This window comes from Pseudarthrobacter sp. NPDC092424, from assembly GCF_044754925.1.
GTDB lineage: Bacteria > Actinomycetota > Actinomycetes > Actinomycetales > Micrococcaceae > Arthrobacter.
This window is the reverse complement of sequence record NZ_JBIVQC010000008.1, coordinates 55,443-109,683: the sequence shown is the minus strand read 5'-3', so window position 1 is coordinate 109,683 and position 54,241 is coordinate 55,443. Positions and strand designations below refer to the sequence as shown.

Below are 54,241 nucleotides of genomic sequence, written 5' to 3'. Positions count from 1 at the left end.
TACGAACAGGCCGTGGGTTTCGCGGGCGCCGCGCAGAACACGCTTCGGCTGTCCGTGCGGATCACTTCCGCGCAGAGCAGGGCGGAGGACCTGGAAGCGGCCCTGGAGAGCAGGACCGCCATCAACCTGGCGTGCGGGGTGATCATGGCGCAGAACCGCTGCTCGCAGGCTGAGGCCATGGATATCCTCACCAAGGTTTCCAGCAACCGCAACCGCAAGTTGCGGGACGTGGCCCGCGAGCTCATTGAGCAGCTGTCCGGAACCTCAATCGAGACGCACTTCGATTCCTGAAACTGTTGACTCTTCCGCGGGATGGGAATATCGTACAACCAAATGGTTGTAGATCAGCTCCGTGAAACAGAACTCGACCGCCTGTTCCAGGCGCTCGCAGACCCCACCCGGCGTGACATCGTCCGGCGGGTGACGGTGGCTGGGTACTCGGTGTCCGGCCTCGCTGATCTCTACGCCATGAGCTTCGCCGCAGTCCAGAAGCATGTGGCGGTGCTGGAGCGCGCGAACCTGGTGAGCAAGGAAAAGCGCGGAAGGGAGCAGTTGGTGCGGGGCAGCCGCGAAGGCCTGCAGAAAGCCCGCCTGCTGCTCGACGAATACGAAATGATCTGGCGGCAACGCGCCGGCCGGATTGCCGACATTCTCGCTGAAAACTAGGACGGCACAGCCATGACAGTCATCAGTATGGACAAAAACCCCGAGGCACTCTGCCTCACCCTCGTCGCGGAGTTTGACGCCGCCGTCGACCGCGTCTGGGACCTGTGGGAAGACCCGCGGCAACTGGAACGCTGGTGGGGGCCGCCCACCTGGCCGGCGACGTTTGAGAAGCTCGACTTTGTCCGCGGCGGCCGCGCGAGTTACTACATGACCGGCCCGGAGGGGCAAAAATCGCGTGGCTGGTGGGAATTCACCGCCATTGACGCGCCGCGCCAGCTCGAGTTCGATGACGGTTTTGCGGACGACGACGGCAACCCCACCGGCGATCTCGGCATCACCCATGCCGAGGTGACCCTTGAGGATGTCGGCGGGCGGACCCGGATGACGATCCACTCGAAGTTTGAGTCGGAGGAGCAGATGGAACAGATGGTGGCCATGGGCATGGAAGAGGGGCTCAAGGGCGCCGTGGACCAGATGGACGGCATCCTGGCCGAACACGCCAACGCCTGAGCGCTTTCGGAGGGCATGGAATGGCGGGGGGATCCGACGGGTTTCGAAAGCGGCTGGAACGGGCGGCGGAGCTGAGATCATACCGGGGAGGGGGTATCAGCGCGGAGGAGGAGGCCGCGCTGGAAGCCGTCGAGGCCCGGGAACGTGAAAAGCGCCGGAAGGTGGGAGACGCTGCCCGCGCCGACTACCTGATCCGTGACGCCATGGCCCAGGGCAAGTTCGACAATCTCAAGTACGCGGGCAAGCCGATTCCCGGGCTGGGGGAGTCGTACGACCCCGACTGGTGGGTCAAGGGACTCCTGGAACGCGAAAACATCAGCGGCATGGGGCCTGCGGCGATCCTGCTCCGCAAGGAGGACTCCGGGCTCGATGCCGCTTTGGACGCGCAGTACACCGAACAGCAGGCGCGGGACCTTCTGGAGGATTTCAACCGCCGGGTCATCGATGCGCGCCGACAGCTCCAGGGCGGTCCGCCGGTGGTTACCAGGACCCGCGACGTGGAAGCCGAGCTTGCCCGGTGGCGTGAACGCCGGGCAGCCCGCGTTGCTGAGGAACCGCCGGTTGCATCAGCGCCGCCCCGGTGGCGGCGGAGCCGGTGGTGGCAGAAGGTGTGGCGCGGCGGGGGCCAGCCCTTGCGGTGAACGGGCTTCCTGTTACCTGCCCGGGGGTGTCGGTGGTTTGCCTCCGCCTTGGCGATCGGTACCGCCATCCGACCCGCCGGTGGACCCGCCCGTGGCACCTCCGGTGGACCCGCCAGTGGCACCGTCAGTCTGGCCGGAGGGGGTCGAACCGGTGCCGCCGGTGGATGTCCCGGGTGTGGGCGACGGAGCCGGCCCCCCGTACATCGAGGCCGGAGGTGGCGGGAATTCCTTCGCAGGGTACAGCGGACCCACCTTCAGCATGTAGTTGGCCCACTGCGGCCCGGCGATCATGTAGCCGTCCAGCCGCTCGTAGAACACGCCGTTGATGGTCACGTTCTGCCCCGGCCGGTCCTGGCCCTCCAAGGCGTCGCCAAAGAACGACGCAGTGGCGAGGCCGCTGGAGTACCCCACAACCCATGTGGAACCGTTGTTGTTGGACGTACCGGTTTTCGCGCCTACCGGGAACTTCGTGTGGACCTTCGGCTCGATCCACACACCCGAGCCCTTCTTCATGACGTCCTGCAGCACCGAGTTGACCCCGCGCGCCACCTGCGGCTTGAGCGCGGTGCGGCATTCCGTGGTCTGCGCCGGCAACTTACCGCCGGTGGCATCACGGATGTCCAGGAGCGCGATCGGGGCGCAGTAACGGCCATCGTTGGCGAAGGTGGCATACGCGTTTGCCAGGTGCAGCGGGGCCACGCCGATGGCTCCCAGCAGGTTCCCCAGCTGGTGCATGTTGATCTGGGCCCCGTCCAGGCCGCTGTGCAGGCCGACGGCGTCCACCACCTTCTGGATGCCGCAGAAGTCCAACTGCGTGGCGGAAGCGAAAGTGGCGGTGTTGATGGAGTTGTAGAGTCCGTAATTGATGGCCATCGGCCGGTAGAACCCTGGTTCAGCGTTCTGCAGGTCGTCCGCAGCCCCCAGCTCCGGGGTGTTCTGTGCCGTGCTGTAGGCCCCCATCACGCGGCCGCAGCTGGATCGCCACGGAAACCCCCAAGGATAGACCCGCCGTGACGCGTCGATCATGGCAGTGAGCGGCTTCCCCTCATTCAGCCATTCCGCAAACGTGAACGGCTTCATGGTCGAGCCCGGCTGGAACCCGCCGGCGCCGTTGAGGTCGTTGCCCTGCGGATCCTTCGCGTCCACATTGAAATTCAGGTGGGTATCGAACTTTCCCTTCACCGGAAGGATTACTGTGTTCTGCGCCATCGCAAGGATCTTCCCGGTGCCGGGCTGCACGGTGACAAGGGCCGCGCCCCACCGGTCCCGGTTGGCGCCGGCGGTCCCGTTGACCTGCGTTTGGGCTGCTCCCTGCAGGCGGCTGTCCAAAGTGGTGACGATGGTGAGCCCGCCGCGGTACAGCTTGCGCTGCCGTTCGATCAGGCTTGCGCCATAGGCCGGATTGTTCAGGATCAGGTGCGAGATGTAGTCGCAGAAGTACGGCGCTATCAGGGCGTAGGCGCAGCCCTGCCGCTGCGGCGCCAGCTTCAACTGGATGGGGGTTGCCACAGCAGCGTCGTGCTCGGCGTCAGTGATCATGCGCTGGCGCAGCATCTCGGACAGCACCTGGTTGCGGCGCACGATCGACTTATCCGGATTGACCGCGGGGTTGTAGAACGTGGGGCTGTTGACCAGGCCGGCCAGGAGCGCGGCCTGCGGGAGCGTCAGTTTCCTGGCCGTGCTGCTGAAAAAGTAGCGCGCCGCGGCTTCGATCCCGTAGGCCTCGCTGTTGAAGAACACAATATTCAGGTATCCCTCAAGAATCTGCTCCTTGGTGAACTTCTTCTCCAGGGCAATAGCCAGCTTCATCTCCCGCAGCTTGTCGCCCATGTCCTTCTGGCCGCTGAGGATCACCTCGTCCGGACGGTCCTGCGAGAGCCGGGACTCATTCACCACATTGGTGACGTACTGCTGCGTGATGGTGGACGCCCCCTGCTGGCCGCCCTTGGTCAGGTTGGACACCACCGCCCGGGCAATGGCCTGCGGATCGATGCCGGCGTGCTCGTAGAACCGGCTGTCCTCGATCGCCACCACCGCATCCTTGATGTACGGGGACATCTGGTCCAGCGGGATCCGCACCCGGTTTTCCGCGAAGAACGTGGCGATCAGCTTGCCGTCGGAGGTGAGCACCTTGGTGGATTGCGACGGCGGCTGCACCGTCAGTTCATCGGGCAGGTTTTCGAAGAATCCAATGGATCTGCTGACGCCCAGCCCGGCTGCGGCCACCGCCGGTACCACCAGGCTGGCCGCCAGGACGCCGCACACCACGCTGGCGGCGATGAATGCAATAAAGCGTGCCAAGACGGCGCCAACGCCGTACCTGGGTTTCTTCGTTTGTGCCATTCAGCAGCCCCTGAGCCTCGGAGGTGGCATCAGACTACGCCGCAGCGGGAGGCCGATCCAGAGACATGCAGGTCAGGATTTGGTCACGTTTACCGGCGCGATCCATGCCGGCGTGCCGGGCCCGTCTAGGCGAAGGAGTCTTCCTTGGCGCGTGCCGCCGTCGGGGATTCCTTGTGCGCAAGCAGGCGTCCCAAGGGGTTGAACCCGGCGCCGGTTTCCCCGAAGGCGTAGGCGGTTTCGGCGTGTTCGGACAGGTCCACCCCGGCGGTCTCCGCCTCATGGCTGACCCGGAAGCCTATGGTCTTGTGGATCGCCTGGCCAATGAGCAGGGTGCCGATACCGGACAGCAGCACGGTGATGACCACGGCCGCGGTCTGGGCGATGAGCTGCTGGAAGCCGCCGCCGTAGAAAAGTCCGCCGCCGGCGCCGTCCACCGGCAGGGCGATGAAGCCGAGGGACAGGGTGCCGATGAGCCCGCCGCCAAGGTGCACGCCCACCACGTCCAGTGAGTCGTCCAGGCCGAAGCGGTACTTGAGGTCCACGAACCAGCAGCATGCCGCTCCCGCCACCAGGCCCAGGCCGACGGCGGCCACTGGGCTGATGTTGGCGCAGGAGGGGGTGATGGCCACCAGACCGGCCACCACGCCGGACGCGGCACCCAGCGAGGTGGGGTGGCCGTGGCGGACCTTCTCGACAACCAGCCAGCTGAGCATGGCTGCCGCGGGGGTGACCAGGGTGTTCACCCAGATGAGGCCGGCCTGCTCCGCGGTGGTGGCGGCACCGCCGTTGAAGCCGAACCAGCCGAACCAGAGAATGGCGGCGCCGAGCATGATGAAGGGGAGGTTGTGCGGGCGGTGGTTGGGGTCCTTGGCGAAGCCGTGCCGCTGGCCCACGATCAGCGCGAGCACCAGCGCCGCGGTGCCGGAGCTGATCTCCACGACCGCGCCGCCGGCGAAATCGATCACCTGGCCGAACACGGCGGTCACCGCACCGTCCGGTCCCATGAGGCCGCCGCCCCAGATCATGAAGGCGAGCGGGCAGTACACCACGGTGATCCATGCGGGCACGAACATCGACCAGGCGCTGAACCTGGCCCGGTCAGCGATGGCGCCGCTGATCAGCGCAACGGTGATGATGGCGAAGGTGGCGCTGTAACCTGCCGTGATGAGGTCCGGGGAGCCCATCAGGTCCTGCAGGCCGAAGTGGGTGAACGGGTTTCCGAAGAGGCCCAGCACGCTGTCTCCGGTGGTCATGGAATAGCCCCAAAGAACCCAGACAACGCCCACGATCCCGGCTGAAATGAAGCTCATCATGATCATGTTGAGCGCGGCCTTGGCACGGGTCATGCCGCCGTAGAAGAGGCCAAGACCGGGGGTCATCAGCAGTACCATCGCGGCTGAAATCATCAGCCAGACGTGTTGGGCAGTGATCTCCACCGGCGGGTCCCTTCGCATATAAACGGCAAGCGGGGGAGCTGGCAGCACGCCCCGTGTTTCCCCCGCCGTCCATTTTTCGGGTTCCGTGTTTCCGGTAATCGAGCTTCAAGTTGCGCTCACGTTACACAAATCGCCGTTGCGTGAAGATCGCGTGTCACCAATGTTTCGGGAATGTAAACGCGACCTACCCAAGGGCCCTGCAGCTAGAACCGGCGCGCGTTGGCCAGTACCGGCAGCTTTCGGCGGACCTGCGCCGCCTCTTCAGGATCGAGGTCGACGACGGCGAGTTCAGGTTCGGCGCCCAGCGTCACCAGGGGAACGCCCAGGGGAGTGATGACCGCACTGTGCCCGATACCGGTCGGAGCCGTCCCAGCCGTCCCAGCCGCACCGGCCCCAACGCTCGCCGGATCGGCCTGGCCGCACGCGATCACGAACGTGGTGCTGTCCAGGGCGCGTGCCCGCACCAGGAGGTCCCACTGATCAGCCTTGCCTTCGCCGGCTCCCCACGACGCGCAGAGGATGTTGACCTGTGCCCCGGCGCTGGCGTTGGCCGTGAAGAGCCCGGGGAACCGGACGTCGTAGCAGGTTGCCAGGCCGAATACCGTTCCCTTGTACTCAAACGTCACCGGGGTTTCACCGGCGTCCACCGTTTCGGACTCGGTAAATCCGAACGCGTCAAAAAGGTGCACTTTGTCGTACGAGGCTTCCACGCCCGGGCCGGTCACCAGGAGCGTATTCCGCACCCGACCGTCCTTCCCCGGGGTGAACATCCCCGCCACCACCGCAAGGCCGTGCTCCCGCGCGATGTCCCGTACCGCCGTCGCCCACGGCCCGTCCAGCGGCTCGGCGACGCCGCGCAGGGAGTTTCCGAATGCCCGCATGGTGGCCTCGGGGAACACCACGAGTTCCGCCCCGGCTTCCTTGGCACGTGCGGTATGGTCCCGGATCAGTTCGAGGTTCGCGGCCGGGTCGGCGCTGCTGATGATCTGGGCGATTGCGATGCGCATGGAAGGGCCCCTGTTGTCGGCGTTTTTCTCTTTACGCTGTAGCCTACGGCCCGGTCCGCAAGACCGGGACCCGCGGCGCCTACTGCCGGTATCCCTCCACCTCGCTGACGGGGCGGGCCTCGGCGTCATTGGGGTCCTCGCCGGAGCGGATCTTGGCCCGGCGCTGCCGGAGAAGGTCCCAGCACTGGTCCAGGCTTTCCTCCACCTGCCGCAGGCGGGCGCGGTCCGGCGCCTGCCCGTCGGCCGGCTCGCGCAGGGAGTGCTCCTCATCCACAAGTGCTTGGATCCGCGTCAAAATGTCCTGGTCGTTCATGGCGTCTCCTTCGTCGCTGTCGGCGGGCGGGTGGCGTCCGCGTCCGGATTTTCCAGCGTACGGAGTCGCGGCTCCGGCCACCACCCCCGGAGGCCAACCCGCGCTGTACGATCTTCATCATGACCACCGTGCTCGATCTGGCAGGTCCAATCCTGGAAATGCTGACTTGGTTGTGCCTGCCCGCCGGGCTCGGACTCCTCTTTTACGCAGGTTTCCTGCGCCGCTTCGTGCACCCGTGGGAGGTTGCGGACGCTGTGGTCTATTCGGACGTGACGGGCGTCGGGTTCCGATGGGCAGACCGCCGGCACCAGGTCCATCACGCCCCCATGTCGCCGCACGACATCAAGGACATGGCCGTCGGCGACACGCTCCCCATCTACTACCACCCCAAGCGGCCCACCCAGTGGCGGATGGCCACGCCGGAGCAGCCGGGCCGGACGGCCGGGATCCTTGGCGCCTGGCTCACGGGCATAGGCGCCGTGGCGCAGGTGGCGGGTTTCCTGCTGCCGATGTTCTAGTTTCCGCCGCCGCGTTTGCTAACCAGCGAGGACGACGCCGATTCCCAGGATCCCCAGCGCCACCCCGGCAAAGGCCGTCCACAGCACCGCGGCAACGTCGGCCGCCACGCTTTCGGACGCTATTCCGTGCGACCGGTGGCTGTACCGCCGGCGCTGGGTGAGGTAGATGGCCAGTGCCGCGAACGCGGATACGGCGAACAAGAGCAGGATGGGCAGTCCGTGGGTGGGGAGCCAGCGGAGGAAGAAAGCGCTGACGGTGGCCAGTGCCATCATGGTGCGGCCCCAGGCAAGGGTAGTCCGTTCCGGCTGGAGCCCGGGGTCACCGTGGGTGTGGGCAGGGCGGTAGCGGGCCATGGGATGTCAGCGCCAGAGGACAAAGACCAGCACGACGGCGGCCGTCAGCGCGCCTGCCGCGGCCAGCAGCGGCACGATGAGCGGCAGGGGAAGGGGCGCCTTGTTGCGCATGCTCTGTTCCACGCGGAGCCAGCGCACTGCGGAGCCGCCGCTGAGGAGCATGCCCAGCAGGAGCAGGAGGATCGCGAGGCCTTTCCGGAGGGGCTCCAGGAACAGGTCGCCCGTGAAAGCCTCGATGGCGATGCCACCGGCCAGCAGGGCCAGGGACGTCCGGATCCACGCGAGGAAGGTCCGTTCGTTGGCCAGGGTGAAGCGGGGGTCCGGTTCCTCGCCCCCCGGCAGCAGCCGCCGGGCGACTTTACCGCGCGACGGCGGAACGGGGGCGTGGGCGGGCGGCTCGCTGTTGGTCACGGTGCCAGTTTATCCACGGCGGTAACCTGCACCCGCCCCTGAACCGCGCTGCTTCTAACCGGCGCTCCGCGGCGCGAACATGATGATGGCAACGCCCAGGAGGCAGACGACGGAGCCGGCAACGTCCCAGCGGTCGGGCCGGAAACCGTCGAACACCATGCCCCAGGCCAACGACCCCGCTACGAAGACGCCGCCGTAGGCCGCGAGGATGCGGCCGAAGTGGGCATCCGGCTGGAGGGTGGCCACGAATCCGTAGGCTCCGAGGGCCAGGACGCCCAGTCCGGCCCACCACCAGTCCTTGCCTTCCCGTACCGACTGCCAGACCAGCCAGGCCCCGCCGATTTCAGCGGCGGCGGCCAGCGCGAACAGCAGGACGGTCTTGGACACGGTGAGAGCCTGGGCAGGGTTATCCACCCGGCCATCATCCCAGCTGGCCGGTCCGGCCCGGCGTCAGGCCCGGGGAATGCCCGCGCCTCCGGTCCCGTTGGGCCAGTTATGAAGAACGTTGGTTTCCTTTCCTTCGGCCACTGGGGTCCCGGCCAGGGCTCGCTCACCCGGACCGCGGGGGACGCGCTGCTGCAGGGAATTGAGCTGGCGGTTGCCGCCGAAGAGCTTGGCCTGGGCGGGGCGTACTTCCGGGTGCACCACTTTGCCCGCCAGCAGGCCGCGCCGTTCCCTCTGCTGGCGGCCATCGCGGCCCGGACCAGCCGGATCGAAATCGGCACGGGGGTGATTGATATGAGGTATGAGAATCCCTTGTATATGGCAGAGGAAGCGGCGGCCACCGACCTGATCAGCGGTGGCAGGCTTCAGCTCGGCATCAGCCGGGGCTCACCCGAACCGGCGCGGGAGGGAGCCTCCGCCTTCGGGTACCGGCCGTTGGCCGGGGAGACGGACGCGGACCTTGCCCGCAGGCATGCGGCCGAATTCCGGAATGCCGTCAGCGGCGCCGGTGTGGCCCGGCCGGACCCGCGGTATGCGGCCGCTTCTGCCGGTCTTTTGCCGGTCCAGCCGCAGTCGCCGGGCCTGGCGGAGCGGATCTGGTGGGGCGCCGGAACCCGGAACACTGCCGTATGGGCGGCGGAACAGGGAATGAACCTGATGAGCTCCACCCTCCTGACCGAGGACACCGGCGTCCCCTTCCACGAACTCCAGGCCGAGCAGATCCGGCTGTTCCGCGAGGCCTGGGCAGCCGCGGGCCACCGGCATGCCCCGCGGGTGTCCGTGAGCCGGAGCGTGCTGCCGATCGTGGACGACCAAGACCGGCGGTACTTCGGCGGGAGCGCCCTGCGCGACACCCGCGACCAGGTAGGGGTTATTGACGGCCTGACCGCCCGGTTCGGCAAAAGTTACGTCGGGGACCCGGAACTCCTGGCCGGACAGCTTGCCGCCGACGCGGCAGTGCAGGCGGCAGACACCCTGCTGGTCACAGTGCCAAACCAGCTGGGAGTGGACCTCAACACGAAGCTTTTAGGGAACATTATGGGTATACTAAGCATGCTTACGGAATACGAGGGGGAACCATCCGCCCGCGCCAGCCGTTATTCTTGAAGTGCGGCTTTGGGGGCTTAGCGCCACCATTTACAGCGTGACTGCGGAACGGTCATATGACGGAGAGAGAGAACCATGGCTCGCGCCGCTCTAGGCTTGATCGCATGATCCGGTTACGGCAACTGGCCCAGGCGGCCACTGTGCTCACCACGCCCCTGGCGCCGGAGGACATCCTTGCGCTGTTCAATCCGGTCTACTCCGCGCGACAGTTGCGCGGCGTCGTCACCCGCGTGGTGCAGGAAACCGCCCAGTCCGCGACCATCTTTTTCCGCCCCGGCCGCGGCTGGAAGGCTCACATGGCGGGGCAGTGGGCGCGCATCGGCGTCGAACTCGACGGCGTCCGCCACTGGCGGTCCTACTCCTTAAGCGCCCCGGCCGGCAAGGATCCGGCCATCACCGTCACGGACGTCGGCGCCGTCTCCGGCACCCTTGTCCGGACCACCAAACCGGGCGACGTGCTGTTCCTCGCCCCGCCGCAGGGCGACTTCGTGCTTCCCGAGCACCCCCGCCCGCTCCTGATGATTACCGCCGGCAGCGGCATCACTCCGGTGATGTCCATGATCCGCACGCTGGTGCCGCGGCGCCCGGATGCCGACGTCGTCCTTGTCCACTCAGCCCGCACCCCCGGTGACAGCCTCTTCCGGGAGGAACTGGCCGAGCTTGCGGACCAGTTCCCCAACTTCCGCCTGGCGCACTGGTTCACCGGCGAGCAGGGCCGGATGGACTTCTCCAACACCGACCAGCTGGACGAGATCTGCCCCGACTGGAAGGAACGTGCCGCGTACGCCTGCGGTCCCGACAGCTTCCTGGATGACGCCGAAGCCCTCTGGAACCGGGCGGCCCTCACCGCCGCGGCCCCCGGAACCGGTCTGGCGGTCCCCGGCGAACCGGGGAACCTCATGATCGAACGCTTCAACACAACTTTCGCCGCGGGCGTCGGGCACGACGGCGGCCTGGTCACCTTCGAGGCGTCTGACCGGGAAGTGGAGGCGGATGGCGACACCCCCCTTTTGGACGTCGGCGAGGACGCCGGGGTGCTGATGCCCAGCGGCTGCCGCATGGGTATCTGCCACAGCTGCCTCACGCCGTTGCTGGCCGGCCAGGTCCGCGACCTCCGTACCGGGGAAGTCCATGGCGACCCCGGCCAACTGATTCAAACGTGTGTCTCGGCAGCCGCCGGGCCCGTCAACCTCGAACTCTGAGGAGCATCAAGGTATGTCTGTAATCTCACCCGCCAAGCCCACCCCCGCCAAGGCCCGCCCCGGCAAGCTCGCCGAATCGGGCAGCCCCACGGTCCGTCCGCCCGCCGCTGCACACCTCACCGACGAGCAGGTAGCGGAGCTGGGCCGCGAGCTCGACGCCATCCGCGACGAGGTCCTGGCCAAGCGCGGAGCGGAGGACGCGGCCTACATCCGCCGCATGATCAAGATCCAGCGCGGCCTGGAGATCTCCGGCCGTGCCGCCCTGCTGGTCAGCAAGAACAAGGCCGCCTGGGTTACGGGAACCACGCTGCTTAGCCTGGCCAAGATCCTTGAAAACATGGAGCTCGGCCACAACATCCTGCACGGCCAGTGGGACTGGATGCGCGATCCGGATATCCACTCCACCACCTGGGAATGGGACTTCGTCACGCCGTCGCGGTCCTGGCAGCACACCCACAACGACCTCCACCACCGCTGGACCAACGTCCTGGGCAAGGACAACGACGTCGGATACAACCTCCTCCGAATGGACGAGGACCAGCCGTGGAAGCCGATCAACCTGGCCAACCCGCTGTTCAATGCCATCCTGGCGCCCGTCTTCGAATGGGGCATTGCCATCTACGACCTTGAACTTACCGAGTTCAAGGAAGGCAAGAAGTCGAAGGAAGCCCTGCTCAAGGACCTCCAGGCCCTCGGCCGCAAGGTGGTCACGCAGTTCACCAAGGACTACGCGGCCACGCCCGCCGTCGCCATGCTCACCGGCTCCGGCAAGCAGGCGCTCTTCGGCACCATCACCGCCAACGCCGTCCGAAACGTCTGGGCGCACGCCGTGATTTTCTGCGGCCACTTCCCGGAGGGCACTGACACCTTCACCGAAGAAATGGTGGAGGGCGAAACCCGCGGCGACTGGTACATCCGGCAGATGATCGGCTCCGCCAACATCTCCGGTTCCAAGTTCATGCACCTGATGACCGGCAACCTGTCGCACCAGATCGAGCACCATCTGTTCCCCGACCTGCCTTCCAACCGCTACGCCGAGGTGGCACCCAGGGTCCGCGAGATCTGCCAGCGGTACGGACTGAAGTACACCACCGGTCCGCTGTTGAAGCAGGTTGGCTCCTCCTGGGCCAAGGTGTTCAAGCTCGCGCTTCCCGGGAAGGCCGCGAAAGCCTGACCCCGGGCGCCGATACCAGTCGAGAAAGGACCGAAGCGATGGCATACATCACCGTAGGAACTGAAAACAGCACTGACATCGAGCTCTATTACGAGGACCACGGCACCGGCCAGCCGGTGGTTCTGATCCATGGCTACCCGTTGGACGGCTCGTCCTGGGAGAAGCAGTCCGCTGCCCTCCTGGCGGCCGGCTACCGGGTAATCACGTACGACCGCCGGGGTTTCGGCAAGTCCAGCAAGCCGGCCGTGGGCTACGACTACGACACCTTTGCCGCGGACCTCAAGGTCCTGCTGGACACCCTGGACCTTAGCGACGCTGTCCTGGTGGGCTTCTCCATGGGAACCGGGGAGGTTGCCCGCTACCTCTCCACCTACGGTTCGGCCCGGGTGGCCCGCGCCGCGTTCCTTGGTTCGCTGGAGCCGTTCCTGCTCCAGGCCGATGACAACCCGCAAGGTGTTCCGCAGGAGGTTTTCGACGGGCTCATGAAGGCCGTCACGGCGGACCGCTACGCGTTCTTCACGGAGTTCTTCAGGAATTTCTACAATTCGGACACGTTCCTTGGTACCCCGCGGCTCAGCCAGGAGGCGGTCAACGCCAGTTGGAACCTGGCTGCTTCGTCCGGCGCCACGGCGTCCGTGGCCGCCCAGCCCACCTGGCTGACGGACTTCCGGCAGGACATCCCCAAGATTGATGTTCCTGCCCTGATCCTGCATGGCACCGCGGACAACATCCTGCCCATCGAGGCGACGGGGCGGCTTTTCGCCGAGGCGTTGCCCTCGGCGGAGTACGTGGAGATCGAGGGAGCGCCGCACGGGCTACTCTGGACGCACGCCGCCGAGGTGAACGAAGCGCTGCTCGCTTTCCTCCGCACGTAGCGTCCGCCGGAACTGAGCTCGGCCGGGCATCCTGCTGGTCTTCCCGGATGCCGGCCCGCACCCGCTACCCGTCGTAGTGGGTGCGGGCCGGACCATGGCCTAACGAGTTGACGACGGCCGCTGCCACGTCATGGAGCTTGGAATTCCGGGTGCTGGACGCCGTCTTCAGGATGCCGAAGGCATCGCGCTGGCTGCAGCGGTTCTGGGCCATGATGATGCCCACCGCCATGTCGATCACCGTGCGGGTCTCCAGGGTGGCCCGGAGGTTGGCAGCCGCCTCACTGTACTGGGCAAACCGGACGGCCAGGCGGAGCGCGTGGGAGGCCTGGGCCACGAAATCCTGGGCAGTAACCAGGACGCGGGCGGCGAAGCGGTGCGGGCGGCGCGCATACAACAACAGGGCGGCTTTGGACTCGCCCTCCGGTTCGAAGGGGATCGCCACCACGGAGTGGACGCCCTGCGCCTGGACAGCCTCGGCGTAATCCGGCCATCCGGCGGCCTGTGCCAGGTCCGGGATATGGATTGTTTCACGGGAGTCGGCAGCCGCCATGCCGGGCGTCTGGCTGAATTGGCATTCAAGCTCACCCACGGCCTTGGCTTCCGGGCTGCTGCTGGCAACCATGGCGGCCTTTCGCTCGCGCAGCAGGGTGATGGCACAGAGCAGCTCGTCACCCTGCGCCGCCAGGTTGCGGGCGGACACCTGCGCGAGTTCGTTAAGGAAGTCCTCAACGTCAGAGCTGTTGAGGACCAGTTCGTTCAGGTTTTCGGTGATGCTGGTTTCGGTTCTTGCTGTTGACTCGCTGGCCACGATTATTAGTGCCATTCGCTCAGGTCAAAACGAGCCAGCAACACACAGTCGTCCCGCCGTACGGCGGGCATGCGGTGGAGGTCGCTGGATTGACGCGCTTTCCAACGGCCTGCTGCTAAACCGATATGCAGAAGTATATACATCCCCGGGAGTACGCCGGTGTCATCATGACGAGTCCTTCCTGGGCCGCGCCGCGCCCCCGGGAGGTAGTCTCGGTGTACGCGGACGGTGCCTGCCGCCGTCGTAATTCCTTGCCGGTTCCGCCTGCGCGGAACCGGCCGCACGCCCGAACGGAAGGAAACCGATGAAGATCGCAGTTACCGGAGGCAGTGGAAAGCTCGGGCGGCACGTGGTGCGTCGGCTGACCGAAGACAGGCACCAGGTCCTCAACCTGGACCGTGCCGGCAGCAGGAGCCCGGGCCTGGTTGTGGTGGACCTCCGCGACTACGGCCAAGTGGTGGACGCGCTGCTGGGCGTGGATGACCGGCATGCCGGGTTCGACGCCGTGGTGCACCTGGGTGCGATTCCGGCACCGGGCCTCCTCCCGGACGCGGCGACGTTCGAGAACAACATGCTGTCCACCTACAACGTGTTTCAGGCGGCGCGCCGGGCAGGGATCAAGAAGGTGGTGTACGCCTCCAGCGAGACGGTTCTGGGACTGCCGTTCGACGTCGATCCTCCCTACATTCCAGTGGACGAGGAATACCCGGCCCGTCCCGAAAGCACCTATTCGCTGGTGAAGCACCTCGAGGAACAGATGGCGGCGGAGATGACGCGCTGGGATCCGGAGCTGAGTATTGTGGCCCTCCGGTTCTCCAACGTCATGGACGTTGAGGATTACAGGGAATTTCCGTCCTTCGACGCGGATCCGATGCTCCGGAAGTGGAACCTCTGGGGCTATATAGACGGCCGGGACGGGGCGCAGGCCGTGGCCCGGGCACTGGAAAACGGAAAGCCCGGGTTTGAGGCTTTTATCATCGCAAACGCGGACACTGTGATGAGCCGCTCCAGCGCCGGACTCGCGGCGGAGGTGTTCCCCGCAGTGAACGTCACCCGCGAACTCGGCGAGCACGAGACCCTGCTGGGCATCGACAAGGCCCGGCGGCTGCTGGGCTTCGAGCCGCAGCACTCGTGGCGGGATCACCGGGGCTAGCGCAGCCGGCGCAGCTGGTGCCAAGGGTTGGCACAGGATCGTGCAAGGACCGGGTCCGGGCGGGCGGGCTGTTCCTATCCTTTTTGTAGCGGGTTAAGCCCCGCCTCTCCAGCCAACGCCAACCCAAGGATCCTCCGATTCGCACTTTCTCCTTCGCCCGCACGGCCCTTGCCGCGGTCCTGCCGGCCCTTGCGCTTGCCACCGTTTCAGTGCCGGCCCAGGCGGCTCCCGCAGCCGATTACGCCGCTGCCGGCCGCTACATTGTCCAGTACGCCGCCGGAGCCAACGTGGCCGCCGAGGCCGCCGGACTCAAGGCGCAGGGGCTTGCGGTGGGGCGGACCTTCACCCACGCATTCCGTGGCGCCGTGGTGACCGCGACGCCGGCGCAGGCGGCTGCCCTGGCGCGCTCAGGCCGGGTGTTGTCCCTGGAGGCGGACGCTCCGGCGAGCATCACCGAAACCCAGCAGCCGGCCCCGTGGGGCCTTGACCGGCTGGACCAGCGGGCGCTTCCACTCTCGGGCGCCTACACCTGGACCGCTTCCGGCTCCGGGGTGAAGGCATACGTCGTGGACACCGGCGTCCTGGCGTCCCACGCGGATTTCGGAGGCCGGGTGGCTGCCGGCTGGAGCGCAGTAACGGACGGGCGCGGGTCCGGTGACTGCAACGGCCACGGCACGCACGTTGCGGGCACGGTGGCGGGCGCAACCTACGGCGTCGCGAAGGCCGCAACGGTGGTTCCCGTCCGCGTGCTGGACTGCAACGGGTCCGGCTACAATTCGGACGTGGTGGCCGGCCTCGACTGGGTGGCGGCCAACCACGCCGCGGGCGAGCCCGCGGTTGCCAACCTCAGCCTGGGCGGCGGAGCCAGTACGGCCGTGGACTCGGCCATCCAGGGGGTTATCAATGACGGGGTGACGGCCGTTGTGGCTGCCGGCAACTCTGCCGTCGATGCCTGCGGCAGTTCCCCCGCACGGGTTCCCGCAGCAGTTACCGTCGCCGCCAGCGACTCCGCCGACAGGCAGGCGTCCTTCTCCAACTACGGTTCCTGCGTTGACCTGTACGCGCCGGGCGTTGCCATCACCTCGGCGTACTACACCTCCGCCACCGCCACGGCCTCCATGTCCGGGACCTCCATGGCCGCACCGCACGCGGCCGGCGCAGCCGCGGTGCTCCTCTCGCAGAACGCTGCGCTTACTCCCGCCCAGGTGGCCGGATCACTGGCTGCCAACGCCACGGCGGGAGTCATCTCGGGCGGCAGCACCGGCACGCCGAACCGACTCCTGTATTCGCCCGCGGCGCAGGCGGCGCCCGACGCTCCTGTTGCATCCGCGCCCACCGTCACGGCCGCTGCGCCAGCCGCCAAGGCCACGGCAGTGGCTGTGGGTACCAACGTCACGGCAACCTTCAGCACGGGGGTGCAGGGCGTCGGCGCCTCGACCTTCGTGCTCAAGAACGCGGCCGGGACCGCGGTGCCGGCCGCGGTTTCCTACAATTCGACGACGCGGACGGCGACCTTGGACCCCACGTCCGGCCTGGCCGCCGACACCACGTACACCGCCACGCTGGTGGGCGGTACGGCGGCCATCCGGGACACTGCGGGCACGCCGCTGGTCACTACCAGCTGGACGTTCCTGACCGGCTCTGCCCCGGTGGTGACGGGCTTTGCGCCCGGCAGCAACGCACTCCTGGTCAAGCGTGGCAGCAACGTCACGGTGACATTCAGCGAAGCAGTCCAGGGCGTTGGGACAAGCACCTTCACCCTGAAAAACGCCTCCACCGGCGCCGTGGTCTATGCCCGCGTATTCCGCAACGGGACCACCAACCAGTGGATCCTGGACCCAAGCCTGGCACTGGCCAGGAAGACGAAGTACACGGTGACGGTCACCGGCGGCACGGCCGGAGTCCGCGACCTGGCAGGAAACCCGCTTGCCTCAAAAACCTGGCAGTTCACCACGGGCTCGTTCTAAGCGGGAAGCGGGCCGTCCTGATGGTGGCTTGACCAGATATGCCCCATCTCCTCGGTGGACTGCTCAACAATCCGGGACATGGCGGCGTGGGCCGCGGCGGCCTCGCCGCGCTGGATGGCACTGGCGACATCGACGTGCAGCTGCAGGGCCTCGTGCTGGGGCAGGTGCGGCATCAGCCCATGCTGGGTGCGCCCGGTCAGGACCTCCGCCACCAGGTTCTGCAGCTGCGAAAACATCGCGTTGCCTGAGGCGTTGAGGACGGCCGCGTGGAATTCCACGTCCAGCCGGAGGAATTCATCCTGGTTGCCGCTCTGGCCCGCCGCCCAGAGCCGTGCGGCGAGCGAGACCAGCTGGCTGCCCCCGTCCCAGGACACGCGACCCGCCGCGAGCCGGGCTGCCTGCGGCTCGATCGCCCCGCGGAGCTCGTTCAGCGCCTGCAATTGTTCAAGCCGCCGGGATGATGCCAGGCGCCAGCGTATGACTTCCGGGTCGTAGAGGTTCCAGGCTTCTTCGGGCTGTACCACGGTGCCAAACCGGCGCCGGGACGCGAGCAGCCCTTTGGAGGAGAGTACCCTGGCAGCCTCGCGGACCACCGAGCGGGAGACCTTATGCTCCGCTTCCAGCTCGTCCAGCCGCACGATGGAATGCGGCGCAAGACGCCCGTCGGCGATAGCAAGCCCCAAGCTGTGCACGAGGGACGCATGCAGGTCCTGAGGTGACTCCGCCCTTGGGGTTTTCATAACTAAATCATACTGGCCAACCCCCAAGGGGTTGTTTAAGTCTGCCTTATTTCCATATGATCTCTCCCAGAGCAGATGTAAAGACGCATTTGTACGCGGCTGGGTTCCCAGCCACTTGGAAAAGGGAGTCGTAATGAAGCGACGTTCGATCGTGAAGTACGCGGCTGTCGCCGCTGCACTGTCACTGGGGGTGACCGCCTGCGGATCAGGAGGCGGGAGCGACGATGCCAAGGAATCAGGCGTAGTCCGGGTAACGCTGGCGAACCACGTCTGGACCGAAGGAATCAAGACGGCAATTCCGGAATTCGAGAAGTCCACCGGCCTTAAGGTGGAGCTGACCCAGTTGGGTGAGGACCAGCTCTCCGACCAGTACAACGTCAAACTCAACGCAGGCAGCGATGAGATCGACGTCATGATGTACCGCCCCTTGCAGGAGGGAAAGCTGTTCGCGAAGAACGGCTACCTCGCAGACCTGACGGACAAAGTATCCGACGACTCGGACTGGGACTGGAAGGATTACCAGGAAGGCCCGGTCAACGCCACGACGGTCGACGGCAAAGTGGTGGGCGTTCCGATCATCACCGAACGGGAAGTCCTCTACTACCGCAAGGACCTCCTGAAGGCGGCGGGAATCGAAGTCCCCAAAACCATGGAAGAGCTCCAGGCCGCGGCGAAGGCCATCAAGGCCGCAAACCCCGGCACCGCCGGCTTCGTGGCCCGCACCGGCAAGTCGGCCGCCGTGACCCAGTTCTCCAGCTTCCTGTACAGCTTCGGCGGCGACTTCACCGACGGTGACGGCAAGGCCGCCGTCAACTCGGACGCTGCGAAGAAGGCCTACGCGTTCTATGGCGGCCTCATCAAGAACTTCGGTCCGGCCAACGTCAGCACGGACATGAGCTGGCCGGAGGCAATGGCCATCTTCACCCAAGGCAAGGCTGCTTTCTACACGGAGGCGGACTCGCTCTACAAGAACGCCACGGATCCTGCCAAGTCCAAGGTGTCCGACAAGGTTGGCTTCGCGCCGTTGCCGGCAGGTCCCGCAGGCTCCAAGCCGTACAACGTCCCGTCCTGGGGCCTGGCAGTCAACGAGGCGTCGGCCAACCAGGACAACGCCTGGAAGTTCATCCAGTGGGCCACCAGCAAGGAGCGTACCCTGGCTGCGCAGAAGGCCGGCGTTCCCGGGCCACGTGCTTCGGTCTGGGCCAACCCCGAGGGAACCGCCACTTACCCGAAGGATCTTGCCGATGCGATCGCCGTGAGCGCCGAGAACGGCGTGGGGCATGACCGTCCCCAGGTGGTTACCGTGGGCAAGGCCCGCGAAATCGTGGGCGGCCCGATCGTTGCCAGCATCACCGGTGCTGACGCTGCGGCAGCCGCAGACTCGGCCCAGGAAGCCTTCCAGAAGTTCCTGGACAGCGAAAAGAAGTAACGCGCCCGGGTCCATCGGCCCATGCGCCCCTGCACGGCGGGACGGCAGCCCTGATGCCGTCCCGCCGTGCCCGCAACCCCCAAACTTTTAGGCGAACCATGTCTGTAACGAACGCTCCGCGGAGCGCTCCCGCCCGTAGTGCCGGCCGGCCGCCCAGCCTCCAAGGAAGCTTTTCCGCCTGGGCCAACCGTCACCGCAAGTGGCTCTTTGCCGCCCCGGCGATGATTTTCGTCGGCGTCCTGATTGTCTTCCCGCTCGCGTGGACGCTGTACCTCAGCCTCACGGATTCACAGGGCTCTGTCCGGGCCGCCACCGATTTTATCGGCCTCCAGAACTACCTCACTGTCCTCTCTGACACCGACCGCTTCTGGCCAGCCGTCGGCCGGACCCTGTCCTTTACAGGGGTGGCGCTGCTGTGCGAAGTGGTTCTCGGCATGGGAATCGCCCTGCTCCTGTGGCGACCCTTCCGCGGCGAGAAGTGGGTCCGCGTCGCCATCCTCCTTCCGCTCGTGGCCACCCCGGTGGCCGTCGGCATGATGTGGCGCCTCATCTTCGACCCGAACATCGGCTTTGCCAATCAGCTCCTGGGCATGTTCGGCATTCCGCCCCAGCCCTGGCTTTCGGGGCAGGACACCGCACTTGGCACCACTATCTTCATGGACGTGTGGCAGTGGACGCCCATGGTCGTCCTGATCCTGCTTGCCGGTCTGACTTCGCTATCGGATGAACCTGACGAAGCCGCCAGGGTGGACGGCGCGAATGCCTTCCAGCGGTTCTTCTACATCACGCTGCCCCTCATGATGCCCACGGTGATCGTTGCGATCCTGCTCCGCGGCATCGACGCCCTCAAGACCTTCGACATCCTCTACGCCACTAAGGGCAAGGGCGGAGGGTCCTTCCACGAGGTTGAGACCTTGAACGTCTACGCCTACGGCCTGAGCTTTGATTACAACCAGTACGGGCTCTCCTCGGCGGTGCTGATCCTGTTCTTCATGATCATCATCGGGTCCATGTGGCTGCTGACCATGCGCAAGAAAGCGGTAACCAAATGACCGTCGTGACCCAGAACCCGGCGCCAGCCGAAGCAACCCGGGCGATCCGCCGCCGTCGGAAGCCCTTGGCCACGCGGGCCTACAAGGTATTCCGCGTCGCCGCGCTGGTGGCCGTGGTGCTGTTCCTGATCGCGCCACTGTTCTGGATGCTCCTGGCGTCCTTCAAAACCAATGTGGACATCTACGACACCGGCAAGGCCCTGTTCTTCTCTCCGACGGGCGAGAACTACGCCAATGTACTTCAGCGGAACAACTACTTCGTCTTCATCTTCAACAGCTTCTGGGTAGCGTTTGTCTCCACGGCACTGTCCATCGTGCTGGGCGTGCCGGCTGCCTACGCCATGAGCCGTTTCACGATGCACCGTTCCGCACTGGTGGTTCTCATGGCACGGGTCATCCCCGGTGTTTCCCTTCTGGTGCCGTGGTATTACGTGTTCTCCAACCTGAGGATGGTGGGACGCTTCGAGGTGCTGATCCTGAGCCACATGTTCGTGGCACTGCCGTTGATCGTCTACATCATGATGAGTTACTTCGACTCGCTGCCGCTGGAATTGGAGGAATCGGCGCAGGTGGACGGGCTCACCCCCATCGGGGCGTTCCGGCGCATCACCCTGCCGCTATCGGTGGCAGGCATAGCCACGGCAGGCATCCTGTCGTTCATCTTTTCCTGGAACAACTTCATGTTCGCCCTGGTGCTCTCCGGATCCAGGACCAAGACGCTGCCGGTGGCCATCTTCGACTTCGTTTCCTACGCCAGCATCGACTGGGGCGGCCTGATGGCCGCGGCCACCGTGGTGACGATTCCGATCATGATCATTGCCCTCTTCACGCAGAAGTACATCGTGTCAGGTCTCACGGCCGGCGCTACCAAGGGCTAGGGCGGATAAACCATGACAAAAATCAGCAGAATCGAAACTTTCCTCGTGCGGCCACGCTGGCTGTTCGTGCGGATTGAGACTGAGTGCGGGATCGTCGGGTGGGGCGAAGCAACGTGCGAGGGCCGCAGCGAGACGGTACGCACCGCTGTCGAACAACTGGCAGAGCTCCTGGTGGGGAACGACGCGCTGCGGATCGAGGACCTGTGGCAGGTGATGACCAAGGGCTCTTTCTACCGCGGCGGCCCCATCCTTGCCAGCGCCGTGTCCGGGCTGGACCAGGCGCTGTGGGACATCTCCGGCAAGCATTTCAACACACCCGTTCACCAACTCCTGGGCGGGCACGTCCGCGACCGGATCCGGATGTACGGCTGGGTAGGCGGCGATGAACCCAACGAGGTGGCCGACCAGATCAGCGCGCAGCTCGACGTCGGACTCACTGCCGTCAAGATGAACGCGAGCGGCCGGATGAGCCCTATTGCCTCGGTGGCAGAGATCGACGGCGTCATCCGCCGGGTTGCCGCGGCCCGGGAAGTCCTTGGTGAGCACCGCGACGTTGCGGTCGACTTCCACGGCCGCTTCACCTTGGCCAACGCCCGCCGGGTGGCTCCCCTGCTGGAGCCCTACCGGCCGTTCTTCCTCGAGGAGCCGACGGTCCCCGAGAATACCCATTTGCTGAGGGAGTTGACCTCCGCCACCACCACGCCGGTGTCCACGGGGGAGCGGCTCTACAGCCGGCAGGAGTTTCTTCCTGCGCTGCAGGCCGGGATCGCCGTTGCACAGCCTGATCTGTCGCATGCGGGGGGCATCACGGAAGTCCGGAAGATTGCCTCGCTCGCTGAAATCTATGAGGTGCAGTTGGCCCCGCACTGCCCGCTTGGCCCGCTTGCCTTGGCTGCCTGCCTGCAGGTGGGCTTTGCCACCCCCAACTTCCTGATCCAGGAACAAAGCATCGGCATCCACTACAACCAGGGCGCTGAAGTCCTGGACTATGTGGTGGACAAGACCCCGCTGAAATTTGTCGACGGACACATCGAGCGGTTGACCGGACCGGGCCTGGGCATTGAAATCGACGAGGCGGCAGTCCGTGCCGCGGACAAGCGCGGGCACGCCTGGCGCGGCCCGGTCTGGCGACATGCGGACGGAGCATTTGCAGAATGGTGAGGGGCATGGGCGACGGGAACGCTTTGACGGAAGCGGCGGTTCTGGCCGGGCTGACCGGGGAGCGGCTGGTGGGCATCGTCCGCGGCACCAATGGCCCGGCCGCTGCCAAAGCGGCGCTGGCCGCCATGGAAGAGGGTTTCAGGTTCGTTGAAATCGCGTTGACAACGCCGGGAGCGCTCGAGGCCATCAGCGAGGTCCGGAGGAAAGCTCCGCCCGGGTGCTGCGTCGGAGCCGGAACTGTGATGAGCGAACAGGATGTGGACGCCGTCGCCGGCGCCGGTGGCCAGTTCATGGTGACGCCGTCCCTCGCCCCCTCCATCCGGGCTTCCGTGCAACGCGGATTCCCTGTCCTCGCGGGGGCGCTGACCCCGAGCGAAGCCTACGAGGCCATGGACCGGGGAGCCACCGCTGTCAAGCTGTTTCCGGCGTCCATTGGGGGTCCCCGCTACCTGAAAGCCATCCGGGAACCGTTCCCCGACATCCCGTTTATCGCCGTGGGTGGAGTGGGCCTTGAGGAAGCAACCGCTTATTGGGACGCGGGTGCCATAGCCATCGGGCTCGGCGGTCCGCTCTTCGGGGACGCAGGCTCCGGGGGAGACATGGCTCCCATGCGCGGACGGGCGCGTTCCTTCGTGAGCCTGGCGGCGGCTTTTTCCCGCGGGACTGCTTCTCCGGGCGCAAAGTGAGCGGCGGCGTCAGCCTCCTGACATTAGGTGAGTCGATGGTCTCACTGAGGTCCGCGGGGCCGCTGTCGGCCGGAGGCAAGCTGGCGATGCACGTTGCCGGCGCCGAATCGAACGTCGCTGTAGGGGTGGCGCGGCTAGGCCACAGCGTGGCCTGGGCCGGTGTGTTGGGTGACGATCCACACGGTGAATACATCCAACGCCAACTGCGCTCGGAAGGAATCGACGTCCAATGCCGCATCGACCCGCAGAGGAGCACCGGCGTCATGTTCCTGGAGCAGCGCACCGCGGACGTCAGCAGGGCGTTCTACTATCGCGCACATTCCGCAGGCTCCGGCCTGGCGCCGGATGACGTGAAGCGGGGACTGGAATGCGGAGCGAAGGTCCTGCATCTCACAGGAATAACAGCCGCCCTGGGCAGTCAGGCACGCGACACGGCGGAGTATGCAGCCCGATTCGCGGCCGACAGCGGGGCAGTGGTCTCCCTGGACGTCAACTTCCGCAGCAAGCTGTGGTCACGCGCGGAAGCGCGCGAAGCGTTGACATCACTGGTCCGGCACGCCGGCATTGTTATCGCGTCTGACGACGAACTCGCGCTCGTGACCTCCGTCCAGCCTTCACAGGAGGACAGCGGGACGGTGGAAGCTGCCATGGCAGCGGAGCTTCTGGACGGCGGCCTCAGCGAAGTGGTGGTCAAGCGGGGCGCTGCCGGCGCCGGCGTATACACCAGGGGCGGCCACTGGGAGGTGCCGGCCGTTGCGGTGACCAGCAGGGACACCGTGGGCGCCGGTGACGCGTTTACGGCAGGCTACCTGTCCGCCCTGCTCGACGGCGAGGACGTCGCAGGGCGGTTGCAGCGGGGGGTGCTTACCGGAGCATTCGCCGTGAGTACCGCAGGCGACTGGGAAGGCCTGCCGCGCCGCGCAGAGCTGGGCCTGCTGACAGATCTGGCACGAGGCGCTACTCAGCGCTAAATCCCCGGGCCGCCGGCCCGACCCAAGCCCTCAGCTTCGGCCCACTGAAAGGATCAGCCGTGAAAATTATTGCCGCAGACGTGTTCGTTACGAGTCCCTCCCGAAACTTTGTCACTCTTCGGATTACCACCGAGGACGGGGTGACCGGTATTGGTGACGCCACGCTCAACGGTCGGGAGCTGGCCGTCGCTGCCTACCTGAAGGAGCATGTTGCGCAGCTGCTGATCGGCAAGGACCCGCACCGGATCGAGGACACCTGGCAGTTCCTGTACCGGTCCTCGTACTGGCGCCGCGGGCCGGTGACCATGGCCGCGATCGCCGCCGTCGACATGGCCCTATGGGACATCAAGGGCAAGATTGCCGGTCTTCCGGTCTACCAGCTGCTAGGTGGTGCGTCCCGGAACGGGTTGCGCGCCTACGGTCACGCTTCGGGCGCGGACATTCCTTCGCTGTTTGATTCAGTCCGCGAGCACCTGGAACTCGGGTACAAGTCCATTCGCATCCAGACGGCAGTCCCGGGCATCAAGGCCCTGTACGGTGTTGCCGCGCAGGCCCAGGCCTCCGGTGAACGGTACGACTACGAACCCGCAGGCCGCGGCGCGTTCCCGGTGGAGGAAGACTGGGACACCCGCGCCTACCTGCGCCACCTGCCTACCGTGTTCGAAGGGGTCCGGAACGAGTTCGGCCCGGAAATCCCGCTGCTGCACGACGGCCACCACCGCATGACCCCCATCCAGGCCGCGAAGCTGGGCAAGGCGCTGGAACCGTATGATCTCTTCTGGCTCGAGGACTGCACCCCGGCCGAGAACCAGGAGGCACTGCGCCTGGTCCGCCAGCACACCACCACCCCGCTGGCCATCGGTGAAATCTTCAACACCGTGTACGACTACCAAACCATCATCAAGGAACAGCTGATCGACTACGTCCGGGCAGCCTCCACCCACTTCGGCGGTATCTCGCCCCTGAAGAAGGTCATGGACTTCGCCGCGCAGTACCAGATCAAGTCCGGCTTCCACGGCCCCACCGACATCTCCCCGATCGGGTTCGCCGCCCAGCTCCACGTCGGCCTGGCCATCCACAACTACGGCATCCAGGAATACATGCAGCACTCGGACAAAACCAATGAGGTCTTCCACCAGTCCATGACCTTCAAGGACGGCTACCTGCACCCCGGCGACGAGCCCGGCATCGGCGTCGAATTCAACGAGGAAGCCGCAGCAGCGTTTCCGTACCAGCAGGCCTACCTGCCCTACAACCGCCTCGTCGACGGCACAGTCCATGACTGGTAAGACGCACGGAAGGCGAATCGTCAATGAGCGCTCAAACGGCAGGAGCCGGCTACCGGAACAAGACCAAAAACGCTGAGCCGGGATAGTCTTCACTAAGCAAACCTTCAGCGCACGGACGGGCACATCACAGTGGGACAGCACCAGACAGCAAGCTCCGGTACGAATGGAAAGGGCGGGCGGTGGCGCGCCTTCCATGACAAATTCGTCGTCGAGGAACGCTACATGGACCCCGACGACCGGAGGAGCCTCTACCGGGCTGCGGTAATCCTGGCGGTCACCGGTGTAGCGCTCTTTATTGCCACCCTTGTCAGTGTGCTCCAGGCGGACGGGCTTTCAGCCGCGGACGTCCCGGTCCGGGACTGGCTCCTGACGCTGCGGTCGGACACGCTTACCGCGGTGATGATTTTCCTGGCCATAGTCTTTGGCCCCATCGCGCTTCCCATCATCGTCCTGGTAGTTAACGTGGCGTGGGGGTTCCTTGCCAAGCACGCCTGGCGTCCCATTCTCCTGGCCGGGGCAATGCTCACGGGCGTCATCATCTCGCAGATCATCCTGCACATCGTCCGGCGCTCCCGGCCGCCGGTGGAACAGATGCTCTTCGGGATCGATCACACCTTCTCATTCCCGTCCGGGCATGTTCTGGGCGCCTGTGACTTCCTGCTGGTAGGAACTTTCCTGATCTTCTCGCGGCGTAAGAACAGCCGTGCCGCCGTGTTTGGCTTCATCGGGGCGGGAATCGGCATTGTGCTGGCCGCCCTGAGCCGGCTGTACCTGGGATACCACTGGCTCAGCGACGCCCTGGCTTCACTCTCGCTGTCGCTGGTGATCCTCGGCGGCGTGATTGCGCTGGACACCTGGCGCACTGCGCGCATCCCGGGCGAGCGGATCACCGGTGAGCTGTCCACTGCGGAAACGCCGAAGGACTGACCACCCGCCGTCGTCCGTTCTATTTCTGATGGCGCGACCTGGCCCGCTTCAATGCGCTGTGGAGCTTCGAGTTAGCCTCCTCAAGCTCCAGCACCCTGGCAACGCCGGCCAGGTTCAGCCCCTGGTCCAGCAGCTCGCCGATCCGCAGCAGCACCGCAACATCGTCGTCGCTGTACTGGCGGGTGCCCCCGGATGTCCGCGACGGCGTCAGCAGGCCCTTCGTCTCGTAGAGCCTGATGTTCTGCTGCCCCGTGCCCGCGAGCTTGGCGGCCACGGAAATGGCATAAACGGCGCGCGCCGGTGAGGGCCGGCCAGCCCGGCCAGGTTCGTCTGTCATGGGGTCTCCAAAAATCGTGCGGCGGTATTGCTTCAGTTTCCCACGGGTGCTATAAAAAATCTATATCCATCACCATAGATTACGGGTGTGGATATGGCATAGATCCAGCACCCTAGAAGCTAAAGGAGTGGGAAATGATGTTGATGCGCACGGACCCGTTCCGTGAGCTGGACCGGCTCACGCAGCAGGTCTTCGGAACGGCCGCCCGGCCAGCTGCCATGCCCATGGATGCCTGGCAGGACAACGGCGAGTTCGTGGTGGCGTTTGACCTTCCGGGCGTCAAGCTGGACACCCTGGACCTCAATGTCGAACGCAACGTCCTGACCGTGCGGGCGGAACGCCAGGATCCAACGCAACCCGGCGTGGAACTGGTGGCATCGGAACGTCCGCGCGGCGTCTTCAGCCGCCAGCTGATCCTGGGCGACACCCTCAACACGGACAACATCAAGGCCAGCTACGACCAGGGCGTGCTCACCCTGCGCATCCCGGTGGCCGAGCAGGCCAAGCCGCGCAAGATCGAAATCGAAACCCGGCAGGGACAGATGCACGAGATCAACAAGTAGCAAATCCGCTCCGGGTGCGGGATGCCCCGCTTGCCCGCGCCCGGAACGGCCGTGCCGGCCCGGGAAGTTTCCATGACCTCCGTTCCTGACCACTACGCCGCACTGGGAGTCCGGCGGGACGCCGACGCCCAGGAAATCTCGCGCGCGTACCGGGCGCTGATGCGCAGCCATCACCCGGACATGGACAACGGACCGGTGCCGGAAGGCGAACTGCTGCGTATCATGCAGGCGTTCGACGTGCTGCGCGACCCGCAGCGCCGCGCCGCATACGACCAGCAGCTGGCCGCCCCGGCGGGCCAGCCCATCCCGGTCCGCAAGATGCGCCGCCGGCCGGATGAGGGGCCTTCAGGTCCCGTTATCAGGGTGACTCCCGTCCGCTGGGAAAGCGGCCCCTGGTCCTAGCAGGCTCCGAAGGAACACACCAATCAACAGCAAGGAGGCAGTGAGCCGAATGAGCGAATGGCGACGCTACGATTCACCCCTGATCCCGGCATTCCACGAGCGCTTCGAACAGCGGTGGGGCGAGGGAACAGCGCCCTTCCTCGACCCGGAAGCGCACGAACAGCCAATGCCCCGGGCCCAGTGGATCAACCCGGCCACCGGCGCTGCCCTGGCAGTGGTCCCGGTGTGGAGCAACGAGGAGCGCCAGCAGCGTTCCTTCGGCGTCTTCTACCTCCCGCCGGCCGGGGATATCTGGGTCCTGCGGCCCGGCTACACCGGCTACCTTGAACCGGCCGACGGCGAGACGGAACACCTTGTGACGTTGCGGAACGACGCCTTCCGCAAGGCAGTGGCGCACGCCAAGGAGTTCCTCTTCGGATCCCAGTAGGGACGGCACGGCGGCGGGCGGCCAAGTGCTCGTCAGCGGCCGCCCGCTGTGCCATTCTGGGACGTACCTATCCAGCCGTCACAAGGGGCCATTCCATGCATATCACCGCCAAGGACCTCGCCGCCATCATCCCGCCGGGATTCACCCTGGGCGTGGCCACGGCGGCCTTCCAGATTGAAGGGGCCCTTGACGAGGACGGCCGCGGACCCGCCGGATGGGATGTGTTCGCCGCCAGGCCGGGCGCCATCGTGGAGGACCACAGCCCCGCCGTTGCTTGCGACCACTACCACCGCATGCCGCAGGATGTGGCACTGATGAAGCAGCTGGGAGTGGACTCCTACCGTTTTTCCTTCGCCTGGCCGCGGATCCAGCCGACAGGTCGCGGTGCGGTCAACCAGCCCGGCCTGGATTTCTATGACCGGCTCCTGGATGAACTGCTGGCCAGCGGCATCTCGCCAATGGCCACCATCTACCACTGGGACACACCCCTTCCCCTGGACGAGGAGGGCGGCTGGCTCAACCGTGACATGGCCTACCGGCTGGCCGAGTACGCCGGCATCCTGGCGGAGGCATTCGGCGACAGGGTGGCTCGGTGGGTGACCATCAACGAACCGGCAACGGTGAGCGCCAACGGCTACTCCCTGGGGCTGCACTCGCCCGGCAAGGAACTGCTGCTGGGCGCGTTCCCCACCGTGCACCACCAGCTGCTGGGCCACGGCCTTGCGGTGCAGGCCCTCCGCGCCGCCGGCGTGCCCGGTGAGATCGGCATGACCAACGTCTATTCGCCCATGGTGCCCAACTCCATCAACCCGCTGGACCGGATCAGCGCCGGCCTCATGGACCTGGCACAGAACCGGCTCTACGCCGACCCGGTGCTCACGGGCAAATACCCGGACGTGATCCGCGCGGCCAAGTTCTTCAGCACCTTTGAACACCCTGACGAGGACATGGAGATCATCTCGCAGCCCCTGGACTTCTACGGTCTGAACTATTACATGCCCACCAAGGTGGCCGTGGGACCGGGCGGCGGAGCCGTGCCCGCCAGCATGGCCGAAGCCATGGGCAGCGACCTCAGCGCGGCCGGCAACGGCGGAACCCCCTTCCATGTGGAGACGTGGCCGGAAGCCGACATCACGGCCTACGGCTGGCCCGTCAAGCCCGAGTACATGGCGGTGGCGCTAAAGGAGATGGGGGAGCGCTACCCCAACCTTCCGCCGGTCATCCTCACGGAGGGCGGCGCGAGCTTCGAGGACATCATCGTCCGGGACAAGTCCACCAACACCCGGTTTATCCCGGACGAGCGCCGGCTCAAGTACCTTTCGGACCACCTGGAAACCGCACTGCGGGCAACTGCCCCCGGCGGCGAGGCCGAATCGGTGGACCTGCGCGGCTACTACGTGTGGTCGCTGATGGACAATTTCGAATGGTCCGCCGGCTACAACCAGCCTTTCGGACTCGTGCACCTGGATCACGAGACGCTCGAGCGGACGCCGAAGGCGTCCTATTTCTGGCTTCAGGAACTCATCGAGGAACGGGACCTTGCCGCCGCAGCGAATGCAGCCGTGGTCCGCGCCGCCGCGGGTGAGGAAGCGGCGGGCGAGATAGCAGCCAGCGCCTAAGGGTTAGAGCAGGCCCAGAGCGGACAGCTGCGTGGCCATGCCTGCACCGTCGGGGGAGTAGATCCACGGCACCTTGGACGTGGTGTGGTCCCCGTCCTCGGAGTGGCCGCCCGCGAAGACGGATTCGCTGATGGACAGCTGGCGGATGGCGATGGCGGCCACCTTGTCCGGGTACTCTGCGGCAAACCCGGAGTAGATGGCTTCGTCGTGCTGGCCGTTGTCACCTATCAGGAGCCAGCGCATCTCGGGGAATTCCCGGGAAAGCCGCTCGAGGTTCTTGTGCTTGTGGTCCTGCCCGCTGCGGAACCAGCGGTCCTGGGTCAGGCCCCAGTCGGTGAGCAGGAGCGCGCCGGCAGGGTACATGTTCCGGTTCAGGAACCGCGCCAGCGTGGGGGCCGCATTCCAGGGCCCGGTGGACAGGTAGATGACGGGCGCGTCCGGGTGCTCGGCGGTGAGCCGGTCCAGCAGAACGGCCATGCCAGGGGTTGCCATGCGGGCACGCTCACTCAGGACGAACGTGTTCCACAGCGCCAGGAAAGGCCGGGGCAGGGCAGTGACCATGACCGTGTCGTCGATGTCCGAGACGATGCCGAACTTCACGTCTGGATCAATCACCCTGACCAGCGCCTCGGCGGGATCGGTTCCCTCGGCCTGGAGCACGGCGGTGTGCAGGCCCGGTTCCAGCCGGACATCCACCTCGGTGTCGATCAGCCCGCCACGGTCCGCCTGCACTCTGGTGACCACGTCCCCGATGGTGATGCTGACGTCCGTGAACTGCACCGGCACGCTGGTGAAGGCGCGCCAGCCGCGGACGTTCTGCGTTCCGTTGCGGGCGGCGTGTTCCGCGCGGCTTCCTGGCAGCGGCTTGCGGGTAAGCAGGACCCGGCCCAGGATGCGCACGCGCGTGGTGGAACCGTAGCCCTGGTAGGCGATGGTCTGTGGTTCGAACTTCCAGCGTTTGGCGAGCCGGATGCGCAGGGAGTTGACGGCGTCGGAAGTCCGGTGCGCGAGCCGGAACACCTGGTTGCCGGAGATCGCACGGGGATCGAAATGCGCGGCCGCGGGGGCCTGGGCTGCGGGAGAAGGCGCCGGCGGCGCATCCTGCGGGTGGTCCTGCGACGATTTCTGGGGAGCCGTGTCCATGGCTCCACTCTGCCACAGCGCGGCGATCGGCGCCGCTGATCCGGCACCGATGGTCCGGCCGCGGCCCTGCGCCGCTGACTCAGCCGGCACCGAGGATGCCGCGCAGGGTCCGGGCATTCCGCACGGCGTTGCCGCCGCCGTCGTTATTGAAATAGGCGTAAACGTCCACGCCCTGGCCGGACCACTCGCGGATCCGCTCAGCCCACCAGTGCAGGTCCGCGTCGGAGTACGACCCGCCGTAGAGGTGCTCGTGGTCCGGCCCATGCAGCCGGACGTAGGCGAAGGGAGCGGTGGTGCGCAGGATGCAGGGCAGGTTGGCGCCGCTCATGACGCAGTAGGCGGCCTCCCGGCGCTCAAGCAGGCGGAAAACTTCCGCGTCCTCCCAACTGGGATGCCGGAATTCCACTGCCACCCGGATCCACGGCGGTACCGCGGCCAGGAAGTAGTCGAGCCGGGCGTCGTCGCGGACCATTTGCGGCGGCAGCTGGACCAGGAGCACGGCGCGTTTGTCGCCGAGTTCGTGCCAGCACCGGCTGATCCGCTCCAGCCAGACCTCCGGCGCGTACAGCTTCTTGGCGTGGGTGAGGCCGCGGGGCGCCTTGACGGACATGGCGAACCCTGGCGGCAGGCGCCGGTTCCAGCTGACGAACGACGCTTCCCGGGGCCAGCGGTAGAAGCTGGCGTTCAGTTCCACGGTGCTGAATTCGGCAACGTAGCGGGCCAGCCGGTCGCGGGCGGGCATGCCCGGAGGGTAGAGGACGTTGTCCCAATGGTCATAGCTCCAGCCGGAGGTACCGATATGGACTCCCACCCCAGCAGGCTGCACCTCCCATTTACCCGCGGCTGTGGCAATGTTGGTCCATGGCGCGCATTGAGGATTATGCGGTAATCGGGGACCTCCAGACAGGTGCGCTGGTCAGCAGGGAAGGCTCCATCGACTGGCTCTGCCTGCCGCGCTTCGACTCGCCTGCCTGCTTCAGCGCACTCGTGGACACGCCCGAGGCCGGCCGTTGGCTCATCGCGCCCGAAGGCGGCGGACCATGCACCCGGCGGCAGTACCGGGGCGGCACCCTCGTGCTGGAAACCGAGTGGGAAACCCCGGACGGGGCCGTCCGGGTCATCGACTTCATGCCGCCCAGGGACCGGGTGGCGGACGTGGTCCGCATCGTGGAGGGCATCACCGGGACCGTGCGGATGCGGTCCGAACTGGTGCTGCGCTTCGACTACGGGCACATCGTCCCCTGGGTGCGGCGGGATGAATTCGGCCTGCACGCCATTGCCGGCCCGGACGCCGTCTACTTTGCCACCCAGGCCCCGCTGCACGGCGAGAACATGCACACCACCAGCGATTTCAGCGTCAGTGCCGGGGAGCGCGTGCCGTTCGTGCTCACGTGGGCGCCCAGCCACGTGGGGCGTCCGCAGACCGTGGACGCGGAGGAGGTCCTCGGAACCACCTACGCCTTCTGGCGCGGCTGGGCCTCCCAATGCACTGTCAAAGGCAAGTACCAGGAGGCCGTGGTCCGTTCGCTGGTCACCCTGAAAGCCCTGACTTACGGGCCTACGGGCGGGATAGTCGCGGCCGTAACCACGTCCCTCCCGGAGCAGCCGGGCGGGCCGCGCAACTGGGATTACCGCTACTGCTGGCTGCGCGACGCCGCGATGACGCTCCAGGCTCTCCTGGCCGCCGGCTATACGGCGGAAGCCGGGGCCTGGCGGGACTGGCTCCTCCGGGCAGTGGCGGGCGACCCCGCCGACCTGCAGATCATGTACGGCATCCATGGGGAGCGCCGGCTGCCTGAGATGGAGCTGCCTTGGCTTCGCGGTTACGAGGGGTCCGTGCCGGTGCGGATCGGCAACGGGGCGGTGGACCAGCTGCAGCTGGACGTCTGGGGTGAGGTCCTGGACTGCCTCGCTCTGACGCGGAATTCGCTCCTGAAGCACACGGACGAGGCGTGGGACCTGCAGGTTGTCCTGATGCAGCACCTGGAGACCATCTGGGACAAACCGGACAACGGGCTATGGGAGATGCGCGGACCGCGGCGGCACTTTACGCATTCGAAGGTGATGGCCTGGGTGGCGGCGGACCGCATGGTCAAGGGCGTCCGCGAGTCCGGACTGCCCGGTCCGGTGGAGCGCTGGGAAGCGCTGCGGGACACGATTCATGCGGACGTGATGGCCAACGGCTTCGACCCGGTGCGCAACACCTTTGTCCAGTCCTACGGCCGGCCCGAGCTCGATGCCAGTTTGCTCCTGGTCCCCCGCGTGGGATTTCTACCGCCGGACGATCCGCGCGTGGTGGGTACCATCGATGCGATCCAGCGGGAGCTGACGGAGGACGGGTTCGTCCTGCGGTACCGTCCGGCAGAGAGCGACGACGGCCTGCCGGGCGACGAGGGCGTTTTCCTCGCGTGCTCCTTCTGGCTGGTGGAGGCGCTGCTGGGCGCCGGCAGGCACCAGGAGGCGCAGGAGCTTTTCGAGCGGCTCCTCGAACTGCGCAACGACGTGGGGCTGCTGAGTGAAGAGTGGGGCGTGCGGGCCGGCCGCCAGTTAGGTAACACGCCGCAGGCTTTCAGCCATTTCGCGCTTGTGACTAGCGCGCTGGAGCTTCATCAGGATACGGTGCGCCGGAGCGACACCCCGATCCCGCCGGAGGGTAGGCCGGAGGAACGGGTTGCCCCGGATTCCCGGGGGATTTGAGAGTGAGCTTTTCCTTCCCGGAATAAGTAAGTACACTTACTAATACTTCCATGGAGCGCCCCTGGTGTCCGTGGCTGACTGAGGAGTGATGGCAATGGCCGGATATTTTGAGCTGGTGGATGCGCCCGATGGCGGGTACCGGGTCCGCATGGTCGACGGTGCCGGGGATCTGATGGCCATCTCGGTCACCTTTCCCACTAAGCGCGCCGCTGTGGCGGGCGTGGCCCTGGCGCGGGAGATTGCCGGGACCGGGCTGATCCGGGACCGCAGCCACGACGGCAATGGGACTGTCATCCGTGAGCGCGTCCGCCCGGTCAGTTCAGCCAAAGAAGAGGCTGCCCGGCACAAGAAGGCGCCGGAGGCACGCCGGGCGGCGATCAGTTGAGCCCGCGCCCCGGAAGGCCTGATGGATCCGTGCCGCCTGGCACCCGCCGCCGCGGGGTGTTGTTCGACGTTGACGGGACGCTGATTGACTCGTCCTACATACACACCATTTCTTGGTGGGGCGCCTTCCGCCAGCATGGCTACGACGTTCCCATGGCCCGGATCCACCGCTGCGTGGGCATGGGCGGGGACCGCCTGGTGGACAGCCTGCTCCCGCCCGGCCGCGACCGCGATGTGGACCAGGAGGTCCTCTCCAGCCACTCAGCCCTCTACGCTTCCCACTGGCCCGGGCTGCGTGCCTTTGCGGGCGCCAAGGACCTCCTGGTCCAGTGCCACGCGTCCGGGCTTGCGGTGGCACTGGCCTCTTCTGCACGCGAACGCGACCTGCAGGCCATGCGGGAGATCCTTGGCGCCGACGCCGCCATTGACGCCGCCACCAGCGCCAATGACGCGAAGGAAAGCAAGCCTGCCCCTGACATCCTGGTGGCCGCCCTTGAGGCGGTCAACGTGGAGGCTGCGGACGCAGTGTACGTGGGGGATGCCGTCTGGGACATGCAGGCCGCTGCCGCCTTGGGCATTCCCGCCATAGGGGTCACGTGCGGCGGCATCAGCGCCGCCGAACTGCGGGACGCCGGGGCTGCGGAAGTCTATGAGGGGCCCCGGGAGCTCTTGGCCAACCTGACCTCAAGCGCCATCGGGCGGCTGTTGGACGTTACCGAAGCGGGCCATCGCTGACCGTTCCGGCCGCCGGATCGCCAGGTTTGAGCCAGGACACCACTACCTTGACCGAGCCGTCGTCGTTGCGGTCAACGTCCGTGTGGATGTCGGTGAGGCTGGCGCCCATCTCGACGATGCGCGCCCTGTAGGTATCAACGAGCTGTTCGAGACTGGTCTCGCTCCACTCTCCCGGCCGCATGCGGGTGGAGATTTCAACCGGTTCCGGCTGGTACAGCGACATGGTGGACCTCTTTCACTCGACTTGGCCGGGCTCTGTCCCTCCCTACGCTAGAAGCCGCGTGCGTCTCCCACAAGACTTTCATCAGCATACTTACTTTTTTCCGGCTTTCCCGCTAGCGTCGAATGAGGGCCGTTGCCGGCCCCCGACAACAGAGGACCCCGGCGGAAGGAACACCGTGAAAGCACTGACATGGCAAGGAAAGCGCTCGGTCACCGTGGCGGAAGTACCGGACCCTGTGATCCAGGAGCCGACCGACGCCATCGTACGGATCACGTCCACGGCCGTCTGCGGATCCGACCTGCACTTGTACGAGGTGTTGGGCGCGTACATGCACAAGGGCGACGTGCTCGGCCATGAACCAATGGGCATCGTGGAAGAGGTGGGAAGCGCCGTCACCAACCTTCGCAAGGGCGACAGGGTGGTTGTTCCCTTCAACATTTCCTGCGGCCACTGTTACATGTGCAGCCAGGGCCTGCAGTCGCAGTGCGAAACCACGCAGGTCAAGAGCAAGGGTTCCGGCGCTGCGCTCTTCGGCTTCTCGGAGTTGTACGGTTCGGTTCCCGGTGCCCAGGCGGAGTACCTGCGCGTACCGCATGCGGATTACGGGCCGGTGAAGGTGGGCACGGAATTGCCGGATGAGCGCTACCTTTTCCTCTCCGACATTCTTCCCACCGCCTGGCAGGGGGTGGAATATGCGGATGTCCAGCCGGGAGGCACCCTGGCAGTGTTCGGACTGGGGCCCGTGGGGCAGTTTGCCAGCCGGATCGGCGTGCAGCGGGGACTGCGGGTCATCGGGGTGGATCCGGTCCCAGAGCGGCGGGAAATGGCTGCCCGCCACGGGGTGGAAACCCTCGATTACGCAAAGGGCGTTGCGGACGAAGTGCGGGAGCTGACGGCCGGAAGGGGTGCGGACGCAGTGGTTGACGCCGTCGGAATGGAAGCCCACGGTTCCCCGGTGGCAGGCTTTGCCCACCAGGCGCTGGGCCTCCTGCCTGACAAGCTGGCACAGAAAGCCATGGAGACCGCGGGTGTGGACAAACTCGCCGCCCTCCACACGTCCATCGACGCCGTCCGGCGCGGCGGAACCTTGTCCCTGAGCGGCGTGTACGGCGGCCAGGCCAGCCCCATGCCCATGCTGACCATGTTCGACAAGCAACTCCAGGTCCGCATGGGGCAGTGCAACGTCCGGCGCTGGACCGACGACATCCTGCCGCTGGTGGAGGATGACGCCGACCCGTTGGGTGTGATGGATCTGGTCACCCACCGTTCGGGGCTGGACGGGGCGCCTGCCCTGTACGAGAAGTTCCAGAAGAAAGAAGACGGCTGCATCAAGGTGGTCCTGAACCCCTAGTCTGCCGGACCCCCCTGGTCCGAGGGGTTCAGGAGCCGGGATGCTTTCCGGCCCAGGGATCGTAGTCGGCGATGAGCTGCTCCTGGGCCGGCCTGTCCGGTTCCGGGACGTGCTGCAGGTTCACCCTGACCCGGTACCAGAGCGAACTCGATCCGCGCATGCCGTCCACCAGGACATCGGCCGGGGTGAGGGAAGGGACCACGTCCCGGTGCCGGGACTTCCACTCCTCGAGGGCGGCGAGGGCTTCCGGCTTCGTTTTGGTCCGGGCAACCTCGATCAGGGGCATGACTGACCGCCGGCGGCCCGAACCGTCCCCCGTGCGCGGGGCTTTCTCCGCCGGGCCCAACTCCGCGGCAAGGGCCAGCAGTCCATCCAGCCGACCGGCGGCGTCGTCGATTCCCCGGTGCGGGTCGCCGGAATCCGCGAACCGGCGCAACACCGTGGACACCGTGAACTGCTCCGGCCGGACGGAACGGACCTCTTCCCAGGTGAGCGGCGTGGACACGCGGGCATCGGGCAGGGCCCGGACGGAGTATGCCGAGGCCACGGTGCGGTCCTTGGCGTTCTGGTTGAAATCGACGAACACGCTTTCGCCGCGTTCCTCCTTCCACCACCGCGCCGTGGCCAGGCCCGGGGCCCGGTTCTCCACCTCGCGGGCCAGGGTTTCGGCAGCGAGCCGGACGTCCCGGTAGGACCACTGCGGCGCGATCCGGACCAGGATGTGCAGGCCGCGGGAGCCGCTGGTCTTGGGCCAGCCCACCAGCCCGGTCTCTGCCAGCACGTCCCGGGCCACGTAAGCGGTGTCGACGATCCGGGCCCATTCCACCCCCGGCATGGGGTCCAGGTCCACCCGCAGTTCGTCGGGATGCTCCAGGTCCTCGGCGCGCACCGGGTGCGGATTCAGGTCCAGGCATCCCAGGTTCACCACCCACGCCAGGCCCGCGGCGTCGCGGATGACGGCCTCCTCGGCGGACGTGCCGGACGCGTACTGCAGCGTTGCCGTGCCGATGAAGTCCGGATGGTTCTCCGGCACCCGTTTCTGGAAGAAGGGCTCCGCACCGATCCCTTTGGGAAACCGTTTGAGCACCATGGGGCGCCCGCCTGCCCCGCGCAGCGCACCCTCCGCCACCGCGAGGTAATAGCGCACCAGGTCCAGCTTGGTCAGGCCGGCCTCGGGAAACACCATCTTGTCCGGACTTGAGATGCGGACCTCATGGCCGTCAACGTCGAGGATCTGCGCCGGTGCCTTGGACGGGTTCATGCGGCCACGTTAGGTGCTAATCTCGATTCTGCCAACGGCGGGCACCCACGTGGGAAGCTATCTACCAGGCGCAACTGAACCTTCAACAGCACAACGCTGAAGCCTGGCTCACCGTCGCACCTGGTTCCACCGGGCTGCGCCCGCCCGGCTTCGGCGCAAGGGAGTCGCATCATGAGCACCACCGCCACCGACGAACAGTTCCTGGCCCGGGCCGTCCGGCTGGCCACGGCCAACGTCCTGAACAACGGCGGGCCGTTCGGCGCCACGGTTGTCACCGCGGACGGGAAAGCGTTCGACGGTGTCAACCGGGTCACCGCGGACAACGACCCCACAGCCCACGCCGAGGTCACCGCGATCCGGACCGCCTGCCGCGAACTGGGAACTTTCGACCTCACGGGCGCCGTCCTCTACAGCAGCTGCGAGCCCTGCCCCATGTGCCTGGCGTCGGCGCTCTGGGCCCGGATCGGCAAAGTGGTCTACGCCGCGGACCGGCACGACGCCGCGTCCGCCGGCTTTGACGACGCCGTGTTCTACGAGTACTTCCAGAACCCGGACCGCGGCACCCTGATGGCGGTGTCCCGGCTGGAACTCGCGGGCCCTCCCTCGCCGGCACCGCTGGAACCCTTTACTGCCTGGAACGCCATGGAGGACCGTACCGATTACTGACGTGCCGCCGTCGTAATTTTCCGGACGCCTGCAGCCCAGCCCCTATAGTCGGAGGATGGAACAGCGGATATTGGGGAAGACCGGCCGGAGCGTTTCCGTGGTTGGATTGGGAACCTGGCAGCTCGGAGCGGACTGGGGATCCGTGGAGCCGGAGCAGGCGCAGGCCGTCCTCGCAGCGTCGGCCGAAGCCGGTGTCAGGTTCTTCGACACAGCGGACGTCTACGGCGACGGGCGCAGCGAGCAGGCCATCGGCACGTTCCTGGCCCAGAACCCGGGGCTGGATATCACCGTGGCCACCAAGATGGGCCGCCGCGCGGAGCAAGTGCCCGAGAACTATTCGCTGGCCAACTTCCGCCAGTGGGTGGACCGCTCGCGGAAAAACCTCGGCACGGACACTCTCGACCTCGTCCAGCTGCACTGCCCGCCCACGCCCGTCTACAGCAGCGCCGAGGTCTACGACGCCCTGGACACCCTCGTCGCGGAGGGGGCCATCCGCAACTACGGCGTCAGCGTCGAGCGCACGGACGAGGCCCTCGAGGCGATCCGCCACAGCGGGACGGCCTCCGTCCAGATCATCCTCAACGCCTTCCGGCTGAAACCGCTGGATGAGGTGCTGCCGGCGGCCAAGGCAGCGGGGGTGGGCATCATCGCCCGCGTGCCGCTCGCCTCCGGCCTGCTGACGGGCAAGTACACCAGGGACACCGACTTCCCCGAGGACGACCACCGCAACTACAACCGCACGGGCAGCGCGTTCGACGTCGGGGAGACCTTCTCCGGCGTCGACTTCGAACTCGGCCTCAAGGCCGTGGCCGAGTTCGAACAGCTCGTCCCTGCCGGCGCGTCGATGGCCCAGGCCGCGATCGCGTGGGCCGCCGCCCGGGACGGCGTCACCACCGTCATCCCGGGTGCCCGCAACGTGAAGCAGGCGCAGGCGAACGCCGCGGCAGCGTCCGTGGCACTTGGTGAAGAGTTCGACGACGGCGTCCGCTGGATCTACGACCACTACTTCCGCGATGCCATCCACCCCCGCTGGTAACGTGCGCGGCACCGATCACCAGGGGCGCACCGCCGTCGTGACCGGTGCCGGCTCCGGCATCGGCCGCGAGGTGGCGCGCCAGCTGCTGGCAGACGGCTACCGCGTGGCGCTCGCCGGACGCCGCGAAGCCCAGCTCGAAGAGACGTCCGCAGGCAACCCCGGTGCGCTGGTGGTGCCGTGCGACGTGACGCTGCCCGCCGACGTCGAACGCCTCTTCCAGACCGTCCGGGAGCGCTGGGGGCGGGTTGACGTGCTGTTCAACAACGCCGGCGTGTTCGGACCGGCGGCCGGGGTGGACGAGATCAGCCTCAAGGACTGGAACGACACCCTCGCGGTCAACCTGACCGGTGCCATGCTCTGCGCCGCCGCGGCCGTCCGCGCCATGAAGTCCCAGGAACCGCAGGGCGGCCGGATCATCAATAACGGCTCCATCGCCGCGCACTCACCACGGCCGCGGACCGTGGCGTACACCGTGACCAAGCACGCCATCACTGGACTGACCAAGAGCATCGAGCTGGACGGCCGCGGGTTCGGGATCACCTGCGGGCAGATAGACATCGGCAATACGGCCACGGAACTGATGGACACCATCGGGGTGGGCGCAGGTGCGCTGCAGGCGGACGGCAGCCGGCGCGTGGAACCTACGTTCCCGGTGGCGGACGCGGCCCGGGCGGTACTGATGATGGCCAACATGCCGGCATCTGCCAGCGTGGGTTCGGTGGTCATCACGGCGGCAGGCATGCCGTTCATCGGCCGCGGCTGACGTCGCCGGAAACTTCCCGCGAACCAGCAACTATCTAGAGCGGGAGAAGTGCGGCGAGGTCCGCGCGGAGGCCGGAGGCGGACACCTGCCCGGCCGCGACTGCGTCCGCCCAGCGCAGCCTGCCGCTGACCATCGCAAGCCAGGTGGCGGCGTCGCACTCGATGACGTTCGGCGGAGTCCCGCGCGTGTGCCGGGGCCCCGCCACGCACTGCGTCACGCCGAACGGCGGCACGCGGACCTCCACGGAGTTCCCGGGCGCCCGGGCCGTGACCTCCTCCAGCGAGTAGCGCACGGCGGTGGCCACCACGGCACGCGGAACGGGAACGGCCGACGCCGGGGCGGTGCCTTCCAGCCACGCCTGCAGCGCCGCCTTCCCTTCTTCAAGGCCTATACGACGGCGGGCCACGGCCATGCGCGCGGACTCCTTTCCGGAGTGGTCAAATACGTCCCAGTCAGTTGAAATGCGTCAGTCCAGCAGCGCGGAAACGGCCGGGCCCAGCCGGATCTTGCCCACCGGCCGCCCGCCGCCCAGTACGGGTTCCACGACTTTTTCCAGGACGCTGGCGACTCCGGGGATCTCCACGGCACCAGCGGCTGCCAGAAGCGTCAGCGCTACCAAGGACGTGGCCCGGACGTTCCCGTCCAGAATCTTCACGGCCACCGAAACGCCCTGCGGGGTGGCCATGGCAAGCACCCCTTCGGCGCCGATCTTGGCGATGATTTCGAGCTCGTCCATGACCAGGGTGTTGGCCTCGCCGTGGCCTTGGACCGCCCAGGGGTAGTCCAGCATGGAGGTGGCGATGGTGGCCGCCCGTGCACTGAAGCTTTGGTCGCCCGGTGCCTTGGCCAGCTGCGAGTATCCGCGGGCAAGGCCCTTGAGCGACACCGCCGCAACGGGTGCACCGCAGCCGTCGATGCCCAGGTGCGCGATCTTCTCGTCTGTGTACTCCTCGATCACGGTGCGGATCCGCTGCTGCAGGGGATGGTTCGGCTCCAGGTAGCTGCCGGTGTCCCACTGGTTTTCGGTGCATGCCCACAGGAAGGCCGCGTGCTTGCCGGAGCAGTTGAAGGCGAGCCGGGACTTGCCCCGTTCCGAACGGACCAGCCAGTTCCGGGCGGCCTCGTCCTGCGGCCACGCCGCCGGGCACTGCAGCTGGTCCTCGCGCACGCCAGCCGCCTTGAGCATGCCGGACACCACGTCCATGTGGTCCAGCGACCCGGTGTGGCTGCCGCACGCGATGGCCACCTGGGCGCCGCGCAGCGGTACGCCGGACTGCATGGCGGCCAGCGCCTGGAAGGGCTTAAGGGTGGACCTGGCGTAGATGGGGGTGTTGATGTCACCCAACTCCGTGACCACCGAGCCGTCGGCGGCGAGCAGTAGGGCCGAGCCGATGTGCCGGGACTCCACGAAGCCGCTGCGCTCTATCACGGCCAGTTCGACGGCGGAGTCCACGGTGAAGGTAGCATGCGGATTGTGCGGCATGCTGCCCAGTCTAGGGCCCGAGGCGCGCGCGGCCAGGCAGCCGCGCAGGGCAGGACGGGGCCCGGGCGGACCGACCGCTACTCCACCGTGACCATCACGGACTGCCAGCCGGAGGCGCCGTCCGGGACGGGATCCGCCCGCTGTTCGGTCTGGACCTCACCCGAGCCGTCCGTGGCCCGGACCTTGATGTAGTGCGCGCCGGGTGCTGCATCCCACTCATAGGACCACTGCCGCCAGGTATCCACGGACGCCTCGGCGGAGAGGGCCGCCTCAACCCAGCCGCCGTCGTCGATCTGCAGCTCCACCTTGGTGATGCCGCGGGTCTGCGCCCAGGCGGTGCCACCCACGGCCACCTTTCCTGCCGGGACCTTGGCAAAGGACCTGGGCACGTCCACGCGCGCCATCGTCTTGATGGGACCCCGCTCGGACCAGCCGCGCTGGGTCCAATAAGCCTTGTTGTCCGCAAAGCGGGTCACCTCCAGGTCCACGACCCACTTAGTGGCCGAGACGAACCCGTACAGCCCCGGCACGACCATGCGCACCGGGTAGCCGTGCTCCAGCGGCAGCGGTTCGCCGTTCATGCCGATGGCGAGCATCGCGTCGCGGCCGTCCTGCAACACGGGCAGGGGAGTGGAGGCGCTGAAGCCGTCTATGGAGGTGGACAGCACCATGTCCGCGCCGTCCTGGGGCCGTGCCAGCTTAAGGACGTCCCGAAGCGGCATGCCCAGCCATTTGGCGTTGCCGGCGAGGTTGCCGCCCACCGGGTTTGAGACGCAGGTGAGGGTCACGTGCGATTCGATCAGGTCGGCGTCAAGCAGGTCCTGGAAGGTGAGCGTGACCTCTTCTTCCACCATGCCGTGCACCCTCAGCTTCCAGTCCGCGAGGTTGATCTGCGGGACGCTGAGGGCGGTGTCGATGCGGTAGAAGTCGTCGTTGGGGGTGAGCCACGGGGGCATGCCGGGCGCCGGGGACTGGACGGCGGCCGGCACGGCGGGTGCTGCTTTGGCAGGGGCGGGCAGCCGGAGCGCCTCACGGGCCTTGGCGATGTTGCTGCGCGCCGAGCTGAGCATTCGTCCTCCGGTCGCGGCAGCGCCGGCGGCGAACGCGGCCACTCCCGCAGCGGCGAAGAACCCGCGCCGGCTGGGCCGGCCGGCGGCAGCGTCCGCGGCAACATTCGCCGGCACTTCGGGCCACGGCGCCAGCTGCCACAACCGCACTGTGAGCCACCGCAGCACAGCAAGCCCCGCCAGGGTCCCCACCACGGACGGGCTGGCATCCACGGGCTCCACACCTGCGCGGGTCACCACGCTGGCCACGATCACGGCGCCCATGAACAGCACGCCCAGTACGCCCAGCGTCCACTTCCGGTAGGCCACAACGCCCAGGACACACGCGAGTACGCCGATAGTCAGGCCCATGCCCGCGAACAAGGCCACCTTGTCATTGGTGCCGAACGTGGCGATGGCGAAGTCCTTCAGCCAGGACGGCGTGAAGTCGATGAACGTCGAACCCAGCGCGATCAGCGGCGCGGCGCGGGCGGTGAAGAAAGCACCCACCAGTTCCGCCACGGAAAGTACGACGGCGGCGCTCACCACGCCTGCCAGCGCGGCCATGGCATAGGGCCTCTTGAGCCACTTCCGAAGCTTGTTCATGCAAGGGATTCGCAGCCGGATGCGCGGCGGATTGCCGGGGCGGCCGGTCAGGTCACAGCTTAGGAGCACGCAGGGTGCACAAAGTACCCTTGGAGACTGTGAAGGTACTCGTCATCGGCCCCGGAGGCCGCGAACACGCCATTGTCCGCTCCCTGCTTGCCGATCCCAACGTGTCCGAGGTCCACGCGGCGCCCGGCAATGCCGGCATCAGCAAGCTGGTCCCCACCCACAGCATCAACGGCAACGATCCGGAGGCCGTGGCCGCGCTGGCCACCAGGCTCGCAATGGACCTGGTGGTGGTGGGCCCGGAGGCTCCGCTGGCCGCCGGTGTCTCCGATGCCGTCCGCGCCGCCGGAATCCCGGTGTTCGGTCCCAGCAGGGCGGCCGCGCAGCTCGAAGCGTCCAAAGCATTCGCCAAGGAAATCATGGCCGAGGCCGGCGTCCCCACCGCAATGGCGTTGGTGGCCACCAACGCCGATGAAGCCGCCTCCGCACTGGACACCTTCGGTGCACCCTACGTGGTTAAGGATGACGGCCTGGCCGCCGGCAAGGGGGTGGTGGTCACCCACGACCGCGATGAAGCGCTGGCCCACGCCCAAGCCTGCTTCAACGCCGGCGGCTCCGTGGTCATCGAGGAATTCCTGGACGGCCCCGAAGTGTCCGTCTTCGTGGTCTGCGACGGCCAGAACACCGTGGCACTGTCCCCGGCGCAGGACTTCAAGCGCATCTTCGACAACGACGAAGGCCCCAACACCGGCGGGATGGGCGCCTACACCCCGCTGGAGTGGGCGCCCGACGGCCTGGTCCAGGAAGTGATCGACCGCGTTGCGCAGCCCACCATCAACGAGATGGCCCGCCGCGGCACCCCATTCGTCGGCGTGCTGTTCGTGGGGCTGGCGCTGACCTCCCGCGGCACCCGCGTCATCGAGTTCAACGTCCGCTTCGGCGACCCCGAAACCCAGGCGGTCCTGGCCCGGCTCAGGACCCCCCTCGGCTCCCTGCTCATGGCAGCCGCCAAGGGCGAACTGGACAAGGCGGAGGAGCTGCGCTGGGCGAAGGAGACCGCCGTCGCCGTCGTCGTCGCCGCCGAAAACTACCCGGACACGCCCCGCACCGGCGACCGCATCCGTGGCCTCAAGAAGGTGGAGGAGCTTGACGGCGTGCACGTGATCCACGCCGGGACCGCCCTGGATGAGGACGGCAAAGTGGTGTCCGCCGGCGGGCGGGTGCTCGCCGTCGTCGCGCTCGGCAGCGACCTGGTGGAGGCACGGGAAAAGGCATACGACGGCGTTGAGCTGATTAAGCTCGACGGCGGCCAGTTCCGCACGGATATCGGCCGCAAGGCCGCGCGCGGCGAAATCAAGGTAACCTCACGCGCCGCCGCCTCGGTGGCCGCACCGGAAGCGAAGGCCTAGCATGACTGAATCTCCCCGCGGCTTCAATGCCACCGCCCCGGACCTCCCCGGCTGGCGCCACGTCTACTCCGGCAAGGTCCGCGACCTGTACGAGCCGGTGGACGAGTCCATCGTGGAACGGGTGGGCCAGGAGTGCGTCCTGGTGGTCGCGAGTGACCGGATCAGCGCCTATGACCACGTGCTCACCAGCGAGATCCCGGACAAGGGGCGCGTTCTCACCCAGCTGAGCCTCTGGTGGTTCAACCAGCTGGGCGTGGAACACCACGTGCTGGCCTCCACCGTGGCGGATGGCGTGCCGGCCGAGGTTGAGGGCCGGGCCATGATCTGCAAGAAGCTGGACATGTTCCCCGTGGAATGCATTGCCCGCGGCTACCTCACCGGGTCCGGCCTTGTGGAGTACAAGGCGTCCGGAACGGTGTGCAACATCCCCCTGCCCGAGGGCCTGGTGGACGGATCCCGGCTGCAGCATGCCATCTTCACCCCGTCCGCCAAGGCCCTGGTTGGCGAGCACGACGAGAACATCACCTATGACGCCGTGGTGGCGATGGTGGGTGACGACATCGCTGCCCGCCTCAGCGAACTGACACTGAAGATTTACACGACGGCGGAAAAGATCGCCCGGGAGCGAGGCATCATCCTGGCCGACACCAAAGTGGAATTCGGCTACGACGCGGTCTCCGGGTCCATCACGCTCGGCGACGAGGTCCTCACGCCGGACTCCTCCCGGTTCTGGGATGCCGCCACGTACCAGCCGGGCCAGGCCCAGCCGTCCTACGACAAGCAGTACGTCCGGGACTGGCTCACCTCGGCCGAATCGGGCTGGGACCGGGCCTCCGACACCCCGCCGCCGGCGCTGCCTGCGGACGTGGTGGAGCGGACCCGCAGCCGCTACATCGAGGCCTACGAGAAGCTGACCGGCACCAGCTTCGCCTAGCTCGCCTTGGCAGCGGCAGCCGCGCGCTGCTGCGCCAGCCTGATCTCAAGGACCGCGTCCAGCGCCTGCTGGACGCGGTCCGCTGCTCCGGCGGCACTGAAGGACTTCTGGGCTTCTTCCAGGTGCACCAGCGCCTCTTCCGGTTCGCCGGCCGCCTTGAGGGACTTCCCCAGCAGCAGGGACACCTCGCCGGCCGTGTGCTTGGCAAGCGCGGAGCGTTCCTTATGGATTTCCCTGAGCTTCTCGACGGCGGCCACGATATCCCCGGTCAGGTAGAGCCAGCGTGCGCGGATGAAGGCGACTTCCAGCTGGTCCGACTTGTTCCCGCCCACGATGGACAGGGCCAGCTCTGCGCGTTCGATGGCGGAAAGGGTTTCGGGTTCCACGATGCCGGAGGACAGCCGGACGGCCGCCGATGCCTTGTTGAACCTGGCCCACAGCTCGATGTCGTTGGCAGGGGAGAGCAGCCGTGCCGCCCGCTCGTGGTGCTTGATCCCCTCCTGGTAATCGTGGCGCATGAAAGCCACGTTGCCGATGACCCAGGCAACTTCGCCGGCCAACTGGGACATGGAGTGCTCGTCCACGTGCTCGATCATGTCCAGGCAGTATTTCCAGGCTTCCTCCAGCCGGCCGCTTTCGGCCAGGGCGCCGATCAGGGCACGGTGTGCGCCGATGATAAGGGTGGAGCCCCTGGGCAGCTGCGAGCAGAGCCGGACTGCCTCCATGGCGTGCTCGACGGCGGCGCTCAGCCTCCCTTGCCCCTGGCAAATGCCGGCCAGCATCTGCCGCGCGCGGACTGCGAGGCCGGCAGATTCCGTGGCCATGGGGTGCTCCAGCAGGTGCTGCATGATGCGTTCGCATTCCTGGAGGTTTCCCTGCTTCATGAGGCATTCCGCCTGCATGTAGGTCATATTCCACCAGGCGCTGGTGTTACGGCCGTCCAGCGCGGTCTGAGCAGCCGTGGCGGCATGGCTGGCAGCCAGGGAATAGTCCCGGAGGTCCCAGGCCTGCCTGGCATACAGTCCGGCCAGGACATACTCGGCGTCGCTGACGGAAATTGGCTGGCTCCAGGCCTCCAGGGCCTTGGGTGCCAGCTCCAGCCGGCGGGCCAGTTCCTCGATCACTTCGGCCGTAGGCTCCCTGCGGCCGGTTTCGAGTAGCGAGATGTAGCTCGGTGAATACAGGTCCCTGCCCAGTTCAGCCTGTGTCATCCCCCGTTCGAGACGCTCCGCCCGGAGCTTCTCCCCGAATCCGTTGCCCACGGGATTTCCTCCTCTGTCCGGACCATCTTTGTACCAAATGCTTGACAGTCCCTGTGGAAAACATTTTACAATGTATGTCAACAAGGACAGTGCTGACTTTGTAACGAATCCGACTCGTATTGAGGACCCTAATAATGTTCAAGAAGATCGCAACCGCTGCCGCCCTTGCCGGTGCGCTGGCGTTTTCTGCCGCGGCCCCGGCCGTCCTGTCTGCCGGTTCCCACGGGGAATCCACGGGGACCTCGGTAGCCGTTGGCAACTGGCCAGATCCGATGACCACTACCTCCAAGGGCAAGAGTGCGGAGGTCGAGAGGGGCAAGAGCGCCGAGCAGATCTCCTATGTCACCTACGTGGGCAACTGGCCGGACCCGATGTAACAGCTTCCTCACCAAGGAGGCATGATGGCCCCGGAGCTGCTGCTCCGGGGCCATTTCCTTTATCAATCTGTTACCGGGCGATATGACAAAAAAGAGGGCCTCCGCGTGGAGACCCTCTTCTTGTTGTGGTCGGGATGACAGGATTTGAACCTGCGACCTCTTCGTCCCGAACGAAGCGCGCTACCAAGCTGCGCTACATCCCGATCCGCTGCAAAAGCAACTTTACAAGGATAGCCGATGCGGGGTCCCGATGCGAAATCCGGGAGCGGGAACCGGCGCAGGCCCACTTGGCTGGCAACTGCCTCATGCCATGAAACGCTTCACGCACTTTCGCGAGGGGTCAGCGTGAGCAGCACGGCCTCGGGCTTGCAGGCAATGCGGACCGGCGCGAAGCGTGAGGTGCCGATCCCGCCCGAGACGTTGACCGGCGTCGTGCGCCCGTTGCTTTCCCAGTCATTCAGGCCCTTGGCGCGCCAGGTGGGGAGGTCGCAGTTGGAGACGAGTGCGCCGTAGCCGGGGATGCAGAGCTGGCCGCCGTGGGTGTGGCCGGCGAGGAGCAGGTGCGCCCCGGCCTGTGTGAAGTGGTCCAGCACCCGCTGGTAGGGAGCGTGGATGACCGCAACGCGGAGGTGGTCCTGCGCGTCCTGGTTAACCGTGCCCCGCGGCCAGCCGGCGTACCGTTCGCGGTTCAGGTGCGGATCGTCCACCCCGGAAAAGTCGAAGCGCATGCCGTTCAGGACCAGAGACTGGTGGCGGTTGGTGAGGTCCACCCAGCCGCCCATGCCGAACCCGGAACGCAGGCGCGGCCAGTCCAGCTCCTGCGGCTTGGGCTTCAGCCTGGAGGGGCCGCGCAGGTACGCGGCGGGGTTCTTCAGGGTGGGCGCGAAGTAGTCATTGGAGCCGGGCACGAAAACTCCGGGGAACTCCAGCAGGGGGCGCAGGGCTGCGAGCAGGGGATCCACGGCCTTCACGTGGCTGAGGTTGTCGCCGGTGTTGACCACCAGGTCCGGCTGCAGCTCCGCCAGGGACTCCAGCCAGGCGGCCTTTTTGTGCTGGCCGGGAACGAAGTGGATGTCGCTCAGATGCAGGATGCGGAACGGCTTCCGTCCCGGCGGGAGGATCGCGAGGGATTCCTCCCGCAGGACGAACTGGTTCTTCTCCCAGAGGCCGTAACCCAAGGCCACCGCGCCTGCCGCGGCCCCGGCCCCGGCAGTAAGTGCCAAGGCCCGGGCCGCGTTACGTGCGCTGTCCGCCAGGCTGCCCATAGCCATGGGTTAGTCGTTGCCCTTGGTCTTGCTGGGCTCGGGGGCGGGCTCGGCGGAGGGTTCCCGGGAGCCCTCGTTCTTCGGGGCGGACGGCTCGGGCCGCGGAACGAACGGCTCCGAGAGCAGGTTGCTCGGAGGTGCCGGGAACGGGTCCGTGCCGTAGGCCGGCGCAATCCGCGCCATGAAGTTCGAGAACATCGGTCCGGCAATCATGTAACCGTCGATGCCCTCGTAGAACTGGCCGTTGACCGTGATGTTCTGTCCGGCGCGGCCCTGGTTACCCAGCGGGTCACCGAACCAGGAGGCGGTGGCCAGGCCGGTTGTGTGGCCCACAACCCAGGTGGAACCGTTGTTGTTGGACGTACCGGTCTTGGCGCCGATGGGGAAGTGGGTGCCGGTGGAAATCCGCGGCTGGATCAGCGAGCCGGAGCCCCTGTTGAGGACCTCCTGCAACGCATAGTTGACACCTCGGGCGACGTCGGGCTTGATGGCGTCCCGGCAACTGCTGGACTGCGCCGGAAGGGCCTTGCCGGTGCCGTCCTTCACCGCAGTGATGGCGATGGGCTCGCAATACTTGCCGTCATTGGCGAACGTCGCAAACGCGCTGGCCATGGTCAGCGGGGCAGTCTGCGTGGAACCCAACAGGTTGGCCAGCGTAAACATATTGATCTTGGGGTTGGGGTCGTCCTTCGAGGGCAGGCCGCCGTGCAGGCCCACGGCGTCAACGATCTTCTGGATCCCACAGAAGTCCAACTGGGCGGCGGACGCGAACGTCACCGTGTTGATGGAGTTGTACAGACCCTCCAGCACTGACAGCGGCCGGTACCACTGGGGTTCGGCGTTCTGAAGGTCTTCCGCGGCGCCCAGGGCGGTCTCGTTGTCGTTGTAGGCGCCGGCCACCTGGCCGCAGGAGTTCCGCCACGGGAAGTCCAGAGGATAACGGCGCTTGGAAGCATCCACGACGGTCTTCATGGACTTGCCTTCATTGAGCCATTGCGCGAAGGTGAACGGCTTCATCGTGGACCCCGGCTGCGCGCCGCCCAGGCCGTTGAGGTCAGCGCCGTTCTTGTCCAGCTTGTCCACGTTGAAGTTCACCTGCGAGTCGAACCCGCCCTTTACGGGAAGGAACGTGGTGTTCTGTGCCATCGAGATGATCTTGCCGGAGTTGGGCTGCACCGAGACCATGGCCGCGCCCCACTTGTCCGGGTTCTTGCCGGCAGAGGCGTTGACCTGCTCCTGCGCCACCGCCTGGGCCTTGGGATCCAGGGTGGTGGTGATGGTGAGGCCGCCGCCGTAGATCAGGCGCTTGCGGTCCTGGGGGTCTGCTCCATACGCCGGATTGTTCTCCAGCAGGTGCAGCACGTAGTCGCAGAAGTAGGGCGCCTTGGACGCGTAGGCGCAGCCCTGGCGTGCCGGGGTGACCTTCGGCGCCACCGGTGTGGCCACTGCGGCGTCGTACTCGGCCTGCGTGATCTTCTTCTGGTCCAGCATGAGGCCGAGCACCAGGTCGCGGCGGGCCTTCGAGTTCTCCGGGTTGGAGATCGGATCGAAGGCTGATGGGCTGTTCACCAGGCCGGCCAGCAGCGCGGCCTGGGGGAGCGTCAGGTCCTTCGCGGAGGTGCTGAAGAAGAAGCGGGAGGCGGCTTCGATGCCGTACGCGTCCCGGTTGAAGAAGACGATGTTCAGGTAGCCCTCAAGGATTTCGTCCTTGCTGAATTCCTTCTCAAGCGCGATGGCCAGCTTCATTTCGCGAAGCTTGTCGCCCACGCCCTTGTTAACGCCGTTGAGCTTGATCTGGTCCTCGTTGCCCTCGGCGGCGAGGTTCGCGTTCAGGACGTTGTTGACGTACTGCTGGGTGATGGTGGAGGCACCCTGCTTGTTGCCGCGTGCGGTGCTGACCAGCGCCCGGAGAATGCCGGTGGTGTCCACGCCGCCGTGCTCATAGAAGCGGCTGTCCTCGACGGCGATGACAGCGTCCTTCATGAACGGCGAGATTTTGTCCAGGGAAACCTTGGTGCGGTTTTCCATGTAGACGCTGGCGATCTCGCTGCCGTCCGCAGCCAGGATCCTGGTGGTCTGGCTGGGCGGGTCAACCTTCAGCTCATCCGGCAGTTGGTCGAAGAACTCTATGGAACCACTTGCAGCGCTGCCGGAGACGGCCGCGGCCGGCACCAGGAGCCCCGCAGCCAGGACACCACAGATTCCACTCACGCCAAGGAAAAGAAGAATCTTACCCAGTGTGGTGGCAGTGTCGAATAGAGGGTTCTTGCGAGTCGCCATGTTTTCCACTTTACCGGCAAGGACTAGTCTTTCTCTCATGACCAAATGGGAGTACGCGACGATTCCGCTCATTATTCACGCCACCAAACAGATCCTGGACCAGTGGGGAGAGGACGGCTGGGAGCTCGTCCAGGTTGTCCCCGGACCTGACGGCAACGGACTGGTTGCCTACCTCAAGAGGGAGAAGCAGTAGCATGTCCACCCCCGCAGAATCCGCCTCCGCCGTGGCAGCGGCGCCCGCGTCCGCCGTCGAGCAGCGCCTTGCCGAACTGGGGCTGAAGCTCCCCGAGGTGGCCGCCCCGGTTGCCGCGTATGTTCCGGCCGTCATTTCCGGTAGCCACGTCTACACCTCCGGCCAGCTGCCGTTTATTAATGGCAAACTCCCAGCTACGGGCAAGGTGTCCACCGGCACCGAAGGCTACGCGGACGAGCCCACGGTCTCCCCTGAAGAGGCACAGCAGCTCGCCGCCGTCTGCGCCGTCAACGCCCTGGCCGCGGTCAAGAGCGTCATCGGAGACCTGGACCGGATCACCCGCATCGTCAAGGTGGTGGGGTTTGTCTCGTCCGATCCTTCCTTCACCGGCCAGCCGGGCGTTGTCAACGGTGCCTCCGAGCTCCTGGGCCGCGTCCTGGGTGACGCCGGGCAGCACGCCCGTTCCGCCGTCGGCGTAGCCGTCCTCCCGCTGGATGCCCCGGTAGAGGTCGAACTGATCGCCGAGTTCAGCTAGGACAGCCTTGCCGCATTTAGCCAGACGCCTGTTTGCACTGCCCCCGCATCTTGAAGGGGCGGCGCAAAGCTGGCTCGAACACGGCGAACGGACCCCCCGCGCTGCGCGGTTCGCCTCGTCCGTGGTCCTCCTGCGGGATTCCCCCAACGGCCTGGAGACCTGGCTGGCCTACCGGCCCGGTTCCTCGCCGCTGGGGGTCCTCGCGTTCCCCGGCGGTTCCGTCGACGCGTCCGACGACGATCCGGTCGGCTGGCTGGGGCCCTCACCCGGCCATTGGGCTGAGCAAATGGGAACGGACGACGTCGGGCTGGCGCGGCGTCACGTAGTGGGTGCCATTCGGGAACTGTTCGAGGAAACAGGCATCCTGCTGGCCGGGACGGACATGGCCAGCGTGGTGGAGGCGACCTCCACGCCGGAGTGGATGCGTGCCCGGCAGGCTGTGGCCGAGCAGGAAAAGACGTTCGGACAGGTCCTTGAGAAGCGCGGACTGTCGCTGCGCACTGACCTGCTGAAGTCGCTGGTGAACTGGCGGAGCCCGGACTTTGCGCACCGCCGCTTCGATACCCGTTACTTCGCCACCACGCTCCCGGTGAACCAGCAGCCGGTCATGCTGGAAGGCAAAGGCGTTTGGGGCCGTTGGGTCAACGCGTCCCAGGTGCTCGCGGACCGCAACACCACGGCGCTCGGCGACGAGGTGGGCCAGGAGAATACCGTGGGCCGCACCCTCAGTGAGCTGCTGGTGCCCGGCTCCGAGATCATGCTGGAGAAGATGGCTGCGGCCAACGGCTGCATTGCCTACCTCAGCTACAAGCGGAAGGCGCACGTGTACCAGCCGGTCCTCGTCGAAGAGGACGGAAAGCTGATGCTGGAAGTCGAAGCCGCGAAGACCACTCCGGACGATCCCCAGCGCGACCGCTGACCCTGCCCTCCGGACGCTCTCTCACAACACCGGTTAACCCAAACGCTCACTCACTTAACACCGGTTAAACCCAAACGCTCGCTCACTTTCAAAGGCAAAGTGAGCGAGCGTTTGACGTTTTAGTGCATCAAGTGAGAGAGCGTCGGGGCCGGCCGCTAGCGCGAACGCTGGCGGAGGCGCTGCATGTCCAGGATGACCACGGCGCGGGCCTCGAGGCGGAGCCAGCCGCGCTGCACGAACTCGGCCAGGGCTTTGTTGACGGTTTCGCGCGATGCACCCACCAGCTGTGCCAGTTCTTCCTGGGTGAGTTCGTGTGCAACCAGCACGCCGTCCGTGGCGGGGCGGCCGAAGCGGTCCGCGAGGTCCAGGAGGGCCTTGGCGACGCGGCCGGGGACGTCGGAGAAGACAAGGTCGGACAGGGAATCGTTGGTGCGGCGCAGGCGGCGGGCCAATGCCTGCAGGAGCTGCGCGGACACCTCGGGGCGGGTGCGCAGCAGGTTGTTCAGGCTCTCGTTCTTGAGCCCGGCCAGGCGCGTTTCGGACACAGCGGTGGCCGTGGCGGTGCGCGGGCTGGGGTCGAACAGGGCCATTTCGCCGAAGAGCTCACCCGGGCCAAGAATGGCCAGGAGGGACTCCCGGCCGTCCGGGGACGTGCGGCCGAGCTTTACCTTGCCTGAGACGATGAAGTAGAGCTGGTCGCCCTGGTCGCCTTCACGGAACACCGATGCTCCGCGGGAAAGGTCCACCTCGGTGAGCTCGTCCGTCAGCAGACGGAATGCGTCGTCGTCGAGCGTGGCGAAAAGGGGTGCTCGGCGCAGTACCTCGATGTCCATGAAATCTCCTGAGTAAAAGTGTCGTCTGTGGCGCTTGTGCCATTGTTTCAGAATTTTCAAGGTTCTGTGACGAACTTGGCACCTGAGCCCCCCGTGCCAGGAGCCGGGCATCACGTTCGCTCCCCGATGGTAGTCAGCCGGCGCCACTAGAATGGGGTTTCACCTGTTGATAAGGAGCCTGCGTGCCCGGCCTGACTGTCCTCGACCTGGTCCTGGTCCTGATTCTGCTGTCCTACCTGATCTACGGGCTCCGCAACGGCTTCCTGGTCACCGCGGGCGGGATCGCCGGCTTCGCGGCCGGCGCCGTGGCCGCCGTCGTCGCCGTTCCGCTTGTCAGCGGCTTTGTCCCCGACCCCGGCTGGAGGCTGACCGCCACCATTGCCGCCGCCGTCGTGCTCGTGGTCATGGGGCATGGCCTGGGCACCATGGCGGGCCGCGCCATCCGGGGAGCAGTGCGGATCAGCCCCCTGCGTGCCGTGGACCGGCTGGTGGGCGGGGGCGTAAACGTGGTGGTCGCCGCGCTGGTGATGTCCATGCTGGCGTTCAGCGTAAGTTCGCTGGGTGTGCCGATTGTTTCGCAGCAGCTGGCGGAGTCCAAGGTGATCCGTTTCATCGACGGGCTGACACCCACGCCTGTGAAAGCCACCCTGGCGCAGCTTCGGTCCGCCGTAATCGGCAACGGAATTCCCACGCTCATCCAGGGCCTGGATAACGGCAAGACCGTTCCGGTGCCCAACGCGAGTACTGACACGCCCGCGCTGAACCGTGCTGCGGCCTCCGTGCTGAAGATCGCCGGTACCGCCTACGAATGCGGGCAGAACCAGACGGGCACCGGCTTTGTGGTTTCCCCGGACCGGGTGGTCACCAACGCGCATGTCGTAGCGGGCGTGTCGCAACCGGTGGTGGAAATGCCCGACGGCGGTGCCTACCCCGGGCGCGTAGTGTACTTTGACACCCGCCACGACCTCGCCGTGGTCGCCGTGGATGGCCTGCCCGCCCAGCCGCTACCGCTCAGCGCCGACCTGCCGGACGGCAGCCCGGCTGCGTTCGCCGGATATCCGCACGGCGGTCCGTTCCAGTCGAAGCCCGCTACCGTGCAGGACATTGCGACCGTGCTGGTTCCGGACATCTATGGGTCGGACCCGGCGCCGGAAGAGATTTACCGGCTGGCCGGAGACGTGCAGCCGGGCAACTCAGGCGGGCCGCTGCTCACCACTGAGGGCCGGGTGGCAGGGGTGATCTTCGCCAAGGCCACCGCGGACACCGCAATGGGTTTTGCCATCACCATGGATGACTTGAGTCCGGTGGCATCCCAGGCGCCAGCCATGTCATCGCCGGTTTCCTCCGGGCAGTGCATCCAGAAGTAACGGAATCCGGAAGCGCGAGCTGGACGCCGTTAGAGGACTTCGGCCAGGTAATCGATG

General features: G+C 66.5%; 59 protein-coding genes and 1 tRNA gene (2 of these 60 only partly in view). 37 read left to right on the top strand and 23 right to left on the bottom strand.

The features are described 5' to 3' along the window. The 4 genes in view from ACIQCN_RS12495 to ACIQCN_RS12480 are tightly spaced (at most 42 nt apart) and all read left to right on the top strand, a layout consistent with a single transcriptional unit that may run on beyond the window. Positions 1 to 291, top strand: the 3' portion of a protein-coding gene (locus tag ACIQCN_RS12495) for a GAF and ANTAR domain-containing protein (protein WP_400605042.1). 444 nt of this gene lie to the left of the window's left edge; 291 of the gene's 735 nt are visible here — the last part of the coding sequence; its start codon lies beyond the left edge, outside the window; the stop codon is at positions 289 to 291. Between the two features lie 42 nt (positions 292 to 333). Continuing rightward, complete coding sequence (locus ACIQCN_RS12490; RefSeq protein ID WP_400605040.1) at positions 334 to 666, top strand: ArsR/SmtB family transcription factor; 333 nt, start codon at positions 334 to 336, stop codon at positions 664 to 666. Positions 667 to 678: 12 nt separating this feature from the next. Continuing rightward, positions 679 to 1,176 (top strand): SRPBCC domain-containing protein, encoded by a 498-nt coding sequence (locus tag ACIQCN_RS12485; RefSeq protein ID WP_400605038.1) that lies wholly within the window; start codon positions 679 to 681, stop codon positions 1,174 to 1,176. A 20-nt stretch (positions 1,177 to 1,196) separates the two neighbouring features. Next, a complete protein-coding gene (locus ACIQCN_RS12480; protein ID WP_400611219.1) occupies positions 1,197 to 1,817 on the top strand; it encodes a DUF1992 domain-containing protein in 621 nt (206 codons plus the stop codon). Between the two features lie 12 nt (positions 1,818 to 1,829). Here ACIQCN_RS12480 and ACIQCN_RS12475 read toward each other — a convergent pair whose 3' ends face one another. The 4 genes from ACIQCN_RS12475 to ACIQCN_RS12460 form a co-directional block, all read right to left on the bottom strand. Beyond that, a complete protein-coding gene (locus ACIQCN_RS12475; protein WP_400611218.1) occupies positions 1,830 to 4,160 on the bottom strand; it encodes a transglycosylase domain-containing protein in 2,331 nt (776 codons plus the stop codon). Between the two features lie 125 nt (positions 4,161 to 4,285). Beyond that, a complete protein-coding gene (locus tag ACIQCN_RS12470; protein WP_400605033.1) occupies positions 4,286 to 5,596 on the bottom strand; it encodes an ammonium transporter in 1,311 nt (436 codons plus the stop codon). Positions 5,597 to 5,799: 203 nt separating this feature from the next. Beyond that, the gene (locus ACIQCN_RS12465) at positions 5,800 to 6,603 is read right to left on the bottom strand and encodes a carbon-nitrogen hydrolase family protein (protein WP_400611216.1); all 804 of its coding nucleotides are present in this window, start codon (positions 6,601 to 6,603) and stop codon (positions 5,800 to 5,802) included. Between the two features lie 79 nt (positions 6,604 to 6,682). Next, on the bottom strand, positions 6,683 to 6,916 hold the full coding sequence (locus ACIQCN_RS12460; protein ID WP_400605029.1) for a DUF2630 family protein: 234 nt from the start codon (positions 6,914 to 6,916) through the stop codon (positions 6,683 to 6,685). A gap of 119 nt (positions 6,917 to 7,035) precedes the next feature. Here ACIQCN_RS12460 and ACIQCN_RS12455 point away from each other — a divergent pair, with 119 nt between their 5' ends. Beyond that, entirely contained in the window at positions 7,036 to 7,434 is a 399-nt protein-coding gene (locus ACIQCN_RS12455) for a hypothetical protein (RefSeq protein WP_400605028.1), read from the top strand. Between the two features lie 18 nt (positions 7,435 to 7,452). Here the strand turns inward: ACIQCN_RS12455 and ACIQCN_RS12450 are convergent, their stop codons facing one another. The 3 genes from ACIQCN_RS12450 to ACIQCN_RS12440 are packed head-to-tail and all read right to left on the bottom strand — an operon-like array spanning position 7,453 to position 8,586. Beyond that, positions 7,453 to 7,788, bottom strand: coding sequence for a DUF202 domain-containing protein (locus ACIQCN_RS12450; protein WP_400605027.1), 336 nt, complete (start codon positions 7,786 to 7,788; stop codon positions 7,453 to 7,455). A gap of 6 nt (positions 7,789 to 7,794) precedes the next feature. Then, entirely contained in the window at positions 7,795 to 8,199 is a 405-nt protein-coding gene (locus tag ACIQCN_RS12445; protein WP_400611214.1) for a YidH family protein, read from the bottom strand. Between the two features lie 54 nt (positions 8,200 to 8,253). Beyond that, entirely contained in the window at positions 8,254 to 8,586 is a 333-nt protein-coding gene (locus tag ACIQCN_RS12440; protein WP_400611248.1) for a YnfA family protein, read from the bottom strand. A 108-nt stretch (positions 8,587 to 8,694) separates the two neighbouring features. On the opposite strand from ACIQCN_RS12440, the gene ACIQCN_RS12435 reads away from it, so the two are divergent. The 4 genes from ACIQCN_RS12435 (at position 8,695) to ACIQCN_RS12420 (ending at position 13,001) form a co-directional block, all read left to right on the top strand. After that, a complete protein-coding gene (locus ACIQCN_RS12435) occupies positions 8,695 to 9,750 on the top strand; it encodes an LLM class flavin-dependent oxidoreductase (protein ID WP_400605023.1) in 1,056 nt (351 codons plus the stop codon). 104 nt (positions 9,751 to 9,854) lie between these two features. After that, the gene (locus tag ACIQCN_RS12430; RefSeq protein ID WP_400605022.1) at positions 9,855 to 10,952 is read left to right on the top strand and encodes a ferredoxin reductase; all 1,098 of its coding nucleotides are present in this window, start codon (positions 9,855 to 9,857) and stop codon (positions 10,950 to 10,952) included. 13 nt (positions 10,953 to 10,965) lie between these two features. Then, the gene (locus tag ACIQCN_RS12425) at positions 10,966 to 12,126 is read left to right on the top strand and encodes a fatty acid desaturase family protein (protein ID WP_400605020.1); all 1,161 of its coding nucleotides are present in this window, start codon (positions 10,966 to 10,968) and stop codon (positions 12,124 to 12,126) included. Positions 12,127 to 12,164: 38 nt separating this feature from the next. Then, on the top strand, positions 12,165 to 13,001 hold the full coding sequence (locus ACIQCN_RS12420) for an alpha/beta fold hydrolase (RefSeq protein ID WP_400605018.1): 837 nt from the start codon (positions 12,165 to 12,167) through the stop codon (positions 12,999 to 13,001). A gap of 64 nt (positions 13,002 to 13,065) precedes the next feature. Here the strand turns inward: ACIQCN_RS12420 and ACIQCN_RS12415 are convergent, their stop codons facing one another. Continuing rightward, on the bottom strand, positions 13,066 to 13,809 hold the full coding sequence (locus ACIQCN_RS12415; protein ID WP_400605458.1) for an ANTAR domain-containing protein: 744 nt from the start codon (positions 13,807 to 13,809) through the stop codon (positions 13,066 to 13,068). A 304-nt stretch (positions 13,810 to 14,113) separates the two neighbouring features. Here ACIQCN_RS12415 and ACIQCN_RS12410 point away from each other — a divergent pair, with 304 nt between their 5' ends. Both ACIQCN_RS12410 and ACIQCN_RS12405 read left to right on the top strand, forming a co-directional pair. Beyond that, positions 14,114 to 14,962: an NAD-dependent epimerase/dehydratase family protein gene (locus ACIQCN_RS12410; protein WP_400611212.1), complete on the top strand. Its 849-nt coding sequence runs from the start codon at positions 14,114 to 14,116 to the stop codon at positions 14,960 to 14,962. Between the two features lie 209 nt (positions 14,963 to 15,171). Beyond that, positions 15,172 to 16,929 carry a S8 family serine peptidase gene (locus ACIQCN_RS12405; protein ID WP_400611210.1) on the top strand — a complete coding sequence of 586 codons (1,758 nt, stop codon included), beginning with the start codon at positions 15,172 to 15,174 and terminating at the stop codon, positions 16,927 to 16,929. On the opposite strand, the gene ACIQCN_RS12400 is transcribed toward ACIQCN_RS12405, so the two are convergent. Continuing rightward, on the bottom strand, positions 16,926 to 17,669 hold the full coding sequence (locus ACIQCN_RS12400) for a FadR/GntR family transcriptional regulator (protein ID WP_400605013.1): 744 nt from the start codon (positions 17,667 to 17,669) through the stop codon (positions 16,926 to 16,928). The two genes, ACIQCN_RS12405 and ACIQCN_RS12400, sit on opposite strands and share 4 nt — an antisense overlap. A gap of 133 nt (positions 17,670 to 17,802) precedes the next feature. On the opposite strand from ACIQCN_RS12400, the gene ACIQCN_RS12395 reads away from it, so the two are divergent. The 8 genes from ACIQCN_RS12395 to ACIQCN_RS12360 all read left to right on the top strand — a co-directional run bounded on the left by ACIQCN_RS12395 (position 17,803) and on the right by ACIQCN_RS12360 (position 26,062). Further along, positions 17,803 to 19,098, top strand: a complete 1,296-nt coding sequence (locus ACIQCN_RS12395; protein ID WP_400605011.1) for an ABC transporter substrate-binding protein — start codon at positions 17,803 to 17,805, stop codon at positions 19,096 to 19,098. A 98-nt stretch (positions 19,099 to 19,196) separates the two neighbouring features. Beyond that, the gene (locus ACIQCN_RS12390; protein ID WP_400611209.1) at positions 19,197 to 20,150 is read left to right on the top strand and encodes a carbohydrate ABC transporter permease; all 954 of its coding nucleotides are present in this window, start codon (positions 19,197 to 19,199) and stop codon (positions 20,148 to 20,150) included. Further along, the gene (locus ACIQCN_RS12385; protein ID WP_400605007.1) at positions 20,147 to 21,028 is read left to right on the top strand and encodes a carbohydrate ABC transporter permease; all 882 of its coding nucleotides are present in this window, start codon (positions 20,147 to 20,149) and stop codon (positions 21,026 to 21,028) included. Before ACIQCN_RS12390 ends, ACIQCN_RS12385 begins: the two co-directional genes overlap by 4 nt. Positions 21,029 to 21,040: 12 nt before the next feature. Continuing rightward, complete coding sequence (gene dgoD, locus ACIQCN_RS12380) at positions 21,041 to 22,189, top strand: galactonate dehydratase (protein ID WP_400605005.1); 1,149 nt, start codon at positions 21,041 to 21,043, stop codon at positions 22,187 to 22,189. 5 nt (positions 22,190 to 22,194) lie between these two features. Next, complete coding sequence (locus tag ACIQCN_RS12375; RefSeq protein ID WP_400605003.1) at positions 22,195 to 22,875, top strand: bifunctional 4-hydroxy-2-oxoglutarate aldolase/2-dehydro-3-deoxy-phosphogluconate aldolase; 681 nt, start codon at positions 22,195 to 22,197, stop codon at positions 22,873 to 22,875. A gap of 35 nt (positions 22,876 to 22,910) precedes the next feature. Further along, positions 22,911 to 23,846 (top strand): sugar kinase, encoded by a 936-nt coding sequence (locus ACIQCN_RS12370; protein WP_400605001.1) that lies wholly within the window; start codon positions 22,911 to 22,913, stop codon positions 23,844 to 23,846. A 59-nt stretch (positions 23,847 to 23,905) separates the two neighbouring features. Then, positions 23,906 to 25,135 carry a D-mannonate dehydratase ManD gene (gene manD / locus ACIQCN_RS12365; RefSeq protein WP_400611207.1) on the top strand — a complete coding sequence of 410 codons (1,230 nt, stop codon included), beginning with the start codon at positions 23,906 to 23,908 and terminating at the stop codon, positions 25,133 to 25,135. Positions 25,136 to 25,357: 222 nt separating this feature from the next. Continuing rightward, a complete protein-coding gene (locus ACIQCN_RS12360) occupies positions 25,358 to 26,062 on the top strand; it encodes a phosphatase PAP2 family protein (RefSeq protein ID WP_400604997.1) in 705 nt (234 codons plus the stop codon). A gap of 19 nt (positions 26,063 to 26,081) precedes the next feature. Here ACIQCN_RS12360 and ACIQCN_RS12355 read toward each other — a convergent pair whose 3' ends face one another. Next, complete coding sequence (locus ACIQCN_RS12355; RefSeq protein ID WP_400611205.1) at positions 26,082 to 26,399, bottom strand: MerR family transcriptional regulator; 318 nt, start codon at positions 26,397 to 26,399, stop codon at positions 26,082 to 26,084. Positions 26,400 to 26,536: 137 nt separating this feature from the next. Between ACIQCN_RS12355 and ACIQCN_RS12350 the strand changes: the two genes are divergently transcribed. The 4 genes from ACIQCN_RS12350 to ACIQCN_RS12335 all read left to right on the top strand — a co-directional run bounded on the left by ACIQCN_RS12350 (position 26,537) and on the right by ACIQCN_RS12335 (position 29,410). Beyond that, on the top strand, positions 26,537 to 26,962 hold the full coding sequence (locus ACIQCN_RS12350; protein WP_400611247.1) for an Hsp20/alpha crystallin family protein: 426 nt from the start codon (positions 26,537 to 26,539) through the stop codon (positions 26,960 to 26,962). A gap of 72 nt (positions 26,963 to 27,034) precedes the next feature. Then, positions 27,035 to 27,364 (top strand): J domain-containing protein, encoded by a 330-nt coding sequence (locus ACIQCN_RS12345; RefSeq protein WP_400604994.1) that lies wholly within the window; start codon positions 27,035 to 27,037, stop codon positions 27,362 to 27,364. Between the two features lie 49 nt (positions 27,365 to 27,413). Then, positions 27,414 to 27,791 carry a hypothetical protein gene (locus ACIQCN_RS12340; protein ID WP_400604993.1) on the top strand — a complete coding sequence of 126 codons (378 nt, stop codon included), beginning with the start codon at positions 27,414 to 27,416 and terminating at the stop codon, positions 27,789 to 27,791. A 95-nt stretch (positions 27,792 to 27,886) separates the two neighbouring features. Continuing rightward, a complete protein-coding gene (locus ACIQCN_RS12335) occupies positions 27,887 to 29,410 on the top strand; it encodes a glycoside hydrolase family 1 protein (protein WP_400604991.1) in 1,524 nt (507 codons plus the stop codon). Positions 29,411 to 29,413: 3 nt separating this feature from the next. Here ACIQCN_RS12335 and ACIQCN_RS12330 read toward each other — a convergent pair whose 3' ends face one another. Continuing rightward, a complete protein-coding gene (locus tag ACIQCN_RS12330) occupies positions 29,414 to 30,643 on the bottom strand; it encodes an App1 family protein (RefSeq protein WP_400611203.1) in 1,230 nt (409 codons plus the stop codon). Then, on the bottom strand, positions 30,633 to 31,364 hold the full coding sequence (locus ACIQCN_RS12325; protein WP_400611202.1) for a DUF72 domain-containing protein: 732 nt from the start codon (positions 31,362 to 31,364) through the stop codon (positions 30,633 to 30,635). The genes ACIQCN_RS12330 and ACIQCN_RS12325 overlap by 11 nt, the downstream gene beginning before the upstream one ends. A gap of 50 nt (positions 31,365 to 31,414) precedes the next feature. Here ACIQCN_RS12325 and ACIQCN_RS12320 point away from each other — a divergent pair, with 50 nt between their 5' ends. From ACIQCN_RS12320 to ACIQCN_RS12310, 3 genes are all read left to right on the top strand, one after another. Further along, positions 31,415 to 33,250, top strand: coding sequence for a glycoside hydrolase family 15 protein (locus ACIQCN_RS12320; protein ID WP_400611201.1), 1,836 nt, complete (start codon positions 31,415 to 31,417; stop codon positions 33,248 to 33,250). A gap of 94 nt (positions 33,251 to 33,344) precedes the next feature. Next, entirely contained in the window at positions 33,345 to 33,635 is a 291-nt protein-coding gene (locus tag ACIQCN_RS12315) for a hypothetical protein (RefSeq protein ID WP_400604983.1), read from the top strand. 29 nt (positions 33,636 to 33,664) lie between these two features. Next, a complete protein-coding gene (locus ACIQCN_RS12310; RefSeq protein ID WP_400611200.1) occupies positions 33,665 to 34,369 on the top strand; it encodes an HAD family hydrolase in 705 nt (234 codons plus the stop codon). Here the strand turns inward: ACIQCN_RS12310 and ACIQCN_RS12305 are convergent. Next, complete coding sequence (locus ACIQCN_RS12305; protein WP_400604980.1) at positions 34,347 to 34,592, bottom strand: hypothetical protein; 246 nt, start codon at positions 34,590 to 34,592, stop codon at positions 34,347 to 34,349. The genes ACIQCN_RS12310 and ACIQCN_RS12305 overlap by 23 nt on opposite strands. A gap of 175 nt (positions 34,593 to 34,767) precedes the next feature. Here ACIQCN_RS12305 and ACIQCN_RS12300 point away from each other — a divergent pair, with 175 nt between their 5' ends. Beyond that, the gene (locus ACIQCN_RS12300; RefSeq protein ID WP_400611198.1) at positions 34,768 to 35,943 is read left to right on the top strand and encodes a zinc-dependent alcohol dehydrogenase; all 1,176 of its coding nucleotides are present in this window, start codon (positions 34,768 to 34,770) and stop codon (positions 35,941 to 35,943) included. A gap of 28 nt (positions 35,944 to 35,971) precedes the next feature. Here the strand turns inward: ACIQCN_RS12300 and ligD are convergent, their stop codons facing one another. Further along, the gene (ligD, locus tag ACIQCN_RS12295; RefSeq protein WP_400611196.1) at positions 35,972 to 37,204 is read right to left on the bottom strand and encodes a non-homologous end-joining DNA ligase; all 1,233 of its coding nucleotides are present in this window, start codon (positions 37,202 to 37,204) and stop codon (positions 35,972 to 35,974) included. Between the two features lie 171 nt (positions 37,205 to 37,375). On the opposite strand from ligD, the gene ACIQCN_RS12290 reads away from it, so the two are divergent. Genes ACIQCN_RS12290 through ACIQCN_RS12280 form a run of 3 tightly spaced genes read left to right on the top strand, consistent with a single transcriptional unit; the run spans position 37,376 to position 39,669 of the window. Then, a complete protein-coding gene (locus ACIQCN_RS12290) occupies positions 37,376 to 37,870 on the top strand; it encodes a nucleoside deaminase (RefSeq protein WP_400604975.1) in 495 nt (164 codons plus the stop codon). Between the two features lie 55 nt (positions 37,871 to 37,925). After that, positions 37,926 to 38,906 (top strand): aldo/keto reductase, encoded by a 981-nt coding sequence (locus ACIQCN_RS12285; RefSeq protein WP_400611194.1) that lies wholly within the window; start codon positions 37,926 to 37,928, stop codon positions 38,904 to 38,906. After that, positions 38,884 to 39,669 carry an SDR family oxidoreductase gene (locus ACIQCN_RS12280; protein ID WP_400611192.1) on the top strand — a complete coding sequence of 262 codons (786 nt, stop codon included), beginning with the start codon at positions 38,884 to 38,886 and terminating at the stop codon, positions 39,667 to 39,669. The genes ACIQCN_RS12285 and ACIQCN_RS12280 overlap by 23 nt, the downstream gene beginning before the upstream one ends. 34 nt (positions 39,670 to 39,703) lie before the next feature. Here the strand turns inward: ACIQCN_RS12280 and ACIQCN_RS12275 are convergent, their stop codons facing one another. From ACIQCN_RS12275 to ACIQCN_RS12265, 3 genes are all read right to left on the bottom strand, one after another. Continuing rightward, positions 39,704 to 40,081, bottom strand: a complete 378-nt coding sequence (locus ACIQCN_RS12275) for a sterol carrier family protein (protein ID WP_400604969.1) — start codon at positions 40,079 to 40,081, stop codon at positions 39,704 to 39,706. Positions 40,082 to 40,135: 54 nt separating this feature from the next. Further along, entirely contained in the window at positions 40,136 to 41,152 is a 1,017-nt protein-coding gene (locus ACIQCN_RS12270; RefSeq protein WP_400611191.1) for an asparaginase, read from the bottom strand. 77 nt (positions 41,153 to 41,229) lie between these two features. After that, positions 41,230 to 42,804, bottom strand: coding sequence for a molybdopterin-dependent oxidoreductase (locus tag ACIQCN_RS12265; RefSeq protein ID WP_400611189.1), 1,575 nt, complete (start codon positions 42,802 to 42,804; stop codon positions 41,230 to 41,232). A 98-nt stretch (positions 42,805 to 42,902) separates the two neighbouring features. Here ACIQCN_RS12265 and purD point away from each other — a divergent pair, with 98 nt between their 5' ends. Continuing rightward, positions 42,903 to 44,219 carry a phosphoribosylamine--glycine ligase gene (purD, locus tag ACIQCN_RS12260; protein WP_400611246.1) on the top strand — a complete coding sequence of 439 codons (1,317 nt, stop codon included), beginning with the start codon at positions 42,903 to 42,905 and terminating at the stop codon, positions 44,217 to 44,219. Between the two features lies 1 nt (position 44,220). Then, the gene (locus tag ACIQCN_RS12255) at positions 44,221 to 45,153 is read left to right on the top strand and encodes a phosphoribosylaminoimidazolesuccinocarboxamide synthase (RefSeq protein WP_400611188.1); all 933 of its coding nucleotides are present in this window, start codon (positions 44,221 to 44,223) and stop codon (positions 45,151 to 45,153) included. Here ACIQCN_RS12255 and ACIQCN_RS12250 read toward each other — a convergent pair. Further along, entirely contained in the window at positions 45,150 to 46,415 is a 1,266-nt protein-coding gene (locus ACIQCN_RS12250; RefSeq protein WP_400604962.1) for a helix-turn-helix domain-containing protein, read from the bottom strand. The two genes, ACIQCN_RS12255 and ACIQCN_RS12250, sit on opposite strands and share 4 nt — an antisense overlap. Before the next feature lie 134 nt (positions 46,416 to 46,549). Here ACIQCN_RS12250 and ACIQCN_RS12245 point away from each other — a divergent pair, with 134 nt between their 5' ends. Beyond that, the gene (locus ACIQCN_RS12245) at positions 46,550 to 46,792 is read left to right on the top strand and encodes a hypothetical protein (RefSeq protein WP_400604960.1); all 243 of its coding nucleotides are present in this window, start codon (positions 46,550 to 46,552) and stop codon (positions 46,790 to 46,792) included. 126 nt (positions 46,793 to 46,918) lie between these two features. On the opposite strand, the gene ACIQCN_RS12240 is transcribed toward ACIQCN_RS12245, so the two are convergent. From ACIQCN_RS12240 to ACIQCN_RS12230, 3 genes are all read right to left on the bottom strand, one after another. Next, positions 46,919 to 46,995, bottom strand: a tRNA-Pro gene (locus ACIQCN_RS12240). A 117-nt stretch (positions 46,996 to 47,112) separates the two neighbouring features. Continuing rightward, positions 47,113 to 48,063, bottom strand: coding sequence for a metallophosphoesterase (locus ACIQCN_RS12235; RefSeq protein ID WP_400604958.1), 951 nt, complete (start codon positions 48,061 to 48,063; stop codon positions 47,113 to 47,115). 3 nt (positions 48,064 to 48,066) lie between these two features. Further along, positions 48,067 to 50,337 carry a transglycosylase domain-containing protein gene (locus ACIQCN_RS12230; protein WP_400604956.1) on the bottom strand — a complete coding sequence of 757 codons (2,271 nt, stop codon included), beginning with the start codon at positions 50,335 to 50,337 and terminating at the stop codon, positions 48,067 to 48,069. Between the two features lie 37 nt (positions 50,338 to 50,374). Here ACIQCN_RS12230 and ACIQCN_RS12225 point away from each other — a divergent pair, with 37 nt between their 5' ends. The 3 genes from ACIQCN_RS12225 to ACIQCN_RS12215 are packed head-to-tail and all read left to right on the top strand — an operon-like array spanning position 50,375 to position 51,984. Then, positions 50,375 to 50,530, top strand: coding sequence for a DUF4177 domain-containing protein (locus ACIQCN_RS12225; protein WP_009359196.1), 156 nt, complete (start codon positions 50,375 to 50,377; stop codon positions 50,528 to 50,530). A 1-nt stretch (position 50,531) separates the two neighbouring features. Continuing rightward, entirely contained in the window at positions 50,532 to 51,065 is a 534-nt protein-coding gene (locus ACIQCN_RS12220) for a RidA family protein (protein ID WP_400604954.1), read from the top strand. Positions 51,066 to 51,072: 7 nt separating this feature from the next. Continuing rightward, positions 51,073 to 51,984, top strand: a complete 912-nt coding sequence (locus ACIQCN_RS12215) for an NUDIX hydrolase (RefSeq protein WP_400604953.1) — start codon at positions 51,073 to 51,075, stop codon at positions 51,982 to 51,984. Between the two features lie 155 nt (positions 51,985 to 52,139). Here the strand turns inward: ACIQCN_RS12215 and ACIQCN_RS12210 are convergent, their stop codons facing one another. Then, positions 52,140 to 52,817, bottom strand: a complete 678-nt coding sequence (locus ACIQCN_RS12210) for a Crp/Fnr family transcriptional regulator (RefSeq protein ID WP_009359192.1) — start codon at positions 52,815 to 52,817, stop codon at positions 52,140 to 52,142. 182 nt (positions 52,818 to 52,999) lie between these two features. Here ACIQCN_RS12210 and ACIQCN_RS12205 point away from each other — a divergent pair, with 182 nt between their 5' ends. Next, positions 53,000 to 54,184 carry a MarP family serine protease gene (locus tag ACIQCN_RS12205; protein ID WP_400604951.1) on the top strand — a complete coding sequence of 395 codons (1,185 nt, stop codon included), beginning with the start codon at positions 53,000 to 53,002 and terminating at the stop codon, positions 54,182 to 54,184. Between the two features lie 29 nt (positions 54,185 to 54,213). Here the strand turns inward: ACIQCN_RS12205 and aroQ are convergent, their stop codons facing one another. After that, a protein-coding gene (gene aroQ, locus ACIQCN_RS12200) for a type II 3-dehydroquinate dehydratase (protein ID WP_400604949.1) crosses the window boundary here: on the bottom strand, positions 54,214 to 54,241 show its 3' end. Its footprint extends 431 nt past the window's final position; only the last 28 of its 459 coding nucleotides appear in the window; the start codon falls outside the window, past its right edge; the stop codon is at positions 54,214 to 54,216.

Coding starts and splice junctions, on each gene's coding strand:
- ACIQCN_RS12485 (WP_400605038.1), top strand. CDS start 679: ATGACAGTCATCAGTATGGACAAAAACCCCGAGGCACTCTGCCTCACC.
- ACIQCN_RS12370 (WP_400605001.1), top strand. CDS start 22,911: ATGGTCTCACTGAGGTCCGCGGGGCCGCTGTCGGCCGGAGGCAAGCTG.
- ACIQCN_RS12225 (WP_009359196.1), top strand. CDS start 50,375: ATGACCAAATGGGAGTACGCGACGATTCCGCTCATTATTCACGCCACC.
- ACIQCN_RS12420 (WP_400605018.1), top strand. CDS start 12,165: ATGGCATACATCACCGTAGGAACTGAAAACAGCACTGACATCGAGCTC.
- ACIQCN_RS12275 (WP_400604969.1), bottom strand. CDS start 40,081: ATGGCCGTGGCCCGCCGTCGTATAGGCCTTGAAGAAGGGAAGGCGGCG.
- ligD (WP_400611196.1), bottom strand. CDS start 37,204: ATGAACCCGTCCAAGGCACCGGCGCAGATCCTCGACGTTGACGGCCAT.
- ACIQCN_RS12220 (WP_400604954.1), top strand. CDS start 50,532: ATGTCCACCCCCGCAGAATCCGCCTCCGCCGTGGCAGCGGCGCCCGCG.
- ACIQCN_RS12245 (WP_400604960.1), top strand. CDS start 46,550: ATGTTCAAGAAGATCGCAACCGCTGCCGCCCTTGCCGGTGCGCTGGCG.
- ACIQCN_RS12235 (WP_400604958.1), bottom strand. CDS start 48,063: ATGGCTATGGGCAGCCTGGCGGACAGCGCACGTAACGCGGCCCGGGCC.
- ACIQCN_RS12460 (WP_400605029.1), bottom strand. CDS start 6,916: ATGAACGACCAGGACATTTTGACGCGGATCCAAGCACTTGTGGATGAG.
- ACIQCN_RS12475 (WP_400611218.1), bottom strand. CDS start 4,160: ATGGCACAAACGAAGAAACCCAGGTACGGCGTTGGCGCCGTCTTGGCA.
- ACIQCN_RS12320 (WP_400611201.1), top strand. CDS start 31,415: ATGGCGCGCATTGAGGATTATGCGGTAATCGGGGACCTCCAGACAGGT.
- ACIQCN_RS12350 (WP_400611247.1), top strand. CDS start 26,537: ATGTTGATGCGCACGGACCCGTTCCGTGAGCTGGACCGGCTCACGCAG.
- ACIQCN_RS12435 (WP_400605023.1), top strand. CDS start 8,695: ATGAAGAACGTTGGTTTCCTTTCCTTCGGCCACTGGGGTCCCGGCCAG.
- ACIQCN_RS12455 (WP_400605028.1), top strand. CDS start 7,036: ATGACCACCGTGCTCGATCTGGCAGGTCCAATCCTGGAAATGCTGACT.
- ACIQCN_RS12305 (WP_400604980.1), bottom strand. CDS start 34,592: ATGTCGCTGTACCAGCCGGAACCGGTTGAAATCTCCACCCGCATGCGG.
- dgoD (WP_400605005.1), top strand. CDS start 21,041: ATGACAAAAATCAGCAGAATCGAAACTTTCCTCGTGCGGCCACGCTGG.
- ACIQCN_RS12340 (WP_400604993.1), top strand. CDS start 27,414: ATGAGCGAATGGCGACGCTACGATTCACCCCTGATCCCGGCATTCCAC.
- ACIQCN_RS12425 (WP_400605020.1), top strand. CDS start 10,966: ATGTCTGTAATCTCACCCGCCAAGCCCACCCCCGCCAAGGCCCGCCCC.
- ACIQCN_RS12285 (WP_400611194.1), top strand. CDS start 37,926: ATGGAACAGCGGATATTGGGGAAGACCGGCCGGAGCGTTTCCGTGGTT.
- ACIQCN_RS12430 (WP_400605022.1), top strand. CDS start 9,855: ATGATCCGGTTACGGCAACTGGCCCAGGCGGCCACTGTGCTCACCACG.
- ACIQCN_RS12335 (WP_400604991.1), top strand. CDS start 27,887: ATGCATATCACCGCCAAGGACCTCGCCGCCATCATCCCGCCGGGATTC.
- ACIQCN_RS12375 (WP_400605003.1), top strand. CDS start 22,195: ATGGGCGACGGGAACGCTTTGACGGAAGCGGCGGTTCTGGCCGGGCTG.
- ACIQCN_RS12290 (WP_400604975.1), top strand. CDS start 37,376: ATGAGCACCACCGCCACCGACGAACAGTTCCTGGCCCGGGCCGTCCGG.
- ACIQCN_RS12410 (WP_400611212.1), top strand. CDS start 14,114: ATGAAGATCGCAGTTACCGGAGGCAGTGGAAAGCTCGGGCGGCACGTG.
- ACIQCN_RS12280 (WP_400611192.1), top strand. CDS start 38,884: ATGCCATCCACCCCCGCTGGTAACGTGCGCGGCACCGATCACCAGGGG.
- ACIQCN_RS12490 (WP_400605040.1), top strand. CDS start 334: ATGGTTGTAGATCAGCTCCGTGAAACAGAACTCGACCGCCTGTTCCAG.
- ACIQCN_RS12355 (WP_400611205.1), bottom strand. CDS start 26,399: ATGACAGACGAACCTGGCCGGGCTGGCCGGCCCTCACCGGCGCGCGCC.
- ACIQCN_RS12390 (WP_400611209.1), top strand. CDS start 19,197: ATGTCTGTAACGAACGCTCCGCGGAGCGCTCCCGCCCGTAGTGCCGGC.
- ACIQCN_RS12345 (WP_400604994.1), top strand. CDS start 27,035: ATGACCTCCGTTCCTGACCACTACGCCGCACTGGGAGTCCGGCGGGAC.
- ACIQCN_RS12465 (WP_400611216.1), bottom strand. CDS start 6,603: ATGCGCATCGCAATCGCCCAGATCATCAGCAGCGCCGACCCGGCCGCG.
- ACIQCN_RS12265 (WP_400611189.1), bottom strand. CDS start 42,804: ATGAACAAGCTTCGGAAGTGGCTCAAGAGGCCCTATGCCATGGCCGCG.
- ACIQCN_RS12480 (WP_400611219.1), top strand. CDS start 1,197: ATGGCGGGGGGATCCGACGGGTTTCGAAAGCGGCTGGAACGGGCGGCG.
- ACIQCN_RS12395 (WP_400605011.1), top strand. CDS start 17,803: ATGAAGCGACGTTCGATCGTGAAGTACGCGGCTGTCGCCGCTGCACTG.
- ACIQCN_RS12400 (WP_400605013.1), bottom strand. CDS start 17,669: ATGAAAACCCCAAGGGCGGAGTCACCTCAGGACCTGCATGCGTCCCTC.
- ACIQCN_RS12255 (WP_400611188.1), top strand. CDS start 44,221: ATGACTGAATCTCCCCGCGGCTTCAATGCCACCGCCCCGGACCTCCCC.
- ACIQCN_RS12230 (WP_400604956.1), bottom strand. CDS start 50,337: ATGGCGACTCGCAAGAACCCTCTATTCGACACTGCCACCACACTGGGT.
- ACIQCN_RS12210 (WP_009359192.1), bottom strand. CDS start 52,817: ATGGACATCGAGGTACTGCGCCGAGCACCCCTTTTCGCCACGCTCGAC.
- ACIQCN_RS12270 (WP_400611191.1), bottom strand. CDS start 41,152: ATGCCGCACAATCCGCATGCTACCTTCACCGTGGACTCCGCCGTCGAA.
- ACIQCN_RS12450 (WP_400605027.1), bottom strand. CDS start 7,788: ATGGCCCGCTACCGCCCTGCCCACACCCACGGTGACCCCGGGCTCCAG.
- ACIQCN_RS12385 (WP_400605007.1), top strand. CDS start 20,147: ATGACCGTCGTGACCCAGAACCCGGCGCCAGCCGAAGCAACCCGGGCG.
- ACIQCN_RS12315 (WP_400604983.1), top strand. CDS start 33,345: ATGGCCGGATATTTTGAGCTGGTGGATGCGCCCGATGGCGGGTACCGG.
- ACIQCN_RS12360 (WP_400604997.1), top strand. CDS start 25,358: ATGGACCCCGACGACCGGAGGAGCCTCTACCGGGCTGCGGTAATCCTG.